The organism is Marinilabilia salmonicolor, from assembly GCF_003003035.1.
In the GTDB taxonomy this organism is placed as follows: Bacteria; Bacteroidota; Bacteroidia; order Bacteroidales; family Marinilabiliaceae; genus Marinilabilia; species Marinilabilia salmonicolor_A.
The window spans coordinates 1-57,671 of the sequence record NZ_PVTS01000022.1 but is presented as its reverse complement, the minus strand read 5'-3'; the positions used below and the strand labels follow the sequence as shown (position 1 = coordinate 57,671).

The 57,671-nt window shown below is 43.9% G+C and carries 50 protein-coding genes (1 of these 50 running past the window's edge); 30 read left to right on the top strand and 20 right to left on the bottom strand.

Annotated features, from left to right (window positions below; translation table 11 throughout):
• From BY457_RS17175 to BY457_RS17165, 3 genes are all read left to right on the top strand, one after another.
• Positions 1–454: the 3' portion of an inorganic phosphate transporter gene (locus tag BY457_RS17175; protein ID WP_106154559.1), read on the top strand. Its footprint begins 572 nt before the window's first position; only the last 454 of its 1,026 coding nucleotides appear in the window; its start codon lies off the left edge, out of view; its stop codon occupies positions 452–454.
• A gap of 89 nt (positions 455–543) precedes the next feature.
• Positions 544–1,053, top strand: coding sequence for an RNA polymerase sigma factor (locus BY457_RS17170; protein ID WP_106154558.1), 510 nt, complete (start codon positions 544–546; stop codon positions 1,051–1,053).
• Between the two features lies 1 nt (position 1,054).
• Positions 1,055–1,654 (top strand): hypothetical protein, encoded by a 600-nt coding sequence (locus BY457_RS17165; protein ID WP_106154557.1) that lies wholly within the window; start codon positions 1,055–1,057, stop codon positions 1,652–1,654.
• A 328-nt stretch (positions 1,655–1,982) separates the two neighbouring features.
• On the opposite strand, the gene BY457_RS17155 is transcribed toward BY457_RS17165, so the two are convergent.
• Positions 1,983–2,432 (bottom strand): hypothetical protein, encoded by a 450-nt coding sequence (locus tag BY457_RS17155; RefSeq protein ID WP_106154555.1) that lies wholly within the window; start codon positions 2,430–2,432, stop codon positions 1,983–1,985.
• Between the two features lie 81 nt (positions 2,433–2,513).
• The gene (locus BY457_RS17150; RefSeq protein ID WP_106154554.1) at positions 2,514–3,704 is read right to left on the bottom strand and encodes an App1 family protein; all 1,191 of its coding nucleotides are present in this window, start codon (positions 3,702–3,704) and stop codon (positions 2,514–2,516) included.
• An 83-nt stretch (positions 3,705–3,787) separates the two neighbouring features.
• Between BY457_RS17150 and BY457_RS17145 the strand changes: the two genes are divergently transcribed.
• From BY457_RS17145 to BY457_RS18920, 4 genes are all read left to right on the top strand, one after another.
• Positions 3,788–4,711, top strand: coding sequence for a diacylglycerol/lipid kinase family protein (locus BY457_RS17145; protein ID WP_106154553.1), 924 nt, complete (start codon positions 3,788–3,790; stop codon positions 4,709–4,711).
• 30 nt (positions 4,712–4,741) lie between these two features.
• Positions 4,742–5,758, top strand: coding sequence for a sodium:calcium antiporter (locus BY457_RS17140; RefSeq protein ID WP_106154552.1), 1,017 nt, complete (start codon positions 4,742–4,744; stop codon positions 5,756–5,758).
• A 187-nt stretch (positions 5,759–5,945) separates the two neighbouring features.
• Positions 5,946–6,737 carry a trehalose-phosphatase gene (otsB, locus tag BY457_RS17135; RefSeq protein WP_106154551.1) on the top strand — a complete coding sequence of 264 codons (792 nt, stop codon included), beginning with the start codon at positions 5,946–5,948 and terminating at the stop codon, positions 6,735–6,737.
• Positions 6,738–6,824: 87 nt separating this feature from the next.
• Positions 6,825–7,025 (top strand): hypothetical protein, encoded by a 201-nt coding sequence (locus BY457_RS18920; RefSeq protein WP_146131002.1) that lies wholly within the window; start codon positions 6,825–6,827, stop codon positions 7,023–7,025.
• 91 nt (positions 7,026–7,116) lie between these two features.
• On the opposite strand, the gene BY457_RS17130 is transcribed toward BY457_RS18920, so the two are convergent.
• From BY457_RS17130 to BY457_RS17080, 11 genes are all read right to left on the bottom strand, one after another.
• On the bottom strand, positions 7,117–8,634 hold the full coding sequence (locus BY457_RS17130) for an AbgT family transporter (protein WP_106154550.1): 1,518 nt from the start codon (positions 8,632–8,634) through the stop codon (positions 7,117–7,119).
• A gap of 195 nt (positions 8,635–8,829) precedes the next feature.
• A complete protein-coding gene (gene menB / locus BY457_RS17125; protein WP_106154549.1) occupies positions 8,830–9,648 on the bottom strand; it encodes a 1,4-dihydroxy-2-naphthoyl-CoA synthase in 819 nt (272 codons plus the stop codon).
• Between the two features lie 113 nt (positions 9,649–9,761).
• On the bottom strand, positions 9,762–11,450 hold the full coding sequence (menD, locus tag BY457_RS17120) for a 2-succinyl-5-enolpyruvyl-6-hydroxy-3-cyclohexene-1-carboxylic-acid synthase (protein WP_106154548.1): 1,689 nt from the start codon (positions 11,448–11,450) through the stop codon (positions 9,762–9,764).
• Positions 11,428–12,594 carry a chorismate-binding protein gene (locus BY457_RS17115; RefSeq protein ID WP_106154582.1) on the bottom strand — a complete coding sequence of 389 codons (1,167 nt, stop codon included), beginning with the start codon at positions 12,592–12,594 and terminating at the stop codon, positions 11,428–11,430. The genes menD and BY457_RS17115 overlap by 23 nt, the downstream gene beginning before the upstream one ends.
• 112 nt (positions 12,595–12,706) lie before the next feature.
• Complete coding sequence (locus BY457_RS17110; protein WP_106154547.1) at positions 12,707–13,693, bottom strand: HipA domain-containing protein; 987 nt, start codon at positions 13,691–13,693, stop codon at positions 12,707–12,709.
• The gene (locus tag BY457_RS17105; RefSeq protein ID WP_106154546.1) at positions 13,690–14,019 is read right to left on the bottom strand and encodes a HipA N-terminal domain-containing protein; all 330 of its coding nucleotides are present in this window, start codon (positions 14,017–14,019) and stop codon (positions 13,690–13,692) included. The genes BY457_RS17110 and BY457_RS17105 overlap by 4 nt, the downstream gene beginning before the upstream one ends.
• Positions 14,016–14,237: a helix-turn-helix domain-containing protein gene (locus BY457_RS17100; RefSeq protein ID WP_258176781.1), complete on the bottom strand. Its 222-nt coding sequence runs from the start codon at positions 14,235–14,237 to the stop codon at positions 14,016–14,018. The genes BY457_RS17105 and BY457_RS17100 overlap by 4 nt, the downstream gene beginning before the upstream one ends.
• Positions 14,238–14,427: 190 nt before the next feature.
• Positions 14,428–15,189, bottom strand: coding sequence for a TIGR03915 family putative DNA repair protein (locus BY457_RS17095; protein ID WP_106154545.1), 762 nt, complete (start codon positions 15,187–15,189; stop codon positions 14,428–14,430).
• A 220-nt stretch (positions 15,190–15,409) separates the two neighbouring features.
• The gene (locus BY457_RS17090) at positions 15,410–16,657 is read right to left on the bottom strand and encodes a putative DNA modification/repair radical SAM protein (RefSeq protein ID WP_106154580.1); all 1,248 of its coding nucleotides are present in this window, start codon (positions 16,655–16,657) and stop codon (positions 15,410–15,412) included.
• 218 nt (positions 16,658–16,875) lie between these two features.
• Positions 16,876–17,694 carry an XRE family transcriptional regulator gene (locus BY457_RS17085; RefSeq protein WP_106154544.1) on the bottom strand — a complete coding sequence of 273 codons (819 nt, stop codon included), beginning with the start codon at positions 17,692–17,694 and terminating at the stop codon, positions 16,876–16,878.
• 77 nt (positions 17,695–17,771) lie between these two features.
• Positions 17,772–18,629 carry a helix-turn-helix domain-containing protein gene (locus tag BY457_RS17080; protein ID WP_106154543.1) on the bottom strand — a complete coding sequence of 286 codons (858 nt, stop codon included), beginning with the start codon at positions 18,627–18,629 and terminating at the stop codon, positions 17,772–17,774.
• A 78-nt stretch (positions 18,630–18,707) separates the two neighbouring features.
• Between BY457_RS17080 and BY457_RS17075 the strand changes: the two genes are divergently transcribed.
• Both BY457_RS17075 and BY457_RS17070 read left to right on the top strand, forming a co-directional pair.
• The gene (locus tag BY457_RS17075) at positions 18,708–20,126 is read left to right on the top strand and encodes a DUF1593 domain-containing protein (protein ID WP_106154542.1); all 1,419 of its coding nucleotides are present in this window, start codon (positions 18,708–18,710) and stop codon (positions 20,124–20,126) included.
• Positions 20,127–20,286: 160 nt separating this feature from the next.
• Positions 20,287–21,009, top strand: coding sequence for a YkgJ family cysteine cluster protein (locus BY457_RS17070; RefSeq protein ID WP_106154541.1), 723 nt, complete (start codon positions 20,287–20,289; stop codon positions 21,007–21,009).
• 215 nt (positions 21,010–21,224) lie between these two features.
• Here BY457_RS17070 and BY457_RS17065 read toward each other — a convergent pair whose 3' ends face one another.
• Positions 21,225–22,757, bottom strand: a complete 1,533-nt coding sequence (locus BY457_RS17065; RefSeq protein WP_106154540.1) for an AbgT family transporter — start codon at positions 22,755–22,757, stop codon at positions 21,225–21,227.
• Between the two features lie 368 nt (positions 22,758–23,125).
• On the opposite strand from BY457_RS17065, the gene BY457_RS17060 reads away from it, so the two are divergent.
• The 12 genes from BY457_RS17060 (at position 23,126) to BY457_RS17000 (ending at position 39,329) form a co-directional block, all read left to right on the top strand.
• A complete protein-coding gene (locus BY457_RS17060) occupies positions 23,126–26,029 on the top strand; it encodes a SprB repeat-containing protein (RefSeq protein WP_106154539.1) in 2,904 nt (967 codons plus the stop codon).
• Between the two features lie 270 nt (positions 26,030–26,299).
• Positions 26,300–27,838, top strand: coding sequence for a carbon-nitrogen hydrolase family protein (locus BY457_RS17055; protein ID WP_106154538.1), 1,539 nt, complete (start codon positions 26,300–26,302; stop codon positions 27,836–27,838).
• A gap of 76 nt (positions 27,839–27,914) precedes the next feature.
• Positions 27,915–28,358 carry a GNAT family N-acetyltransferase gene (locus tag BY457_RS17050; protein WP_106154537.1) on the top strand — a complete coding sequence of 148 codons (444 nt, stop codon included), beginning with the start codon at positions 27,915–27,917 and terminating at the stop codon, positions 28,356–28,358.
• A gap of 7 nt (positions 28,359–28,365) precedes the next feature.
• Complete coding sequence (locus tag BY457_RS17045; RefSeq protein ID WP_106154536.1) at positions 28,366–29,436, top strand: alanine racemase; 1,071 nt, start codon at positions 28,366–28,368, stop codon at positions 29,434–29,436.
• A 779-nt stretch (positions 29,437–30,215) separates the two neighbouring features.
• Entirely contained in the window at positions 30,216–31,268 is a 1,053-nt protein-coding gene (locus BY457_RS17035) for a CNNM domain-containing protein (RefSeq protein WP_106154535.1), read from the top strand.
• Positions 31,269–31,575: 307 nt separating this feature from the next.
• Entirely contained in the window at positions 31,576–32,979 is a 1,404-nt protein-coding gene (locus BY457_RS17030) for an NfeD family protein (RefSeq protein ID WP_106154534.1), read from the top strand.
• A gap of 298 nt (positions 32,980–33,277) precedes the next feature.
• A complete protein-coding gene (locus BY457_RS17025) occupies positions 33,278–33,499 on the top strand; it encodes a hypothetical protein (RefSeq protein WP_106154533.1) in 222 nt (73 codons plus the stop codon).
• 120 nt (positions 33,500–33,619) lie between these two features.
• Positions 33,620–34,399: a Rossmann-like and DUF2520 domain-containing protein gene (locus BY457_RS17020; protein WP_106154532.1), complete on the top strand. Its 780-nt coding sequence runs from the start codon at positions 33,620–33,622 to the stop codon at positions 34,397–34,399.
• A gap of 86 nt (positions 34,400–34,485) precedes the next feature.
• On the top strand, positions 34,486–35,001 hold the full coding sequence (locus tag BY457_RS17015; protein ID WP_106154531.1) for a KdsC family phosphatase: 516 nt from the start codon (positions 34,486–34,488) through the stop codon (positions 34,999–35,001).
• A gap of 221 nt (positions 35,002–35,222) precedes the next feature.
• Positions 35,223–36,167: a geranylgeranylglycerol-phosphate geranylgeranyltransferase gene (locus BY457_RS17010; protein ID WP_106154530.1), complete on the top strand. Its 945-nt coding sequence runs from the start codon at positions 35,223–35,225 to the stop codon at positions 36,165–36,167.
• Positions 36,168–36,386: 219 nt separating this feature from the next.
• The gene (locus BY457_RS17005) at positions 36,387–36,974 is read left to right on the top strand and encodes a Maf family protein (RefSeq protein ID WP_106154529.1); all 588 of its coding nucleotides are present in this window, start codon (positions 36,387–36,389) and stop codon (positions 36,972–36,974) included.
• A 189-nt stretch (positions 36,975–37,163) separates the two neighbouring features.
• Positions 37,164–39,329 (top strand): S46 family peptidase, encoded by a 2,166-nt coding sequence (locus BY457_RS17000; RefSeq protein WP_106154528.1) that lies wholly within the window; start codon positions 37,164–37,166, stop codon positions 39,327–39,329.
• Between the two features lie 102 nt (positions 39,330–39,431).
• Here BY457_RS17000 and BY457_RS16995 read toward each other — a convergent pair whose 3' ends face one another.
• Complete coding sequence (locus tag BY457_RS16995; protein ID WP_106154527.1) at positions 39,432–40,274, bottom strand: phytoene/squalene synthase family protein; 843 nt, start codon at positions 40,272–40,274, stop codon at positions 39,432–39,434.
• Positions 40,275–40,385: 111 nt separating this feature from the next.
• A complete protein-coding gene (locus BY457_RS16990; RefSeq protein ID WP_106154526.1) occupies positions 40,386–41,858 on the bottom strand; it encodes a phytoene desaturase family protein in 1,473 nt (490 codons plus the stop codon).
• 336 nt (positions 41,859–42,194) lie between these two features.
• On the opposite strand from BY457_RS16990, the gene crtD reads away from it, so the two are divergent.
• The 7 genes from crtD (at position 42,195) to BY457_RS16955 (ending at position 48,381) form a co-directional block, all read left to right on the top strand.
• On the top strand, positions 42,195–43,688 hold the full coding sequence (crtD, locus tag BY457_RS16985; protein WP_106154525.1) for a 1-hydroxycarotenoid 3,4-desaturase CrtD: 1,494 nt from the start codon (positions 42,195–42,197) through the stop codon (positions 43,686–43,688).
• Complete coding sequence (locus tag BY457_RS16980) at positions 43,664–44,323, top strand: carotenoid biosynthesis protein (protein WP_106154524.1); 660 nt, start codon at positions 43,664–43,666, stop codon at positions 44,321–44,323. The genes crtD and BY457_RS16980 overlap by 25 nt, the downstream gene beginning before the upstream one ends.
• A gap of 21 nt (positions 44,324–44,344) precedes the next feature.
• Complete coding sequence (locus BY457_RS16975; protein WP_106154523.1) at positions 44,345–44,959, top strand: lysophospholipid acyltransferase family protein; 615 nt, start codon at positions 44,345–44,347, stop codon at positions 44,957–44,959.
• Positions 44,960–44,964: 5 nt separating this feature from the next.
• Positions 44,965–46,062: a glycosyltransferase gene (locus BY457_RS16970; RefSeq protein WP_106154522.1), complete on the top strand. Its 1,098-nt coding sequence runs from the start codon at positions 44,965–44,967 to the stop codon at positions 46,060–46,062.
• Positions 46,041–46,796: a tetratricopeptide repeat protein gene (locus BY457_RS16965; protein ID WP_106154521.1), complete on the top strand. Its 756-nt coding sequence runs from the start codon at positions 46,041–46,043 to the stop codon at positions 46,794–46,796. The genes BY457_RS16970 and BY457_RS16965 overlap by 22 nt, the downstream gene beginning before the upstream one ends.
• 103 nt (positions 46,797–46,899) lie before the next feature.
• Entirely contained in the window at positions 46,900–47,673 is a 774-nt protein-coding gene (locus BY457_RS16960; RefSeq protein WP_106154520.1) for a 3'-5' exonuclease, read from the top strand.
• A 96-nt stretch (positions 47,674–47,769) separates the two neighbouring features.
• Entirely contained in the window at positions 47,770–48,381 is a 612-nt protein-coding gene (locus BY457_RS16955) for a fumarylacetoacetate hydrolase family protein (protein WP_106154519.1), read from the top strand.
• Positions 48,382–49,335: 954 nt separating this feature from the next.
• On the opposite strand, the gene BY457_RS16950 is transcribed toward BY457_RS16955, so the two are convergent.
• The 4 genes from BY457_RS16950 to BY457_RS19080 all read right to left on the bottom strand — a co-directional run bounded on the left by BY457_RS16950 (position 49,336) and on the right by BY457_RS19080 (position 56,048).
• Positions 49,336–50,724 (bottom strand): efflux RND transporter periplasmic adaptor subunit, encoded by a 1,389-nt coding sequence (locus BY457_RS16950; protein ID WP_258176780.1) that lies wholly within the window; start codon positions 50,722–50,724, stop codon positions 49,336–49,338.
• 41 nt (positions 50,725–50,765) lie between these two features.
• A complete protein-coding gene (locus BY457_RS16945; RefSeq protein ID WP_106154518.1) occupies positions 50,766–55,130 on the bottom strand; it encodes a CusA/CzcA family heavy metal efflux RND transporter in 4,365 nt (1,454 codons plus the stop codon).
• Positions 55,131–55,506: 376 nt separating this feature from the next.
• Positions 55,507–55,914 carry a hypothetical protein gene (locus tag BY457_RS19085; protein WP_181256522.1) on the bottom strand — a complete coding sequence of 136 codons (408 nt, stop codon included), beginning with the start codon at positions 55,912–55,914 and terminating at the stop codon, positions 55,507–55,509.
• A complete protein-coding gene (locus tag BY457_RS19080; RefSeq protein ID WP_181256521.1) occupies positions 55,911–56,048 on the bottom strand; it encodes a hypothetical protein in 138 nt (45 codons plus the stop codon). Before BY457_RS19080 ends, BY457_RS19085 begins: the two co-directional genes overlap by 4 nt.
• A 656-nt stretch (positions 56,049–56,704) precedes the next feature.
• Here BY457_RS19080 and BY457_RS16935 point away from each other — a divergent pair.
• Together BY457_RS16935 and BY457_RS19165 are read left to right on the top strand one after the other, a co-directional pair.
• Positions 56,705–57,247 carry a toxin-antitoxin system YwqK family antitoxin gene (locus BY457_RS16935; RefSeq protein ID WP_106154517.1) on the top strand — a complete coding sequence of 181 codons (543 nt, stop codon included), beginning with the start codon at positions 56,705–56,707 and terminating at the stop codon, positions 57,245–57,247.
• Positions 57,248–57,462: 215 nt separating this feature from the next.
• A partial coding sequence (locus BY457_RS19165; protein ID WP_219885177.1) for a hypothetical protein occupies positions 57,463–57,671 on the top strand: 209 nt, incomplete at its 3' end.

Genomic DNA, 57,671 nt, shown 5'->3' with positions numbered 1-57,671 from the left:
CAACGTAGCAAACGCGGCAGGCCCCATTGCCATCATGTCGGTCAACGAACTAAACATCAGTGATGCTCACTTTTTACAGGTACTGATTCTGGCCACGCTCATAATTGCACCCAGTTTTGGAATAGGAAGCTCTGTTTTCGGCCATAAAATACTGCGCAATACAGGCAAAGAGATTGTGCTGTTCGGTCGCATTGAGGCAGTTGTCATTGCATTCATTTCTGCCACATTGCTTCTTTTGGCATCAGTGGTCAAAGGCATCCCCACCTCTTTGGTGCAACTGAACGTGGGAGCTATTCTGGGCATCGGGGTAGCCAAACTTGGTTTTAAAAACATCTTCCGCAAAACTGAAGTGAACCGTTTCTTCATCATGTGGCTGATTGCTCCGTTAATCGCTTTTTTCATCTCTTTACTTTTGGTTTACCTGGCAGATATTCAGGGAATTATTTATTTGTAACCCCTGTGACCTTTGAAAAAAAAATATTCCCTGATGTGACATTTTTGTTTTACTTGCGAATATATAGGTAAACAAAAAACATTGTCACCTTGAAAACAACACAAAGACAGGAGAACGAATTTGCTACCTTTCTGGAAAACTACAAAGGGCTGATATCAAAAGTATCAGGGATATATTGCCACAATCCGGAGGAATGTAAAGACCTGATTCAGGAGATTATTATTCAACTGTGGAGGGCATATCCCAAATATGATAAAAAATTCTCTCCGGCTACCTGGACCTATCGCATTGCCTTCAATGTGAGTATCTCTTATTTAAGAAAAAGAACCTCGCAAAGCAGAGTTCGGGAAGCTTACAAAAACGAGATGGAATGGCTCGATTTTGATCCGCCTCCCCATGATGAAAGACTGGAAAAACTCTACCATTTCATCGATCTGCTGAAACCCCTGGATAAAGCAATCATCATGCTTTACCTGGAAGAACACTCCAACAAGGAAATCGCCCAAATAACCGGGCTTTCTGTCAGCAACATTTCCACACGCAAACTGAGAATTAAAGAGACACTCAGAACCTATTTTGAAAACGAAAAAACGCACTAAAATGGAATTCAAAGAACTCAGTCAGATATGGCAAAATGCCGACACCCAACAAGACAATGCCATACAAATCAATCATCAGCTCATCCGGGAAGTCGGCTTCAGAAAAATCAGATCCAATCTGGGAGAAATCAAGTGGACATCGGTAACCGAGATACTGATTGAATTGATCTTTTCCTTCTTTCTTGTCGGTTTTTATGTAAACCACCTCGCAGAGCCTGCCTTTTTTTTTCCGGCAGCCATGATTTTCGGTCTCATGATTTTCAACCTGGTATTTGAATCTTACCGTTTACATCTATATTACAGCATTCGCAATGACCTGCCTTTGCTTGAGACACAAAAGAAACTGACACGCCTGAAAAAGCTGGAGATATTTGACATTTACAGTCTGCTGGCCATCATTCCGGTATTTTCATTACCAATGATTATCGTCCTGGCAAAAGGTCTTGCCAACTGGAATCTTTATCAATACGGTACTGACTGGATGATGGGCTTTTTTATGGGAAGCATAGTTATTGCGGTGGTATTGGTGATTTTGCTCCGTCTTTTTCCAAACAAAAAACTGAGAGAAGCCATGTCTTTTGTGGAATCGTTGCAGGAATAATTCACTCACAAATTTTTCTGGGGCTTTGCCACAGGCTATTGTTTAAAGACCTTCGGCCTTTCAGAACACCATAACATGATGCATTCCTTAAAAAGGAAAAAGTCTCGCTTTTTAGGAGGACTGATTTGCCATTCTTTAAACAAAGCAGAGTTTGTTGTTAGTCCTATTTGTAGTCAGAAAGTGCCAATTGCAAGGCTTGCGAAGCCGCCAAAAACGGAGTTTACTAATCGTAAACTCCGTTTTTGGCGACAAGCTTAACAGCCTGCCCCGATCCTTCGGGAACGCAAGTGGTACTTTATGGACAGAAACTGATTAATTCACAAATAAACTATTCAAAGAAAGTCTCGATTTCCTTCTGAACCGCTTTAAAATTCTCTTCAATTTTTGCTCTGGCTTTTTTCCATTCTTCTTCGGTTTTATCATCCAGTTCCTGCAGTTCTTTTTCCAGATTATCGGCTTCCTGCTCGAGCTTATGCAGTTTGTTTTTCAGCGTATTCTCATCCTCATTTCCTGCAATTTTTTGTTTGAGATCCTCGGCTTTCCGGTTTATGTCATCCAACACCTCGTTGGCCGAAGATTTAAAGTCGCCCTTTTCAGCTTTAAACAAATCTGAAATGGCAACACCCACTTCGTTTAACTCCTCTTTGAGGTCTTCATAATTCTCTTCAACGGCATCGGATACCTTCTTCTCATCCTGTTTCTTTTGGGTTGAATTACATGCCAGGAATCCCAGCCCCATTGTTGCAACAATGGCAAAAAGGAACATTTTCTTACTCATAACGTTAGTTTTTAAGGTTAAAATGTAATATATACTATCCTCATACTAACCAGCCCGCAAGCAAAAGGTTCATATAATTGATTAATTATCAGCAATCAGCTGTTCATTCTCACTGTAAAAAGAATCGGTAAAAGAAAAATTGTGGTCTTCCTCTAACTGTCGGGCGATATCGGGCATGGATGACGGTGCTATAAACCCGTTCATCAAAGCATGGCGGGCAGCCTCCTCCGTGCTATCAATCAACAACATGGGAACATTCAGTTGCTCCATCTGACGGGCGATTTCTAATGTTTGCCTGTTTTTATGGGCTTTCCCGATGCAACGGATATAGACCGCTTTTACCCTTCCCGGGCATTCTCTGGCAGCTTGCAGATAAAGCGAAGGATCCCTCTGACCGCTGTCACCAATCAGGACAAAGTCCAACTTAGGAAAAAAGGAAAATAAGAAACGTATTTTCTCCAGTTTGTGTTCATGATTTCCACCACCTGATTTCCAAAACTGAAAGATACTGTGTTCCAGTTCCTGCAGCATTAAAGGCCCCGCGGGAATATTCCGGAATTCAAAAAAATCTACGAGCAAATCATATAAATTCCATTCACTACTGGACACATAAAAAACCGGATTAAAATGCTGCTGATCCTCCCCCCCTTTACGAAGGGCTCGGTAAAAAGCTCCCACACCTTCAAATGGAACACGTGTCCGGGCATTCTTAAAAAGCATCAGCTTCAGCTTTTTCAATGTTTTTGTAGAGTGAGACACCATAACCGTATCATCAATGTCAGACACAACGCCAAAGGAGAGTTTCTCCGACACTACCAACACCTCACCGGTCGCCCTGATTTCCCCCTGATTTTCAACCACCTCATCCAACAATTCATAATAAACCGGCTCAAAATGGTTATCCGGAGAAACCGGCTCATCAAACCTGAAAGAACAATGAAAGATTCCCAGTTCGTTGGTCTCCACTATCTGAGATCTTTCATGAAAAATCACTTTAACCCGCACCCCGCCAATTTCATCACTCACATAACGCTTAAACATGGCCAGCATATTGCTCCCCAACGATTGTCCCGGCCTGGGCTTTTCAAGTCCTTTATCCTCCATCACATTGCCGGAAATATAAACATCCTGACCGTTACAGAACCCCAGATAGGGTTCAATGGTGGGAATACCTAACCAGCCAAGACGCTTTTTGAGCCACAGACGGGCACGTCGGAACGGACTACCGGCTTTTCGAAGAATGTAACGGAAAGTTTTGGTTATTATGGGCATCTGAAGATTTGTTTTTTTATATTTAAAGAATCGTAAGTGATAATTGTTTACTCAAAGTTAGCTATTACCTTGAATCAAACGACATGAGCAGTTCTGAAAATAGAAATATTCTATTCATCATCAATCCGATTTCGGGAAGCAATCAAAAAATTGATGTACAAGGGGAAATTACCCGGTTTTGTAAAACCCATTCGCTCCCGGCCTCCTTTTTGGAAACAACAGGAGAGAATGATGAGGAACGAATAACCGAAACCATCAACAATAATTCCCCGGATACAGTTGTTGCAGTAGGAGGAGACGGAACCGTGAATCTGGTGGCCTCAGTTCTGATAAATACCAAAACAAAATTGGGAATCATCCCCACCGGTTCTGCCAATGGAATGGCTTTTGAATTGAATATCCCAACCAATTTCGAACAGGCTTTATCTGTCATTGAACGGAATGCATCGCGGGTCATTGATCTCTTAAAAATCAACAAAAAGCATTTGGCAATTCATTTAAGTGATCTGGGCATGAACGCGCGGATCATCAAGCGTTTTGATCAGGAGAAAATAAGAGGATTTTACGGATATGCACGACAGTTTTTTAAGGAGCTAAAATCTCCGTCTCATTTTAAGTGCATCGTTGATTGCGAAGGAAAAAAGAGAAGAAAATACAAAGCTGTAATGCTGGTCATGACCAACACTCACTTCTTTGGAACCGGAGCGGTGGTAAACCCCACAGGAAAGATTGACGACGGAAAATTTGAAATGGTTGTTATTAAGCCATATCCGTGGTATTATCTTTTTCATATGGTTTTTGCATTTTTTACAGGCAATATTCACCGACTCAGACACATCCGAACGCTTTCGTGCCGACATGCAAAGATAAAAATGCAACCAGCCCAGGATCTTCAGGTAGATGGGGAACCGGTAGGGGAACTCAAACAGCTGGAAGTAGAAGTACTCCCCTCGGCAATCAATATTATCTACAACCACCAGGAGAATCACTTCTTTGTAAAAACTTAAAATTTTTAAGCGCCTAAAACTACTTGTTCCATGGAATTACAAACTTCCATTGTCCTCTTTATTATTTCCACCATCATCATTGCAATAGCAGGAACGATGCTTGCAAAAGAGGCAGACCGTCTGGCAGATATCACAGGATTGGGAGAAGCCTTATTTGGAGCTGTTTTTCTGGGCGGTACAACCTCTTTACCAGGAATCATAACTTCGGTTGTTGCAGCATACAACGGGCATCCACAGCTCGCCATCAGCAATGCCATAGGAGGAATTGCTGCTCAAACCCTGTTTCTGTCAATTGCAGACATCTCTTATCGAAAAATAAACCTGGAACATGCTGCCGCCTCATTTGCCAATCTCATGCAGGGCGTTTTACTGCTGGGACTACTTGCACTTATCCTGTTAGGAATATCCGGTCCTGAGACCACATTTTTTCACATCCATCCCATCTCTTTTATATTAATTCTCTTTTATATTCTGGGAACAAAAATGATTAGCAGAGCCAAAGACTATCCGATGTGGCTTCCAAGGATGACCAGACAGACAGTTGAGGACGTTCCCGACAAAGAAAATTTACAACCCAGATACCCTTATCTCATCTACATTAAGTTTATTGTCTTGGCAGCAATCGTGGCCGTTGCGGGATATTTTGTAGCCCGCACAGGAATGGTAATTGCCGATAAAACCAATCTGTCCGAAGGGTTTGTGGGTATGTTACTTACTGCCGTTGCCACATCATTGCCCGAGCTGGTGGTATCCATTGCTGCCGTCCGGCAGAAAGCCCTTACCCTGGCAGTGGGTAATATCATTGGTGGCAACAGCTTTGATATTCTCTTTGTGGCATTTGCCGATATAGCCTACAACGATGGCAGCATTCTACATGCCATCTCCCAAAATCAGATATTTATTATTGCATTGACAATGCTACTGACGGCGACATTAATACTGGGATTACTTCATCGGGAAAAGCAGGGAATCGGGAAAATAGGCTGGGAAAGCCTTCTAATAATTGTATTTTATCTGACCGGCAACCTTTGGTTGTTTTTTGCATAATTTTTTTATATTTGAGTAAACCATAAAATTAGATTGTTAGAAATTAGAGGTTAGAGATTAGAAAAATCGTATAATGCTGAATTTCTGGATTTTATCAAAAATATTATTTTTTAATATTAAGCTTTATCTCCAAAACTTTGAAAAAGGTCAAGGGGCAATTGAACGATAAACCGATATATAAGATACCATGACAAAATCAAATCCGAAGCCGGTTTTTGACGGCCAAAATGATTTTTTTGAGGAAGTGAAAGGTAGAAAACCTGCCCTGTTTTTAGACTATGACGGAACACTGACCCCAATTGTCAGTCGCCCGGAAGATGCCCAAATCAGCCAGGAAATGAAAGATCTGCTGGCACAACTGGCAGAGAAATATACTGTGGCCGTTATTACCGGCCGCGATATGGATGATGTAAAAAAACTCGTTGGTTTAGACAACCTGTTATATGCAGGAAGTCACGGATTCAGGATTTCCGGTCCCGACGGACTTTACAAAGAACATGAAAAGACTTCTGTGCTGCTTCCCGAGCTGAACATCATAGAGAAGGAACTGATGGAGCTCCAGAAAAAATACAAGGGGGTTCAGATTGACCGTAAACGTTATGCCATTGGGGTGCATTACCGCAATGCCAAAGACGAAGAGATTGATGACATTCTGGCTGATTTTGAAGAGGTATTGGCCAAAAACCCCGGTTACAAGAAAGGAACCGGCAAAAAAATAGTGGAAATAAAGCCCGATCTTGACTGGCACAAAGGAAAAGCAGTGCTGTGGATTCTTCAGGAACTCGGATTGGCCACCGATGATTCGGTAATTCCGGTTTACATAGGAGATGATGACACCGATGAGGATGCTTTCGAAGCACTGGAAACTGATGGGATTGGAATTGGCATAATGGTGGAGCACAATGGCAATCCGACACACGCATCTTATACACTGAAAGACGTGGATGAAGTTGCAGAATTATTTAAGAAACTATTGTGATTTCTCTGACAGAAGTTGGAAAGGCAGAAGATTGAGAGGCAGAAGTAAAACTATTAACCGGCAATCATCCATTAATTTGAGAAAGAGATGCAAAAAGTCCGTTATTCATTATTGATTTTCGGAATGGTTATTCTGATTGCAGATGTGGCCTCAATCAACTTCAACAACCTTCGTTCATCCGAAAACTGGCTCAATTATCTTATTTTTATTGCGATGACCGCAACGTTAGTTTCTATAGTTCGTTCAATTCGGTCGGCTGCTAACAAATCAGAAGATAAGAAGAACTAAAGGTTAATCACAAAAAACAGAAACCCCGGAGCGATAGTTGCCCGGGGTTCTTTTTTGCCAGCTTCTTTATTTTATGGTTCAATTACAAAACTTATCCACCATAATAAATGGGGCCTTCAATACCCAAAGGAATATCGAGCCAAATCCATATTATAAAAGTTACAATCCTAACAACGGCAAAAACAATTGCAAAAGGAAGCATCGTGGAAATAATGGTTCCCAGTCCGATGTTCTTCACATATTTCTGTGCAAACGTAATAACCAGAGGGAAGTAAGGAAGTAAGGGGGTTAGAATATTGGAATAAGAGTCTCCAATACGGTAGGCTGCCTGAGTGGTCTCAGGACTGTACCCCATCAGCATCAGCATAGGCACAAAAATAGGTGCCAGAATAGCCCACTTGGCTGAGGCACTGCCAATCATCAGATTGACCAAAGAGGAAACCAGAATAAACGCCACCAGAAGTGGTGTTCCCGTAAAACCGATATCCTGCAAGCCATCAGCTCCGGTAATGGCTACTATCAGTCCCAGATTTGACCAGTTGAAGAATGCCACAAACTGGGCAGCCACAAAGGCAAGAACTATATAGCCTCCCATGGTGGACATAGATTCGGCGGTCATATTGGCCACATCCTTATCGCCCTTAATTGATTTGGTAATCAAACCATAAACCAATCCGGCAATAAAGAAAAGGATAAACATCAGTGGCACAATGGAGTTGTAAAACGGTTCCAAACCACCATCCTCGGCACGAAACAGTGCATTCTCAGGAACAATACCCCAAACCAAAAGTCCCAGAAATACCACGATTGTAAGTAAAGTCCACTTCAGACCTTTCCTTTCTATGGGTGATATTTCATTGTTCACCACCTCATCGGTATCTTCGGTGTATTTCCCCAAACGAGGTATGATAATGCGCTCGGTCACCCATGTTCCGGCCAGTCCCACAAAAGGAACAGATGCAGCCATCAGGAAGTAATTGGACAGCGGGTTGACGGTATAACCCGATTCAATAATCTGAGCGGCAGGCTGGGTAAAAGATGCAATCAAAGGATCAAGTCCTGTGGGTAGAAAATTGGCACCAAACCCTCCGGAGACACCTGCAAACGCAGCAGCCAACCCTGCAATCGGATGACGCCCCATACTGTGAAATATGGCTGCTCCCAAAGGAATCAATACCACGTAACCGGCATCTGCAGCAATGGAACTGATCATACCGGCCACCACAATGGAGAAAGTGATGAGCGATTTGGGTACCTTACTCACAAACATCCGGAGTCCGACAGATATTAATCCGCTGCGCTCGGCAACGCCAATTCCCAACATTACCACCAGAACCAGTCCCAATGGCGGAAACTCAGCAAACACATCCACCATAGATGTCATAATCCGCCTTACCCCGTCAGCACTCAGGAGGTTCACTGCTTTTACTTCCTCTCCGCTGGCCGGATGGGTAGCACTTACCCCCAAAGAACCAAAAATCCACGAGAGCAAGAGCACTATTCCCATGAGCATCGCAAACAAAGTAACGGGTTGAGGTAGTTTGTTTCCGGCAACTTCAACCTTATCGAGTAGTCTTTTGAAGAAACCTTCTTTTTTCTTTTCTGACATAGTTTTTAGTTGATTGGATAATGAAAAAATATTTAAACCATATCAGACATATCAGGAGTATTAAGGCTTACAGTGGTTTATAATCCACCTGTAACAAAACGCTTCGAAAGCGTCCAGGTTGATAAAACCCATTCAATGATGATTTGTAATATATTAAATATGCCTTATATGGTCATCAAAATTTCGTTTATTGTCTTAGGGGAACTTAGGAAACTGCTTAAAATCAGGATCCCGCTTTTCCAAGAACGCTTTACGTCCCTCCTGAGCTTCCTCCATGAGGTAGAACATCAGTGTAGCATCTCCGGCCATCTCCATAATGCCAGTCTGTCCGTCAAGCTCGGCATTCAGTCCTCTTTTGATCATCCGCAATGCCATGGGACTGCGTTGGAGCATTATTTTGCACCATTCCATGGTCTCATCTTCCAGCCATTCGTGTGAAACCACTTTATTTACAAGGCCCATTTTCTCAGCCTCTTCGGCAGAATACTGTTTACACAGGAACCAAATCTCACGTGCTTTCTTTTGTCCCACATGACGGGCAAGGTAAGAGGAACCAAAACCGGCATCAAAACTTCCCACCTTGGGCCCGCTCTGTCCAAAAATGGCCTTATCACTCGCAACTGTCAGGTCGCAAACTACGTGCAAAACATGGCCACCACCAATGGCATAACCGTTGACCATGGCAACTACCGGCTTGGGCAGAGAGCGAATACGTTTATGAAGATCCAACACGTTCAGACGTGGAACCCCGTCCTCATCCATGTATCCGCCATGTCCTTTTACGTTTTGGTCACCCCCGGAACAAAAAGCCTTGTCTCCTTCACCGGTAAGCACCACCACGCCAATATCCTGCCGCTCACGGCAAATATCAAAGGCATCAATCATCTCCTTTACGGTCTGCGGACGAAACGCGTTGTAAACACGGGGACGGTTGATGGTCACCTTTCCCACTTCTTCGCAAAACTCAAACTTAATGTCTTCGTATTCTTTAATGGTTGTCCAGTTATACTTCATGGTACTATTGTTAGATTGTTATATTTTAATTGGTGTCCAGTTAAAAAACTGAGATTGCTTCACTACGTTACCAATGACAGATTAAGTGCGGCAGATTCTTCTGCCTTACCAAATCACCTCCCCCTCAGATAACTGAAATACTCCCTCAATATCTCCCCATTTTCCTGCCCCGGCGTAAAGATCTCCAACAAGGCCGGCCGGCCTTTATCGCTCCAAAAGTGCTCCAGAATTTGATCCAATTCATCACTGTTGCCGGCAGCATAATACTGCAACCCGAAAGTTTCTGCTATGCCACGACATTGATGGTTGCCGCGGGCTTCAAAATATGGTTCCAGTTCTTCTGTTTTTGAAGGACCGGGAATAAAGCGAAAAATGCCACCACCTCCGTTGTTGATTACAATCACTCTGAAGGTTGATGGCAGATACCGGTGCCACAAGCCATTGGTATCGTACATGAAACCCAGATCGCCCGAAATAAGCGTCACCGACTGATCTGCTTTATATGCAGCTCCCGCAGCGGTACTTACACATCCGTCAATACCACTGGTTCCCCGATTGCTGAAGAAAGCGCAGGTCTCATCCCAATCAAATAACTGACCGTAACGAACAGGCGTACTATTGGCCAAATGTATCTGTTGAAGGCCCGGTATTTTTCGGGAGATCTGCTCGAACACCTTCAAATCGCACCATCCGAGACCTTCCAGATATTCATAATGCCTTCGCCTCACCTTTTGTTCAGCATTTTCAATGATTTCAGCATAATCTGATGACAGCTGTTTCATCCGGGGAACCAATTTACCAAGGATCTCAACAGCATCACCGCCAATCTGACGGGTCAGACATTGATAGGTATCTATTAAAATCTCCTGATTGGAGAAGTGCCAATGAGCGCTTGGAGGATATTTCCTCAGCCTTTGCTTCAATTTCTTGGAAAGCACCGGAATATCAAGGGTAATCAACAAATCGGGGGTAAAAGCCGGATCTTCCGCATCAAAACCTTCAAGAAGGCGATCGGTATTTCCAAAAGTTCCTTCCTCCGCCAAATTGGAGAGGTTTTCTGTGATCACCACAACACCTTTTGCTACCAGGCCGGCAACCAATCTCTTTAAATCAGCATCGGGAACGGTGGCCCCCACCAGTAACATGACTTTTCGGTATTGTGACAACTCAAAATGCAGATCATCCAACAATACTTCATTCACAGAAGCTCCCTGTGTCACAGGGACAATAGATGGCTGAGGCAAAGTGCCGGCATCGATGGTTTCATAAAGCGGTTCACGAAATGGAACATTGATGTGTACCGGTCCTCTCACCGCTCCCAGCGCATTTTTGAAAACCTCATTAAGTCTGCGATCTACCAGCCATCGATCATCCGATGCCAAATCCCCCACCGGCATTTGACATTCATAACGCACAAAATTGCTAAAAATCCCCTGCTGACGAATGGTCTGACCATCGGCCTGATCGACATACTCCGGAGGCCGGTCGGCCGTGATGGCAATGAGCGGAATTTGCTGATAATACGCTTCAGAAATGGCCGGAGTATAATTCAGTGCTGCCGTTCCACTGGTACAGATCAATGCCACCGGCTGGTTGGTTTCGCGGGCCAGGCCCAATGCAAAATAGGCTGCTGAGCGCTCATCAACAATGGTAAGACAGGTAAATTTTTTACTGGCAGGAAAAGATATAATCAACGGAGCATTGCGCGAACCCGGAGAAATAATAACATGCCGGACACCATGACTGTAGCAATGCTCGATAATATGATGAACCACCGTTTTATCGGAGATGGATTGACTCATTACTATAATTTTGTTTTACTGAATGAAGCACCGACAGAAGTGTGCGGGCCTTTAACCTGGTCTCTTCCCATTCATTGGCTTCTTTCGAATCCCTTGTAATTCCACCTCCAAGGTACAAAACAGCTTTCTCTTCGCCCAATTTCATGGACCGAATGTTTACAAAAAACCTGAATTCCCCTTTGTTGACCGGCCCCAGAAAACCGCTGTAAAAACCCCGGTCAAACTTTTCGGCCTCTCCGATCAACCTCATGGCCACATCTTTGGGGTACCCGCCTACCGCAGGAGTAGGATGCAACGATTGCAAAAATAGACCGACAGAATCTTTCAGTTTACAAGATTCAAATTCATAAGAAGTCTTCAGATGAATCATGGAACCGGCTCTTACCGGCTCGGGTCCATTTTTCTGATAGGTAGAAATGCCGTATTCTTTGAGCACCTCATCAACAAAAACCGAAACCAGGCCTTGCTCTTCCAGCTCTTTCATGTTCCAGTCTTCCCTTTGTAGCTCACTCCTGCGCGTAGCCGCCAATGCCACAGTTTTCAATGTATCGTTCTCTTTCTCAAGAAAAGTTTCCGGACTGGCCCCCATCCATCGCCCCACCTGAGGGTGGTCGAAGAAATAAACAAAGGCGTTGGGATAAGACCGGCAGAGCTGACTATATACCTGAGGCAATATATGTTCCGGAACATCTGTAACTTCAAGTCGTCGTGCCAAAACCACTTTGTCGGCAGCATGAGCATTCAACGCTTCCCTGATGACTGAAAAAGACCGGGCATAGTCCTGGCAAACCTCATCACGCTCCTGTGGCAATCGAAAAGATTTATTTTCCCGAATCTCCCTGTCATACGTCTCTGTCTCTAACAGGGATATCCCGGATACCGGCCAAAGCGCAAAAGCACTTTTGAACACCTGAAAAGGGGCTACGATAAATGCATCTTCAAACGCCTCTGGTGTAAATTCTGAAATATTGAAAGGCTGCACCTTACCCACCTGAAAGCTATAAGCCTGTTTCTCTCCGGGCAATCTGTAAGCGACAAAAGAATTTCCTGATGTCAGGTAATCCTCCAACATCTTCCGGGCACTTTTTATATGATCTGTTTCTCTCAATTCCTGCTTTTTGAAAAGAAACACAAAGATAGCCAAAAAGGTTGATTTTTTGGATCGGGGTTTTTGGGTTTTTAGATTCGTTTGTAACCCCCAACCAATTACCGGAAAAAAGCGAAATAGCATTTTGAACAAAAGGACGCTAACGCAATTATTCCCTGTTAAATTTTTTTAATCTGGAGAAATAAGCCTGTTCATAGTTATGTTTCAGCTTCTCGGACAAATATGAATGACTAATTAATCTTAGGACCTCTTCCTTTCGTGAAGTTAGCTTAGAAAAAATACCATCAATCACTTTGATATTAATCCCTGCAAGCTCACCAAGTTTATAAAACTGTTCTTTCACTTTTCCTTTTGCCTGGGCCGGAGGCAATAAACCATCATCAAGTGCGAAGTCTTTATCTTCAATATGAATGCGGCTATTAAATAAGTCATAAGCCGGACTCAATATATAATCTCCAAACTCAGTTTGTATGAGTGAAAAGTTTTTTAAATGTGCATCCCCATTGGAAAACAAATAATTAAACAGCAAAAGTCTTAAAAGCTTCGGAGCCTCAACACTGTAGGCCGGGACAAACTTTTTCATTATCTCAAATAATTCATAATAGTTACCCAGGTATTTATAGTTTGTTCCATGTGTTTGAGGAGTTCTGAGTGCTAAAGCAGCAAAATCTTCTTGTGCCCGCTTGGTGTTGTCATCTTTAACATCAAACCGCTTAGTAATATATGCCGGATCTCCGTTATGAAAAAAAATGAGGGCATTCTCAGCAGTTTCTATATTGAAAACCTGCCTTGCTATTTGCATCGTTAAATGCTCATTGGCCGGCATCATTTCAGGATGCTTACCTGCACCAGGTTTAGGTTTAAGAATGTATTGCCCTTGCTCTCCTTCTTTAATGAGACGTAATTTGTTTTTGTCCAACAAAACGGAGAATTTTTCTTGTACTCCGGAAATGGACATCATCTTTTGATTTTCCTCAAACAGTGCATCTGTTATTTCGTTTGTTGCCGGAGATTCATATGGAAGAATATGACTTACCTTTTTCCCATTAAAAAGACGCTTTAAAGCTGAGCTTGAGTAGGTACTATTTCCCTCTCTCAAAGTACCAGGGCAAAACAGGATTTCAGGTAAACTCATACATTGTTTGTTTTAATAATTCTGACTGCACCAATAGTGTCACAAGTTGCCGTATATAGCAATAAGCCAAAATGATCATCTTTATCGATACGCATTGAATGACAAACAACCTGTTTGTTAGCCCCTTCCGGCAACATATTAAAGAAAAACGGGAACAAATACTCAGAATGGTATTCCTGCTGATTTTTAGGTAAAGTAAGACTTACAGGAGGTTTATCCGTGGCATTTAACCAGGAATCATGGTATCGAAACACGAATTCTCCACTATCTGATTGAGTAAGCAAACCTGCCTCCTCATTTTTATAAAAAACCTTTGCTTGTCTCATTCATCAGGATATAGAGATTTTACTTTTAATGTTAATTCTAAGCCAAGTGCATCAGCCACTTTACTCATCGTCTTCAATGTCAGGTTGCCCTTCCCCCTTTCAAACTGTTTTATGGTTCTTAAGCTTACACCCGATAGTTCAGCCAACATTACCTGATTGACCTGTAGCATCTCTCTACGGGTCTTTATGGTTTTTATTAATTCTGAAAAGTGCAACATACTATACTATTTGCATCAAAAATAGAAAATATTTCAAGTAAACACAAAAAAGAGCAATAAAATGCACTTCGTGAAGTATTTGAATTACCCAACCATGTTTTTCAGCACATATAGTGCATTTAGTTGCACCCATAAAATCAAAAAGATTATCTTCATGCTCTGTTAAAAGCTTCATCAATCAATCACCCCCTCAACGCTTCTCCGTCAGATGCTTCCAGAACCGTTTCGGCATGAACTGGCGTTGAAGTCGGGGATTAGCCCGCTCCCTGATGGCAATGTGCTTAAAGTAACTGCGCCACATTTCCTGCCATTGCTGTTCATCCTCACTTTGGGCTTCCGTGGGAAGACTGCCGGTTTCTTTTTCGAAAGCAGGATTATCAATGGTAATTTCCTCCACAACTTTAATATCATAGTAATAACCGTACTTCCTTACCGTATCATAAATGAGCCAGGCCTGATCTGAAAACCGGGATTTGAAATGATTCAAGGTCATGGGCAACACATCGTATTTGGGCGATACCGGGGCAAACCAGATTCCATCGGCGGTTTGTTCAAATCGGAGAAACATATACAAGCGATGTACTTCTCTCAAGACTTTACGCTCCAGCTGAGTAAACTTCAATACCGCTTCTACCGACAAGTCTCCTGCGATGTTCTTTTTACTATCGAACAGTTGCTTCAGAATAAACAACATCAAATCTTCTGCTTCGGGCGCTCTGGACAAAAACACATGCATAAAACGCTGACACAACTGCTTACCACCTGCTTTGGCTATCCCTTTCCAGACCCGGTCGGCATGATCATCTGCAGTTTTCACCTCCAGGGTTTCCTCGAACAGCCCCGGTGCAACTTCGGGAGGCACAATTCTGGCAGGGAAACGGTCTCTGTCCCATACCTCAAAAACAGCGGAAAGAAAACCGGGAAATGTTCCGTCGTATTGGTAGTTGATCATGGTTGCAGATTAAGTTAAAGATTCCTTTAGGTATAAGTTAGCAAGGCAGAAGGCAGAAGAATCAGTTAAATACTTTTCTCCAGGACTTTTTCATTAGTGTCCGGAGAAACATATTTTTTGAAAGGAGATTGCTTCTCATTGCGAACGTAGTGAAGCAATCTCAATTTTTTAACCGGACACCAATGTAACTTTTTATGAACAAAATTCATCTATAAAACGGCTAAAACAATTTGAGTTGCACAGCATCCGGAGTCAATTTGCGGGCTGATTTATCCAGAAACATCATTCTCAAATGATCCGGCTGATAATCCGGAGCCTTGCGACCTGCGAGTGCACGGCAGGTAATAAAAAACCGGGCACGTTTCATTACAACTCCCATTTTCTTCAACAGATACGAAGAAACATGTCCATAACGACGGGCAGAAAGAATCAGCCTTGCACTCTTAGGACCAATCCCCGGCACCCTGAGAAGGGTATGCAAATCGGCCTGCTGAATATCCACCGGAAATAGCTCCGGATGGCGCAGTGCGTAAGCCAGCTTGGGATCCAGTTCCAAATCCAGATCAGGATGAGCATCATCCACAATTTCATCAACCTTAAACTCATAAAACCGCATAAGCCAGTCGGCCTGATAAAGCCGGTTCTCGCGCTTTAGCGGAGGGGCAACAAGAGCAGGCAGCCGGCTGTCCGATGTATTGGTATGGATATAACCGGAATAATAAACCCGCTTCAGCCTGTTTTCATTGTAGAGATTACTGGCCAGTCGCAGCACCTGATTGTCTGAATCGGGCGTAGCTCCAATAATAAGCTGAGTACTTTGTCCGGCAGGAACAAATTTCGGTGCAGGTTTTGAATAGCGTCTGACCGGCAGATATTCCTGCTGAGTTTCATTTATCAGATGCATCGGATGCAACACACTGCCATAATCTTTCTCCGGAGCCAGGTATTTCAAATTTTCCTCGGAGGGTATTTCAATGTTCACACTCATACGATCCGCATAAAGACCGGCCTCCCGAATTAAAGCATCATCAGCCCCGGGGATAGCCTTGAGGTGAATATATCCGTTGAAACGGTGTACCAGGCGCAAATCTTTTATCACTTTGGTCAACCGGGCCATGGTATAATCGGGATTACGCATCACTCCGCTACTCAGAAACAATCCTTCGATGTAATTACGCCGGTAAAAATTGATGGTGATATCCACCAACTCTTCGGGCGTGAAGGCTGCCCTTGGAATATCATTGTTTCTGCGGTTGGCACAGTAGGCACAATCATAGATGCAGTGATTGGTAAATAAGACCTTGAGCAGAGAAATGCAACGACCATCATCTGCAAAACTGTGACAGATCCCGGCAGATACTGCTGATCCCAGTCCGCCGGTATTTTCCCGCTGACTGCCACTGGTGGCACAGGAAACATCATATTTCGCTGCGGATGCCAGTATTTTTAGTTTTTCTAATTTATCCATAGCTGTGAAAAGAAGGCGTGGGGCAAGAGGCTGGGTGAATGGAGCTGAGTGCATGGGGCTGAGTGCAAGACGCGATTTACGGGGGATGTGGAAACCTACGACCGTGCGTCTTTACCAAAATCTAAGGGATGCAAATGACCGTATTAACCGGGGAAATCCCAGAACTTGCCCGGACCTCCCGGGATGTGTGACCGGTTCTCCGATCCATGCTCTCTGCACTACCCCCCAGTTCCCCCGCCTTTCAGCAAATGTTCTTTCAACTCTCCCACATCACTCTGAATGTGACTGATTGACCGCATCAAGTGTTCCACCTCAACTTTTCCCTGCGGCAGTTCGGGACTAATGTAATGAACAAACCGCCAGATTTCCCGGATTTCTTCCACTGCCAGATCATAAGGTTCGTAAAGGGGATTAAGGCTGACACATTTCACACTCCCCTTTTCCTTTATTTCATTTTGAATAATCTTAAATGAAATACCGTCATCGCGGGTAAGCACCACACAAGCATCCCCGTCTTTTATGGTATGCCAGTCTAGAATAAACTCTCCGGTGATCCATGCTCCACTGGGAACCGGCAACATGGAATCTCCACTAATCTGAAAGGTCCGGTATTTCTTTTCCCGGTCAAGGAAAGGCAAACGAAAAACCGGCAGCGAACTGATGTATTCAGGATCTGAGAAACCAGTAAGATAGCCGGCCTTAGCTTTTTCAGGTACCAATTCGATGTTTTCCTCATTATCGGGCCCCACCGTGGAGGTCAACACGCGCAACCTGGAACCGCGCACATAAACATCGTTTCCGCCCTCCAGGTCTTTTAACTGAAAGTTGGTCAGTTTGGATAAATCCACCCTAACGAGTGTGTCCATTGACAAGCCAAAATAATCGGCCAGAGAAGTAAGCACATCTAACGGAGGCCCGGAGACTTTATTCTCATAATTATTAAGTGTGGGACGTTTAATACCAAGGGCTGCAGCCAGGTCGCCCTGGGTTAGGCCCTTGCGTTTGCGTAACAGTCGAAGATTGGATGCGAAATACATGCTTAATTTTTAATCGTAAAACAGGATTAATTATTAAGCAAATATATACAACAGATTCTAATTGGTCAATAAAAGAATCAAATAAACCCGGAAAAACTTTTCCTGTACTCGCTGGGAGTACAATTGTTTATTCTCTTAAAAGCAGCATTAAACCTGTTTATTGAATTAAAACCACATTCAAAACAGATATCCGAAATACTCAAATCTGTCGATATCAGTTTCCGCTGAGCCTGACTGACTCGTTCCTGCGTAATGTATTCAGTCAACGTCAGTCCAAATGTTTTTTTAAAAACAGAATTTGCATAATCAGGATGCAAACCTGCTTCATGACCAATATCAGCCATTTTTATAGGATGATTAAAATTTCGGGCAATAAATAATGCAATTCTTTCTATCTGGCTGATTTCTCCATCAGATATCTTTATCGTACCGGAAGCTTTTGTATTTGATACCCGATCGGCCATTCGTAGTAAGCGAGCACGCACTTCCAGCAATGAAGCATCTACCCCTCTGTTTTCAGCATAATCATCAATCCATTGCTGAAATAAAAACTTATCATAATGGAAATATTTTCCCGATTCATCAATCAAAACCTCTCCCTTTAGCACTCTGTCAACAAATGCAACCGGGAACCTCCACTCCAGAAACCGTGAAAGAGGAATGGTTCCTACAAAATAAGGAGCTGACTCAGAGAAATCAACAATTTGGTGCGGCACAAGTCCCCAAAACAATGCAAAACTCTTTGGTGGAATGGTTACTCTGGCACCTTGAAAGAGATATGTAATGTTCCCTTCAGGAAAAAAATTAATTTCAATTTCATTATGTCTGTCAGGTTTTCTCATTACATCGGGAATCCAAACTTCAAAGGTCAGCCCATACGGCTTAAATCTGTCCCGATTTTCATTAAATCTGTGCAAAATCTCGGAATTCGGCATATATATTTCAAAATCAGATTAGTTTTAATCGAATTACGAGACTAAATTTACACTTTTAAATGCTAAACCGCACTAAGTATGAAAAAGAACTGGCTATTTTTTATTATTCTGCTTATTTCTGTAATGCAGGGAGCCGTATCCCAGAATAATAAGTCTTTGCAAATTAATTCCACCGAACTGAAACCACGAATCGTGGTACTCACAGATATCTCTACCTGGGAACCAGATGACAGTGAGTCCCTGGTCAGACTCCTGGTCAACGCTGATCTTTTCGAGATTGAAGGACTCATTTACACCACAGGATGGAGCCTTGAGGAAACCCGTGACGACTTTCTCCAACTTATCCACGACAGGATTGATGCCTACGAAAAGGATCTTCCGAATCTTATGAAAAGATCAGCACAAACAAGTTTCAAAAAGGATGAATCTAAACAGGAAATCGGCTACTGGCCCAGCCCTGATTATTTAAGAGCCCGCACGATGACAGGCAGCCAGAAAAGGGGCATGGAACATATTGGCTCAGAGAATATTTCTAACGGAAGCAACCTGATTATTAATCAGGCGGACGAGAATGACGACCGTCCTTTATGGATTTTACTTTGGGGTGGTGGCAATACCCTTGCACAAGCCATCTGGCAGGTTCAGGAGCAAAAAGATGAGAATGCCCTCAGAGCCTTCCTGCATAAAATCCCAACCTATGCAATTACCGACCAAGACAGATCTTACAAAGACGGTACACCTTACGACATTAGCTCACAGCAGTGGATACGCCTGGAGTTTGAAAAAGATCTGATGTATCTCTGGGATGAATGCGCCTGGAAATTCCAGAATGGAACCGGTCGAAAAAACTGGGAAGCGTATGCACATCACATTCAAAGTAAAGGAAACCTGGGAAAGCAATATCCCAAATATAAATACGGAGTCGAAGGGGATACCCCCTCTTTTCTTCACGTCATTCCCAATGGACTGAATAACCCGCTTGACCCGAATCAGGCCGGATGGGGTGGCTATTTTGAATGGGGCATCGGACCTGACAGCATCTCCAGTGCATATACCAATCATAAAGGGAAAGCTTTTGAGATTTGCACCAAATATGAAGATCGCTTTTATCCGGCCACTTTCAATGATTTTGTCGCAAGAATGGACTGGGCCGACCAGGGTGAAGGAAACCGGAACCCCAAAATAATTCTGAACGGAGACAAAAACATCTCCCCGTTACATATTAGCCAAAAACCCGGAAAAAAAATAAAACTTGATGCCTCAAAATCTTTTGATCCCGATGGAGATCAACTCAGTTTCAAGTGGTGGATCATGCCTGAAGCAGGAAACTGCAGTGAGAGGATAACAATCTCTGACAACCATTCAAGTTCAATAAAATTAAGCATACCCGGGGAATCTGATGGTCAGACTTTTCACGTGATATTCGAAGTCACTGACAACGGGAAGCCGAATCTAACCAGTTACCGCCGGATCGTTGTTCATTCAACTTCAGACTAACAACCATCTTATTCATATCTTTCGTATCTTGTTCGATCAAATTTTTGAAAGTTAGTCTTTGCAAGAAAACATCAACTACTTCGTCATTCTCGTGTTTGGCGCTTTCTTATCAAAGACTGAACAAACTTAAATTTTTTTGCAAGCATTATTTACAAAAGATATGACTCTACAAATACGTCCCGAAGGTTTTGAGCAAATTTTCTTTGCCGATGGCAACAACCTGGGCAAGGCTTATCCAGTAAAGCAGGATCTCTCGAAATTAAAGATTGCCCAGCGACAGCTTTATCACAATGTTGATTTGCTGACTGATGCCTTCTCACAACGCTGCGAGAGTGAAAATGTACCGGTGGCCTGCCACATGGGATGTCAATGGTGTTGCCATCAGGCCGTTTTTGCCACTACCAACGAGATGATTGTGCTGGTGGATTACCTGGAAAAGAGATTTTCGGCTAAAGTAATTGAGGAAATAAAACAAAAAGCTGAGGCAAAAGAAGAAAAATTTTCCAAACTGTCACCCAAAGAGGCATTAAACACCAGCCACCCCTGCCCTTTTCTGAGGAAAGGCAGTTGCATGGTTTACCCTGTGCGGCCATTGGGATGCCGCATTTATCTCTCCTCGGATGAGAAAAGCTGTCATGCAAAATTCCTGAATCCCAAAGATCCCAAGGCTGTGCCTGCTCTTTTTGATTTCACGCTGAAAACCGGACGACAACTCAACGAAGGGTTTGCTGCGGCTCTGAAGGAAGAAGGCCTCTCCGTTGAGGAACACCGCATTGAACACATTCTTATTAAATTGTTGGAGTCTCCGGATAAAAAAAATGAATGGCTGCACGGAGCAACCATTCATGATAGTTTTCCCTTTGATGAAATTGCTGAAGATTAGCTTAGCTAACTATGATAGAAAAAGAAGCCCTCGTTCTATCATCAAAATTCTTACATAAGCCATAGTATAAAAAGGAACCTAAGGGTTTTCAATCTTTGATAAGAAAGCACCAAATACAAGGCTTTCGAAGTTTTTGAATCCAATGAGTTTACTTTTTCGTAAATGAATGATTCAAAAACGAGAATAACGCAGTAGTTGGTGTTTTCTTGCAAAGATTAGTTGGGCATTACATAGTCCAGTCCTGCTCCGGGCCCCAACGGGAAACCAAAAGTCAGCCAGATAACCAGCAGAATACTCCATCCGATAAAGAACGCGATGCTATAAGGAATCATAGTGGCCATAACGGTTCCAAGTCCGGCCTTTTCATCGTATTTGTTAAAATAGGCAATGATCAGTGCAAAGAAACTCATCATGGGTGAAATGATGTTGGTCACCGAATCTCCGATGCGGTAAACCGCCTGAGAGAGCTCGGGTGAATATCCCAGCAACATAAACATGGGCACAAATATAGGTGCCATAATCGCCCACTTGGCGGAGGCACTTCCCATCAGCATATTGATTGATGCCGAAAGCAATACAAACAACAGCATCAGCGGAATCACGCCCAGATCGGCGGCCATCAGGGCTTCAGCGCCGTTGACGGCCATAATTACCCCCAGGTTACTCCATTTAAAGTAGGCCACAAACTGAGCTGCAAAGAACACCAGCACAAAATAGGTGGTCAGCGTACGCATACTGTCAGCCATGCTCTTAGCCACATCTGAGTCGTTTTTGTATTTCCCCATCACAGCACCATAAACGATTCCCATAGTACCGGCAATCAGGAATAAGAGTGCAATCACTCCGCGAATGATTGGGGAAGAAAGAATACCTCCGTCGTCACCTCTCAAAAGACCATCTTCAGGAATGATGCCAATGAGTATTATGGCCACCCAACCCACAAAAACCAACAAACTCCACATCAGGCCTTTTTTCTCTTTCGATGACAGTCGTTCCAGTTTTTCTTCTCCTTCTGGGCCGTCATACTTCCCAAAACGAGGGGCAATGACTTTCTCGGTAACCCAGGTACCCACTGTAGCAATAAGAAAAGTGGATACAATCATAAAATAATAATTGGCCGTAGGATTGACCTCATAGGTAGGGTCAATAATGCGGGCAGCTTCCTGCGAGAGTCCCGCAAGGAGGGGATCTACGGTTCCCAATATGAGGTTGGCACTAAAGCCTCCGGAAACACCGGCAAAGGCAGCTGCCATACCCACAATAGGATGTCGCCCAACCGACTGAAAGATAATTCCGCCCAAAGGTATCAGAAGGACATAACCGATGTCACTGGCAAAGTTGGAGAGAATCCCGGAAAACACCAGCACAAAAGTGAGCAGGCGCTTGGGCGATGAAAGCACCAACAGGCGAATAAAAGCCGCAATCAGACCACTTGACTCAGCAATGCCAATTCCCAGCATCGCCACCATCACAATCCCCAACGGTGCAAACCCGGTGTAATTCTCCACCATCCGATCCATAATCATGGCAATGCCCTCTTTACTGAAAAGATTCACCACCTGGATGGTTTCGCCTGTCCCTGGATGCTGAACCGTCCACCCCAACCAGGCGCCAACAGCTGATAAAATAAGAGCTGCCAACGCAAATATCCCAAACAACGTCGCCGGGTGTGGCAAGGCATTTCCGCCCTTTTCCAGGAGATTCAGAAACCTGTCAAAAAAACTTTTCTTCCTTACTTTTTCACTCATGTGTAATGCTTTAAATATGTATAGATAGTGTCAGTCCATAAAGTACCAATTGCTGCGTTACGCTCGTCCGAAAATTACTCATTTACGAAGAGTAAACTCCGTATTTTCGGACTTCGCAAGCCTTGCAATTGGCACTTTCTGACCAGACATATGACTAAAAACAAACTTTTCCGGCCCGAAAATATAAAAATATCGTTACATCCAAACTGACAGATGTTTTCCAACCCCTGAACTTTTTTTTCGTCTCAATAATGACATCTCAAAAGGATAAATGTTTAATTTACTTACACCAACACATTATTTCCTTTGATTAATGTAACTTTTTGGCGATTTTTTAGTATGTAATTAATTACAAAATCATTTTGAACATGGGGCCATTTTACCGTTTATTTCCAGCCAATCCCGCCTTTCTACGCAGGATTCCGGCGCTGATTATTATCGGACTGTTTTTGTCCGGTTTTTTTACTACAACAGCTGTTGCCAACGATAAGGAGTGCATTGAAGGCTTTACCACAACCATTGAGTCTGTGGAAATTCAGGATGAATGCATCGTTTACGACCTCCTGGTAGAAGCTACAGGAGAATCCAAATTTGCACTTTCCCATTTTGTTGCTGCCATTCCCTGTGGCAATATCTCCGATGCCTCCAATTCAAGCGGGTGGAAAATGGAATATCCGGTCAACGACCCCACCACTGGTTTCTCAGGAATAAAGGTGGATGACATTGAAGGCTTTGGCGAAAATGGCAACGAATCATTCCGACTGACCTTCACCGTCTGTGCCACAGACAATTCCTGTCTGGAGATGCTTACAGAAAATAGTCTTGAGGTAGCCTACAAAGCAGGCACCTGCATTACCTCCGAAACCATTCCTTCGGCTCTTCAGCCACTGAGTGCAGATTACGAAGTGACGCACCTCGACTGCTCCGGAGACACCAACGGCAGCATTGACGTTACCGTAAATGGAGGTGTTCCTCCCTATCAGTTTCAATGGTCCAATGGTGACACTACCCAAAACCTGGAAAATATTCCTTCAGGAGTTTACAACCTGACCATCACGGATGCAGCAGACAGCACTCTTACACTTTCAGCACAGGTGAACAGCCCGGCTCCCATAAGCATTACCGCTTCGCAAACCAATACCGGATGTGGACAAAGCTCCGGAGCAATCGACCTGACAGTTACAGGTGGGACAGCTCCCTACACTTTCCAGTGGAACAACGGCTCTGTTAATGAAGACCTTAGCGACCTGTCCGGAGGCGATTACAACGTTATCGTTACCGACACCAATGGTTGTCAACAGCAGAAATCCTTTACCATCAGAGAAACTTCTTCCATTGAAATTGATGTCGTTCGAACCAACATTCAATGTCACGAAAGCGCTACGGGCAGCATAGAAACAACTATTTCCGGAGGTACTGAGCCCTACGCTTTGCTCTGGTCAACCGGCGACACCATTCCAAATCTTACCGGACTTTCAGAAGGCACCTACTTCCTGTGGGTCACTGATGCCATGGGATGCACACAGTCAAGACAAATATCCGTAAACCGGGAGCAGTTAAGTGCGGAAATTGCATCCACCAACACCGGATGTCTGGAAAATAATGGCAGTGCCACTATAACAAACATCAATGGGACGGCCCCTTACGCTATCAACTGGAGCACAGGCGACACCACCCTTACGGCTGAAAATCTGCCGGCAGGCAACCACACCGTTCATATTACTGATGCCAACGGCTGCCAAATCACCGAAGATGTGACCATCGGCCGGGAAGAAGGGCCTCAAATCAATGTGTCTGCAGAATGGACCGGCTGCACCCCCGATGATTCGATAAAAGTGAATCTGAATGCCACGGACGGTCAGGAACCATACGAATGGGTGGTCAACGACCAGCCTTCTGCTTCTGAATTTTACCTCAGCGAAGCCGGAGATCTGATGGTTACTGTGACCGGGAATAATGGTTGTGCCACCACCGAGGCGGTGACCGTTTCACCAGCTGCCCCGGGTCCGGAATTCCGTCTGAGCGTCATAGATGCCAGCTGTACCAACCCTGAAGGTGCGGCCTCCGTAGTATTGGAAAACGCCACAACATTGCCCGTTTACTGGGACGGCATCCAGGGATCGACCTACAAAAGCGGGCTTCAGGCTGGCACTCATGAAGTCACTGTGACAGATGAAGAAGGATGTGAAACCACCAAAACATTTTCCATAAGTGATGTAGTAATTCCCACAGCAGAAATTCTGACTACCACCACTACTGTGGATTGCGAAAGCAACAACAATAATCTGACAGCCGTCACCTCCAATGCCGAAACCATTGAATGGGAATTTGAAAGTGCTGACAGCTCATGGTTCTTTACCTCTACAAGTGAAGAAACAGCCACCTATACCGCCGGTACCGGGAGTGCAACGGCATTTATCCATGCAACCAGCAGCAGCGGATGTGTAGCTTCGGATTACATACTGCTTGAATGCAGCGGCACCTCCCAACCAACAGACTCTATTGATAACGGGAATGACAATGAACTGCCTGATGACGGTTCTTCTGATGATTCCAACGGAGATAACGACCCTGATGATGACAACATAGAAGATCCGGTTGATACCCCCTGCAGCGGAGGATGCTACGAAATATCGGCAGAACCGGTGACATCAAGCGGTCAGGGTTGCTTGGCCTACAGCTATACCATTACAACTGATGGATCGTGCCGTTACGATTTATCACACCTCATCATTGAATTACCGGAAGGTCAGATCGCCTCCAATGTTTTCAATTCGCTCTATTTTCCACTGGAGATCAATGCCACAGATCCAAAATCAGGCATTTATGGCATCAAAGTGGATGAAATAAAGGGATTTGGTCAGACAAACACCGAAATGGAGGTAAGTTTTGAAGTCTGCAATGCCTCTCAACCAATGGAGGAAACCAGACTGGCCTTCAAGGCAGGACAATGTCTCGATATTGTCAGTTTTAAACATGACAATCTCCAATCACCATCATCTGATAACAAAGGAGAAATCGACCTCAAGGTATATCCCAATCCCTCGCCTTCAAACGTAACATTTTCATTTACGGTACCAGGGCCGACAGCAGTTACCATCGATCTGTACGATGTTGCAGGCAATAAAGTGGAAACCGTTTTTGATGGAGAAGCCCTGGAGGACATCAGGTACGAAATACCTGTGCAACTGAACAGAAGCCCGGAAAGACTGTTTTACTATAGGATGAATGCAGGAGATGAGCAGAAAAGCGGGAAGATTTTGAGGTATTAGAACATTGGTTTTCAGAAAAAGGTGGAGATTGCTTCACTTTCATACCAACAACAGACCAGTAGAGAGATATAAGAAATGGAGGGGTTGATTTTCGGCAAGGCCAAAAATCAACCCCTCCATTCGCTAAAATAAAGAACTGATGACTTCAAAATTCAGGCTAACAGGTCAGGGAGAAATCATCTTCTACAGATAAAAATATTTCCCAGCAACAAAAAAATATACATTCGAAGAAAATTTGTATATTTTCGAGACATCCTAAAAATAAAAAGTATGAGTGAAGAGATTGAAAAAGTAGAGCTGCGACAACTAAATATCGACGATTACCAGGAATTGCGTACCACAGAGGAAGAGGCTTACCGCAACTGGGAAGGTCCCGCCTGGGATGAGCAAAACATCCGCACACTCCTGGATATCTTCCCGGAAGGACAGTTGGCCGTATTGGTAAATGACAAGGTTGTGGGATGCGCACTTTCTCTCATCGTCAACTACGAGCGGTTTGGCGACGAACACTCCTACAATGAAATTACCGGCAATATGACATTCAGCACGCACAACCCGCGTGGCGATATATTATACGGGATTGATATTTTCATTCGCCCCGAATACCGTGGCTTGCGTTTGGGGCGAAGGCTCTACGACGCCCGCAAAGAGCTTTGCGAACACCTGAACCTGAAAGGAATTGTTTTTGGCGGTCGCATCCCCCACTACCACAAGGTATCGGAAGAGATGACCCCCAAAGAATACATCCAGAAAGTTAAATTCAAAGAGCTGTACGATCCCACGCTGACCTTCCAGCTGGCCAACGACTTTCACGTCAAAAAAGTACTGAAAGGGTATCTTCCTGATGATCATGAATCTAAGGAGTATGCGGTATTGCTGGGTTGGGACAATATTTACTACACAAAACGGGGAAAAGAGCTGTCTCAGACCAAGTCCATTGTCCGTCTTGGACTGGTGCAGTGGCAAATGCGTCACTACCCCACTGTGGACGATGTGTTTGAACAGGTGGAATATTTTGTGGATGCTGTATCTGCCTACAAAAGCGATTTCATCCTGTTTCCGGAATTCTTCAACGCCCCGATGATGGCACGTTACAACCAAATGTCGGAACCGGAGGCCATCCGCCAACTGGCGCAATACACCGAAGAATGCCGCGACCGGTTTGTCCAGCTGGCCATCAGTTACAATGTCAATATCATAACAGGAAGCATGCCCCTGATCAGGGATGATAAGCTTTACAATGTGGGATATGTATGTCGTCGCAACGGGACTTACGACATGTACGAAAAAATTCATGTTACCCCCGATGAGGTTAAATCCTGGGGCCTTTCAGGCAGTGACAAACTCAAGGTATTTGAGACCGACTGTGGAAAAATCGGGGTTTTGATTTGCTACGACGTGGAATTTCCGGAGCTTTCGCGCCTACTGGCCGAGCAGGATATGAAAATACTGTTTGTCCCTTTCCTCACCGACACCCAGAATGGCTACAGTCGCGTAAGGTATTGTGCCAGAGCCCGTGCCATCGAAAATGAGTGTTTCGTAGCCATGGCCGGATCGGTGGGTAACCTGCCAAAGGTATCGAATATGAACATCCAGTACGCGCAAAGTGCTGTATTTACCCCGTGCGACTTTGCCTTCCCCACCAACGGTATCAAAACCGAAGCTACTCCCAACACAGAGATGATTCTGGTAGCTGACGTGGATCTGGATCTGCTCTCGGAACTGCATGCCTACGGAAGTGTAAGGAACCTGCGCGACCGCCGCACCGACGTATTTGATCTGAGATTGAAAAGCGGACTTATTGAATAATGTCAGAACAAATGTGTTCTGTTGAACATTTTTCCCGGAAGTCAGTTTATTTTACGACAACAACAAAACAATCACTATGTACAAAACCAATATTTTCAATCCGGAAAACCGGCCCACTGAAACCCAGAAACAGGAAATTGTTGATTTTCTCTATACCCACCTCGATCGCTTTGGTGACCCCAAAGAAGACATCTCCAAAGCCATTGACTACTCGTTAAAGATTTCAGAATCCTTTGGTGGCTTCGTCATGGAACTCCGAGACGACAACCGGATCATTGGTGCAGTAGTCATCAACAAAACCGGTATGGACGGATACATCCCCGGCAACATCCTGGTTTACATCGCTATTCACGCCGATTACCGCGGCAAAGGCTTGGGCAAGGACTTGATGGAGAAAGCCCTGAACGAAGCAGCAGGAGACGTGGCACTACATGTGGAGCCCGACAATCCGGCGAAGAAGCTTTACGAAAGACTGGGCTTTACCAATAAGTATCTCGAAATGCGTTACAAACCAGAATAACCAGACCATGGCATTTATCACTCTCGACAGAAAAAAACTCAAAGAAAACTATAATTACCTCGATAATCTTTTTGGAGAACACAGCATCGACTGGGCCATCGTGACCAAGATGCTTTGTGGCAACAAAGCTTACCTGAAAGAGGTATTCGACCTGGGCATCAAGCAGGTTTGCGACTCCCGGGTTTCCAACCTGAAAGCCATCAAAGCAGTGAATCCGGAGATGGAAACCATTTACATCAAGCCGCCACCGAAGCGTTCCATTCCAAGCATTGTGCGATATGCTGATGTAAGTATGAACACCACTTTTGAAACAGTGCAATTGCTTTCGGAAGAGGCCAGACGACAAGGAAAGACACACAAAATCATCATCATGGTGGAGATGGGCGAATTGCGTGAAGGCGTTATGCGTGATGATGTAGTGGATTTTTACTCCAGAGTCTTTGAGATGCCCAACATTGAAGTCATCGGAATCGGCACCAATCTCAGTTGTCTTTACGGCGTATTGCCCAATCAGGATAAACTCATTCAACTGAGTCTTTACAAACAGCTGATAGAAAATAAATTCAACAAGAAGATTCCGTATGTCTCCGGTGGCAGTTCGGTAACCATTCCACTGATTCATCAGGGGTTACTGCCCGAAACCATCAATCACTTCCGGGTGGGAGAAACTCTTTTTCTGGGTACTAACGTTTACGACGGCTCACAATTTGAGTTCATGCATAATGATGTCATCAAGATTTATGCGGAAATCATTGAATTGTTTGAGAAACCAACCGTTCCGCAAGGCGATATGGGATCCAATCTGGAAGGCGAAACCTTTGAATTCGATCAGGACAAGTCCAATGAACGCTCCTGCCGGGCACTCATAGACCTGGGCCTACTCGACATTGAGGAAAAACGACTCATTCCTGCTGATGACTCATTCGACCTTGCCGGTGCCAGTTCGGATATGATTGTAGTTAACCTTGGAGACAACGAACGAAACCTGAAAGTTGGCGACCTGCTGGAATTTAAAACCGACTATATGGGCGCCCTCAGATTACTTAATTCAAGGTATATCGATAAGCGGGTGATTTAGCTACTTAGTGTTTGTCTATAAAGTCCAACTTCTGCGTTGTTGCTCAAAATCTAAATCCTCAAATACACTAGTATTCTGCGGTTTAGATTTTTCACACGCCTTGAATTTGAACTTTCTAGTTCAAACACGTGAAAAACGCTTAGTTTATGGACAGGCACTACTTAGTGTGTGTCCATAAAGTACCATTTACTGCGTTACGCTTGCCCGAGAATTACCCATTTACTCAAGTAAACTGCGTATTTTCGGGCTTAGCAAGCCCCCGAAGAAAAATCGGGGCAGGCTTTGTAACTGGCACTTTCTTGACAAAAACATGACCAGAACCAAATTTTGCTTAGTTTATAGACGGACGATACTTAGTGTTTGTCGAGAATGCAAAAAAAATGGAAGTGATTCCTGATTGGTGTAATTTTACACCAAAAGATAAAACTATGACACGACAAAGTATATCCTTTTCCAAACGAAATGATGCATGGTTAAAAGCTCAAATCGCTAGCGAGGAATATTCCAGCAAGAGTGAATTGGTCAACGATTTGATCAGACAAGCCTGAAAGCAGCAAGCCCTGATTGACTGGGTCAGAGCAAAGCTGGAAAAATCTGAAAATAGCGGCTTCACAAACGACAGCAAAGAAGAAATTCTAAAACAATCAAAATCTATGCTTAATGGCTGATTACAGACTTAGTAATACAGCCTAAGTCAACCACACCCGCTCCCTCTTGCCCCAATCCACGATTTGCTTATATTTGTTTATCAGCAAAAATACTGACAAATAAAAGCAGAAATGACTTTACTGATTTTATATTTAATCCTGGCACTTGGCGTATCTTTTCTCTGTTCCATTCTGGAAGCGGTGTTATTCTCTACAACAGCCTCCTACATCGAAATAAAGAAGATGCAGAATGTGACAGGCGCACAATTATTTGCCAATTTAAAAACCAACATCGACCGGCCCATATCCGCCATCCTGTCGATTAACACCATAGCACACACAGTGGGAGCTGCCGGGGTAGGCGCCCAGGCAGTTTACGTATTTGGAGAAACCTGGTTTGGAGTAATCTCGGCTGTTCTTACGCTATTGATCCTCATTGTTTCGGAGATAATTCCCAAAACCATTGGAGCCACTTTTTGGCGCAATCTGGCTATTCCGGCCGGATACACCATACGAGTCCTAATGATTATCGCCTATCCGCTGGTAATTTTTTCGGAACTGATCACCAAACTCATGCCCAAAAGCAAGCATCCTTCTACAGTTAGCCGCGAAGAGATTGAAGCCATGTCGTCAATCGGTGCCAAAGAGGGGATCCTGAACAAGGATGAAGGAAATATAATACTCAATGCCATGCGTCTGGATATGATGCGCGTTAAAGAAATTATGACACCGAGAACAGTGGTAGTTGCCTGCCCGAGAAATATGACCTCTGCAGAATTCATCGACCATAAGGAATATCTGGAATACAGCAGAATTCCGGTATTTAAGAAAAACATCGATGATACAGAAAACTATGTGCTCAAGGCAGATGTTTTGGAATCTGTAGCCAGAGGAAATGGCAACAACCCGCTCCGGCATATCGAAAGAAATATAAAAATGGTTCCGGAAGCAATGAATCTCAGACAACTCTTTGAGGAGATGATTTCCGAAAACGAACATACCGCGCTCGTGGTCAACGAATATGGAGCCATGGAAGGAATAGTAACCCTCGAAGACATCATTGAAACCCTCATAGGGCGCGAAATAGTGGACGAAACCGACACATACGCCGACATGCAGGAACTGGCGCGAGAGAGGTGGCATGGAAAGATGAAAAAAATCTATCCCCGGTTCTGGCGCAGGTGAGTAAAATAGTTTTTAGTTTGTAGTTTGTAATCTGTAGTTTTTAGAAGGCCAAAGGTTCTTAAGCAACGCCCCGGAGAAATTGAAACAACTCTCCCCCACTTTCTATTAACCTGGGACACAGAAAAGGGCGACGGTCTGATAAAAAACCGTTTCCCTCCTCTAATTCACCCGAAATCCCTTGAATTTCCCGGAACTTAAGCATCCCATCACGAAAATCCATGAATTATTCAAGCCAAGTGAGAACCTTTTTTTTAACTTAGTAAACTCTAATTTCGATATATATTTACAGACAATTACTCATAAAACTATGCGAAAGCTATTCTCTTTGTTCATAACCCTGGTTCTGTTTGGCTCCGCTTTACCCGCCCAAACCAGCAACGAAACTGAAAACCTGATTTACCGTCTCCGGATCTTCAGCGAGATCAACAGCACCAGCTGGGTGCATACCCAAAATGCCTTTGAAGAGGCAGAAGAGATGAAGGCCGATGCCATCCTGCTTCACCTCAATACTTATGGAGGCCAGGTGCTTTTTGCCGACTCCATCAGAACCCGTATTCTCAACAGTAAAATACCGGTGCACGTGTTCATCGATAACAATGCGGCAAGCGCAGGAGCCTTGATATCCATCGCCTGTGACAGTATTTACATGCGGCCGGGAGCCAACATCGGAGCAGCTACCGTTGTAAACCAGACCGGCGAACAAATGCCTGACAAATACCAGTCTTATATGCGCTCCACCATTCGCGCCACCGCCGAATCACACGGAAAAGACACCATCATTACCCCTACCGACACCATTATAAAATGGGTTCGCGACCCTCAAATAGCAGAAGCCATGGTAGATGACAGGGTTTACATTCCCGGGGTTATTGATACGGGAAAAGTACTCACCCTGACTGCTCTGGAGGCCATCGATCTGGATTTTTGTGAAGGCACCGCCAACTCCGTTGATGAAGTGATTGAGAAATTGGAATTAAAACCCTATGAACTGAAGACCTACGAGCCCTCTTTCTACGATGGACTGAAAGGATTCCTTACCAGTCCGGTACTGCAGGGCATTCTGGTATTACTCATCATAGGAGGTCTCTACTTTGAGTTACAATCGCCAGGCATCGGATTTCCACTTATCGTATCCATAGCAGCAGCCATTTTATATTTTGCACCACTTTACATCGATGGCCTGGCAGCCAATTGGGAGATTCTGATCTTCATCATCGGTATTGCCCTCATTGCGGTTGAGATTTTTGCCATTCCCGGTTTTGGAATTGCCGGAATATCGGGAATTATCCTTGCACTGACAGGGCTGACGCTCAGCCTTCTGGAAAATACCGCATTTGACTTTTCCCCGGTTGACACCACAGCATTTTTCACGGCCCTGCTCACCGTTTTCCTGGGTATTTTCGGTGGATTCATCGTAAGTATCTGGCTCAGCCAAAAGATTTTGACAACCACTTCCGGTCCTTTCTCAAAACTGGCACTTAATACCAGCCAACCACTGGAAGAAGGATATGTAAGCATTGATGCCGAGATGAAAAAACTGGTCGGCAAAACAGGCAAGGCATTTACAGTTCTGCGACCATCCGGACGGGTAGAAGTTGAAGGGAAAATTTATGATGCCCGCGCTTCAGAAGGATTCATTGAAAAAGATGAAACGGTAGAAATTTCTGCATTCTGGTCCGGTCAACTGGTGGTCAGGCAGGTAGAGGAATAAAATTTGCCATTTAAACATTACAATTTGTAATTATTTTTGCCAACTCAGATAGAATACCCCGACAAAACACAAGGCTAAAACACTAAACTTCAGCCAGGTAAAAAAACGACCAAAACTTCATTTTTTGGTCGTTTTTTTTGACAGGGATGTATTACCATATCAAAAATCACTATTTTAGTTAATGAAACAGAGGAGCAAAAAATGTTCTCCACACGTTTCAACGTTCTCACAAATGCCACTAATTAAGGCACTTAAAAAAATCTTTAATTTTATTAATTTATTAATTGAGAATTGAATCATGAAATCCAGGAAGCTGCCCAAAAAGCACAATGACGATTTCGATGCTTTCGAAAAACCAAAAAAATCGGGAGCTAAAGTATCAAAAAGTAAAAGGTCGAAAAAGCCATCCATTTATGATGAATTAGACGAATTGGAAGAAATGGATGATTTTGTGCTAAGCGACAGAGAGTACAGGGGTTTCGACGACCTCTATAGTGATGATGATGATGCCCTGTATTAAAGAGGCAATGTTGAACCATTAAAATAATAAAGGTCACCTTCGGGTGGCCTTTTTTCTTTTTTCTAAAACATCACAAAAATTTCCCCTAAATTAGTATTTCAAAAAAATGCTGATTTATTTATGACCAATATTACATCTGTGGTACTGCTGGGCACGGGAAATGTAGGAACCCATCTCGCAAAAGCACTTACCGAATCCGGAATAGAAATCCGGCAAATTTACAGCCGGTCACAAGAAAATGCAGAAGAAGTGGCGCTGCCCAAAAACATTCAGGCCATTTCCGATTTTAAGGAAGCTGACACCTCCGCCGATTTGTGGCTGATATCGGTCTCTGATGATGCCATTCCCGAAATTACAGGTTCTCTTCCGGATTTCGATGGTATTGTGGCGCACACTGCCGGGAGCATACCTCTGGAAGTACTCTCCAGGTTCAAAAAAAGCGGGGTTTTCTATCCTTTTCAAACATTAAGTAAAGAAAGAAAGATAGATTACAATGATGTTCCTTTCCTTATCGAAGGAAGTGACGAGGAAACCACACAAAAGCTGCTGCGACTGGCCGGTATTCTGTCTGCAAAAGTCAGCAGGGCCGATTCCGCACTCCGTGCCACCCTGCATATCGCAGCTGTTCTTTCCTGCAACTTTGTAAACCATCTTTACAGTTTGTCGGCCGACCTGCTGGAAAGCGGTGGCCTTTCATTCAAATACCTTACCCCACTCATCAAAGAGACCACACAGAAAATATTGTATATGTCACCCCGGGAAGCGCAAACAGGACCCGCCATCAGAAACGACAGGGAAGTTATGGAAAAGCATCTGAAACGACTGGAAAACAATCCGTCACTCAGAGAGATCTATCGTTTAATAAGTGATGACATATTAAAATACCACAAACAGGAATAAATTGTTATTTTCGCATGACGTTGCAGAGCCGGGGCATAACACAACCGGAAAATAAAGATTGATAATCGTTTAAAACAAACCGATATATGACCAATTTTAAAGAAGACCTGATGAAAGTAAAGGCATTTGCCTTTGATGTGGACGGAGTTTTGTCGTGGCAGGTAATCCCCCTTCATCCTTCCGGGGAGCCCATGCGCACAGCCAATATCAAAGATGGCTATGCCATGCAGCTTGCAGTAAAACTGGGATACCCGGTAGCTATTATTACCGGCGGAAATACGGATTCTGTAAAACAACGGTACCTCAACCTGGGCGTTCCGGATGTCTATATGGGTGCCTCAGAAAAAATCAATCAGTTTAATGAGTGGATAGCAAAATACGATCTAAAACCTGAAAATGTACTTTACATGGGTGATGATCTTCCCGACTATCCTGTTATGAAAGAGGTGGGCGTGCCCGTATGCCCTTCCGACGCGGTGGAAGAAATCAAATCACTTTGCAAGTACATCAGTCACGCTAAAGGAGGTGAAGGTTGTGTGCGCGATGTAATGGAACAGGTTCTGCGGGCCCAGGGAAAATGGGGCACAGACTTATCCTGGTAAGAGAGGAATGAGGATTGAAGATTGAGGGATGAGGGTTAGGCAAAATTATTCCACCCCAACGGCTCATCACTCACCAGCTCATCAACTCATCAACTCATCAGCTCATCAGCTCACCAGTTCATCAGCTCATCAGCTCATCAGCTCATCAGCTCATCAGCTCATCAGCTCATCAGCTCACCAGCTCACCAGCTCACCAGTTCATCAGCTCAAAACTAAAAACAATGGCATACCTGAATCTCATACGTTACAAAAACCTCATCATCATTGTATTGCTTCAGATTTTGTTGCGATATGGGTTATTAATACCGATACTGAACCACTTCGGGGTAAGCCCGGAGCTCAGTCATCTCCGGTTTGGACTACTGGTGCTTGCGACCGTACTTCTGGCAGCATCGGGGTATGTCATCAACAACTATTTCGATGTGAGCATTGATCGCATCAACAAACCGGACAATGTGGTTGTGGGACGACAGGTTCCGAGACGCACCGCGTTGTTGCTGCATGTGATTTTCACCTTTACGGGGGTTTTTATCGGTCTGTTTCTGGCTTACATCACGCGCAAAGAAAACTACGCCCTGATGTTTATCCTCATTCCCGGACTTTTATGGTATTATTCCACCACACTGAAGAAACAGATGCTTGTAGGCAACCTCACCATTGCCCTGCTTACGGCCCTGGTTCCGTTTGTGGTAGTTTCCATTGAGTTTGCCACCCTTGCAAGAGTTCATGGAAGTATCATTCTGCAGTCTGAAGCCTGCTCCACAGCATGGTTCTGGACTACCGGATTTGCTTTCTTTGCCTTTATCAGTACCCTGATGCGCGAACTTATAAAAGACATGGAAGACGTGGAAGGAGATCGGGAAGCCGGATGTCGCACTCTCCCGGTTGAAATGGGCATCGATTATTCCAGATCTATTGTTGTCATTCTGTCCATTGCTTCGGTTGCTGCCCTCTGGCTCATTCTCATAATTGTTCCTCAACTTAGAAGCAGCCTGATTACCATAGGCTATTTCGCACTTTTCCTAACCATTCCGTATGTCGTTCTGGCCTTAAAGACCCTGACCTCCAAAACAAAAAAAGACTTTGCCTTTATCAGCGGTCTCAGCAAAATTATTATGCTGATGGGAATTTTATTCATCATAGTAGCCCGGACTTTTTTTGTATAACTTTTGCCGGATATTACAAAAAGCATAAACACAGACACGGTGACGCAAAGCATTTATCAGCAAATATTAAAACAAATTCTCCACAATATACCAACAACCCTATAACAGCTTCAGCAACCTTCAAAGCCCGGTCATTGCAAGGGGTACGCCCGAAGCAAACACATAAATTTAAACTTCAACCCAAATGAATGGAGTTTTGACATCAAAAACAGCAATTGAATGATTCTTCAAAATCTGGAAAAATATCACATTACACTTGCATCGGGATCGCCCCGCAGGCATGACCTGCTGCACAAAGCCGGAATAAATTTCGAAGTAGGCCGGGGACGAGATGTGCCCGAAGAGGTTCCTCCCGGAATGCACATCGATGAAGTAGCACTCTATCTTGCCCGCTTAAAAGCCGATGCATGGAGAGACATCTGGCAGCAACCCGGCCAATTGGTCATTACTGCCGATACAATTGTTGCCATTGACAATAGGGTTATTGGCAAGCCGGAAGATCGTAACCATGCCGTAAAAATGCTGGAGTCGCTCTCGGGCCGGTCTCACCGGGTCATCACAGGAGTAGTGGTTCGATCTGCAGAGAAAGAAACAGCATTTTCTGATATCACCACGGTTCATTTTAAACCCCTCGGTGAAGAACAAATCCAATACTACATCGATCGTTTTGAACCTTTTGACAAAGCCGGCTCTTATGGTATTCAGGAGTGGATTGGGATTGTAGGTATCGAACGCATTGACGGAAGTTACTTCAATGTAATGGGGCTTCCGGTTTCCCGATTGATGGATGAACTGGAAAAATTTTGAAAGACAGGCTGATACTTATTAAACTGTCAACACCAAAAAGGAGGCAGGAGATGGAGAATAGAGGTGAGAGATGAGAGATGAGAGGTGAGAGATGAGAGGTGAGAGAAAAGAAGTTAGAAAATAGAAGACTGGCTCTGAAAGAAAAAAAATAAAAACTGATAGGACAAAAACCGTAAAAACAATCACAATATGAAGAAGTTACTACTCATCATCATTTCCATCCAACTGGCTTTCAGCGCATCAGCCAAAGAAGGAATGTGGATTCCTCTGCTGTTGGAAAAATACAACATCGAAGAGATGCAGGAGATGGGCTTTAAACTAACTGCCGAAGACATCTACAGCATCAATCAGGCAAGTATGAAAGATGCCGTAATGATTTTCAACGGTGGTTGCACTGCCGAACTGATTTCTGATCAGGGACTCATCATTACCAATCATCATTGCGGATATTCTGCCATTCAATCGCACAGCACCATAGAGAATGATTACCTGACGGATGGCTTCTGGGCGATGGGGAAAGACGAGGAGTTGCCTAACCCCGACATGACAGTTACCTTCCTGAAGTATATGGAAGATGTCACCGACAGCGTTCTCACCGGCGTGGATGAAACCATGACCATGCAGAAACGAGAAGAGATCATCTCTGAAAACATCAAGAAAATCACGGAACAGGCCACCAAAGACACACATTACACGGCCACAGTGAAGCCTTTCTTTCATGGCAACCAATACTTCCTGTTTGTAAACGAAGTCTTTAAAGACGTTCGCCTGGTTGGAGCCCCTCCGTCGGCCATCGGTAAGTTTGGCGGCGACACCGATAACTGGATGTGGCCAAGACACACCGGTGATTTCTCTGTTTTCCGCATTTACGCCAATGAAGACAATGAGCCTGCAGAATACAGTGCTGAAAACAAACCCTACAAACCCGCCAAACATTTCCCGGTTTCGCTCAAAGGAGTGGATGAGGGCGATTTCACCATGGTATTCGGATACCCCGGAAGCACTTACCAATATGTTCCATCGTTCCACCTGGAAATGCTAACCGAAAAAGTTTACCCCGGACTGATTGACATCCGCACACATAAGCTCAACATCATGGACAGATATATGGAGCAGGATCGTGGTGTGCGAATCAAATATGCAGCCAAAAATGCGGGAGTCTCCAACTCATGGAAAAGATGGCGCGGAGAAATCAGAGGGCTGGATATCCTCAACGCACAGCAAAAGAAAGAAAACTATCAGGAAGGTTTCCAGGAATGGGTTGAAGAGGATTCCAATCGTGCAGCAAAATACGGAACACTTCTGAGTGAATATGAAGAGTTGTATTCCTCACTGGGAGAGGTACGTTTGGGACGTGATATGCTACTGGAAGTTATTTATCGCAACGGAATAGAGGTGGCCAATGTGGCATCCATGTTCAGGGGCCTGGCGTCTCTCTACGAAAAGGAAAAAGGCCCGAATGCCGAAGAGGTGGAAAGAATGAAGTCCGGCATAAAGAAAGATCTGACAAGCATCTTCAAAGACTACCATCAACCAATTGACAAAGAGATCACTGCCGACATACTGTCACTTTACAAAAACAGTGTTGACGACAATTATTTACCGGCCTTTTATGAAGAAATTGCAGGTAAACACAAAGGAGATTACAATGCCTATGCCGACCGGCTTTTTAAGAAAACCATTTTCGCCGACGAGGCATCATCCATCGAATTTCTTGAGAACTTCTCAGCCCGCAGTGTAAAAAAGCTCAAAAAAGATCCGGCCTGGGTATTGTACGAAAATTTCATGGATGTATATGGAGATCAGATTTATCCGGCTTACAAATCTCTCAACCATAAAACAGACAGTCTGAACCGCCTTTATATGAAAGCGCAAATGGAATATGAGTCGGACAAGAATTTGTATCCCGATGCCAACTTTACCCTGAGGGTCGGTTATGGTAAGGTAAAAGGCTACCAGGCCCGTGATGCCGTTCAATATCTGCATCAGACCACTTTGGAAGGGATTATGGAAAAAGACAACCCTGAAATATATGATTACAGGGTACCTGAACGGCTGAAAGAGCTCTATCGTAATAAAGATTACGGAAGATATGAAGAGAACGGAACCGTGCCCGTATGTTTCATTGCCACCAACCACACCACAGGAGGAAACTCCGGCAGTCCGGTTGTCAATGCAGAAGGTCACCTGATTGGGGTAAATTTCGACCGTGCCTGGGAAGGTGTCATGAGCGATTTGATGTTCAACCCGGAACAATGCCGAAACATCTCCATCGATATCAGATATGCACTTTTCATCATCGACAAATTTGCAGGAGCAGGCTACTTACTGGATGAGATGACTATCATCGAATAAAAGAGAGTTCACGCCAAGTGTCGGAAACTCCAACAATATAAAACCCGTGCTGATTCAATAATCTGATCAGTTCACGGGTTTTTCTTTTTTAAAATATTTTAATTACACCTGTCCAAATTCATTCCTTACCACTCCCTGCAAAAGCAACCCCATCTTCACCCAATTGCTAACTCTGATGCGCTCACGCAGAATGGTTTTAGACGGCGTTCGTTTGATCTTTCTAAACAACTTAAGATGATAGATATAAGCGATATAAACCCCGAGGCGGGCTTCCTTTTTCAACATCATTATACCCTTATAGGCTTCCCTGAAATCTTCCTCTATCTCTTGCTCAATCTGTTGCTTTTGAACTTCGGTGAAATTTAAAAGGTCCACATTCGGGAAATAGCTCCTCCCGCGTTCATCCAGGTCTGACTGAACATCACGTAAAAAATTAACCTTCTGAAAGGCCTCGCCCAGTTTCCGGGCAGGATACTTTAACGCTTCATATTGTTCGGTCTCCCCTTTGTAAAACACCCGCAAGCACATCAAACCAACAACTTCTGCTGAACCATAAATATAAGTTTTATATTTATCTGAGTCATATTTCTTATGATTCAGATCCATCTCCATACTATCAAAAAATGCTTCAATGAGATGACGATCGATGTCATAGTTATTTACGACAATCTGAAAACTCTGCAATATCGGATTGGTTGAAATCCCCTCTTCTATCGATGAAAAAGTCTCCTTACGAAAACGATCCAACAGTTCTGCCTTATTATGGTTATGAAATGTATCCACAATCTCATCGGCAAACCTTACAAAACCATAGATTCCGTAAATAGCGTGCCGGATTTCGGGTGCCAGTAAGCGAATGCCCAAAGAAAAGCTGGTGCTGTATTTCTTGGTGGTATGTCGGCTGCATGCCATTGCGTTACTGTTGTATAATTCGATGCTGTTCATTAGTATAAAATTTGATTATAAAGGTCTAATGGAACTCGCATGTAAGAATATTATGCATATTCTATTGTGGTTCCATTGCCATGCTCGTTTCATCTCAAAATCATTTAATTGTTAAAACTCCGCCACCTCCATCTGCTCAACAGTCAGTTTCGAGCCAATCACAACCATTGGCAATCCGGTCCCCGGCGTGGTAGATGCACCTGTATAAAAGAGGTTCTTCAATTTCTCATCTTTATTCGAAGGTCTCAGGTAAGCCATCTGCCCCATGTTATGCCCAAGTCCCAACCCGCTTCCGCGATGCAGGTTAAACATCTTCTCCCATTCCACAGGAGTATAAATGGTCTGAGAAACCCGGTTTGCAATCAGATCATATCCAACTCGTTCGGACAGGTCCTTCAGGATGCTTTCGGTTATCTCATCCTTATCCGACCAGTCGGGTCGGAAACGTAAATCAGGTACCGGAACCAAAATAAACAATGACTCACAACCTTCCGGCGCACTTTCCGGGTTGTGCCGTGAAAGTACATTCACGTAGTAATAGGGCTTTTGTAACGAGACCTGATTTTTAAAAATTCCATTGGCATAATCCCTGAAATTGGTCCCCAGAAAATAATTGTGATGATGAATGTGGGGGATCTTTCCTTTAACTCCGAGGTAAATGGTCAATGGCGCCATCGTCCATCGCATTTCATCAAGTTTCTCTATCCGAAACGACCTGCGTTTCAGAATAGCTCCTCTAAACCACGCCGCATCGGCATTGATCACATACTGATCGGCCGTCCATCTCCTGCCCTTCTGATCGATCAGTGCCTTTACCCGGCTTTTTTCCTGCTCCAACTTAACAATTTCCGTATCGAAGTGCATCTCCACCCCCCGTCTTTTCAGCTCATCAACCAGGCCTTCCACAATCTTATACATCCCACCACGGACATTGTAGTAGCCATCATGCTTCAGCTCGGTGTATGATAAAAGAGTAAAAACAGCAGGTGTGTCAAAAGGCGTACCTCCCAGAAAAAAGGCTACCAGCGAGAGTATTTCTTTCACCTCTCTGGATTCAAAGTGGCGTTCCACCTCACTCCAGAAGGTGCGTATTAATTTGGGGGCATGCTTTAAGGGGACCTGCACCAAAGCCTGCAAATATTCCCACCAGTGATTAAAATTCCGACGTATAATCAAATTCTCGGTATCGTGAAACAACGCACCGGTAGTCTGCAAATACCGGTTTAGCTTTTGCTCCAGATCAGGCTCTATACCCTTAAATTCTTCTGCAAGTTTCTTTGTATCCTTATAAATTTTGAAAGTCTTCCCTGTATCGCTAAAATTAACAGCATAAAGAGGATCTAATTCATGAAATTCGAAAGGCAATTTCCAGTTACAGGAACGTGCAAGCTCATGAAACTCATAACTCATGCTAAAAAAAGAAGGCCCCATATCAAAGGTAAAACCATCTTTGACAAGCCTGTTGAGGCGACCTCCTGCCTGATGGAATTTCTCTACCATCACCACTTCATGGCCTTTACTGGTGAGCCGAAGTGCTGTGGCGAGTCCGCCAAGACCTGTTCCTGCAATTAAAACTTTACTCATGGATTGTGGATTTCAATTTCATTTTCAATTTCACTTAATTTTCTATTAATTTCAACTTTTGCAGATTAATTCTTATCTTCATGAAACGACCCTGGAAATAATTACCTCAAAGACACTGCATCCGTTAATGCATGGGAATTCCACCAGGTCAATTAGTTACTAATGAAAGGGTGACAAACATTCTTTCAGGTTTTTCACTAAATACGTTCAACATTTATCAATATCACAGAAACACTATTAAAACTCAAAAAATTTCAAAAAATCTAATTTCAAGGAAAATGATCACAAGGCTTAAACATACAACCTAATTATTTTGTTTATTTTTAAACAAAAAAAATGAAACAAAAAAAATGCATCATTATAGGAGCCGGAATTGGGGGGCTTGCAGCAGCTGTTCGGATGGCCGCCGCCAATTACGAAGTGCTGGTGCTGGAAAAAAATGACACTCCGGGTGGAAAAATACAGCAGATACAAAAATATGGTTTTCGTTTCGACACAGGCCCGTCCCTGTTCACCTTACCACATCTGGTGACAGATGTTTTGAATATTAGCAATACCCCAGACCACGACCTTTTCAACTTCAGAAAGCTCCATAATGTATGTCGCTATTTTTATGAGGATGGGACCATCATAAATGTACCTGATGATCCTTTAGAATTTGCCAGTGAGATAGAAGAAAAGACAGGGGAACCCGCAAAACATATATTAAAATATTTGAAAACGGCACAAAACCGCTACCTGGCTGCAGCCGATCTGTTCATTTTCAACCCGATCAACAGTCTTTTTAAGTCAGCCCTCAGAAAACAGCCAAAGGAATTACAGCCACTCCTGGCAGTGAATCCTGTTCGCACCATGCATGAAGAAAACCGAAAGTATTTTCGTAGTCCCCATGTTATCCAACTATTCGATCGTTATGCCACCTACAACGGATCATCGCCCTACCAGGCTTCCAGCATGCTGAATATGATTTCACACCTGGAACATAACGACGGGGCTTTCTTCCCGGAAAAAGGAATTTACAGTATTGTAGAGGCCATCTACCAAAAGGCTTTACAGCTGGGTGTCGAATTTCGTTTCCGATCCAAAGTCATCGGTCTAGAAACAGAGAAGCGAAGCATCCGTCAGGTAATCACCACCTCGGAGCATTTAAGTGCTGACATAGTGATCTCTGACGTGGATGTCAATACTTTTTACAGGAATCAGGCCCAACAACTCAGAAAACCGCGAGCGGTCAGAAAACCTGCCCTCTCCTCCTCTGCATTGATCTTTTATTGGGGGATGAAAAGTTCCCATCCGCAGTTGGACGTGCATAACATTCTTTTTTCCAACGATTACAAAAATGAATTCAGTGCCATCTTCGAAAAGCAGCAACTTTTTAACGACCCCACAGTTTATATATTTATCAGCTCAAAAGCTGTAAAATCAGATGCACCCGAAGGTATGGAGAACTGGTTTGTAATGATTAATGTTCCACCCACCAACGAAAACGGACAGCAGGTATCGGTAAGTGAGGCCCGTTCTCACATCATCAATAAAATTAAACGAACCCTGAAGGTGGATCCTGAAAAAGAACTGCTCTTCGAAGAAAAAGCCACCCCCATCACCATAGAAGAGCGAACAGGCTCATACCGGGGAGCATTGTACGGAAACAATTCCAACTCCTTGTGGTCGGCATTTCTTCGTCACCGAAATCGTTCCAGGGAGATAAAGAACTTGTTTTTCACAGGAGGAAGTGTGCACCCCGGAGGAGGCATTCCACTTTGCCTTGCCTCTTCAGAAATAGTTAAAAAAGAAATAGACAAATTATGGAGTCAGCCATCAAAAAGCTAACACAAACCCACCTGGTACCCTCCAGGATCAATAAGTTCTGGATCATCTACTACTCTGTGGGAATTGCGGGATTTGCTTTACCCCAGACAAGGGACTTGTTCACAAATCTCACAGGGTTTTCCATTCTCTTATCCACCGTCCTGTTGTTTTGGTTTCACCAGCCCTGGAACTTTAGATTTCTGGGTGCCAGCGTATTTGTGTTTTTGGGAGGTATCCTGATTGAGGCCATCGGAGTAAACAGCGGCGTCGTTTTTGGAGAATATCAATATGGAGCCACACTGGGCCCCAAAATCATGAACACCCCGGTATTAATTGGCATTAACTGGGTGATGCTGATCTACATTGTATGGCAATTGGTGCGACAGATCAACACCCACGTCATAGGTCAACTCTGTATAGGGTCTTCCCTGATGGTAGGATATGATCTTTTCCTGGAACCAGTGGCCATTGATACGGATATGTGGAGCTGGGGAAACAATGCAGTTCCCCATCAAAACTACCTGGCCTGGTTCGTCATCTCCTTCGTTTTCCTGGGGGTATTCCGGCTGGCCGGCACCCATTACAAAAACCCGGTGGCACCGGGTTTGCTTGCAGCACAAATTGCATTTTTCTTTCTTCTCAACCTCATCCTTTAACCGCGAAATCTTAACAACTTTATGATAAAAGCTTCACACCATCCTGTATATATCTGGTTTTTTAGACACTTCACCAATTTTCTGGTTCGTCTAAAATTCAAAAAAATATTCATTGAAGGTGATACCGCTGCAGATAACTCTCCCCTATTGGTTATCAACAACCATTTTTCCTGGTGGGACGGATTTTTCATCAACTACCTGAATAACAAGCTTTGGAAAAAGAAATTTCATGTAATGATGCTTGAAGAGGAACTGGAAAAACGAAGATTTCTGGCACGGGGAGGTGCATTTTCTATTCGCCGAAACCATTCCAGCACACCCGCCTCTTTCATCTACGCCAAAAAAATACTTGAGAACAGTTCCAATAATCTATTGCTGATGTATCCGCAAGGAAAGCTCCAGGCACAGGCTACACGCTATTTGGAATTTGAACCGGGCGTGGAGCGCCTGCTACAAAAGACCAATCCCACGGTAAAAATGGTAGTCACGCTCATCGACTATTTCGGAAATCCAAAACCTTCTTTGTGGCTCTACATCAAAAATCTGAATTCAGATGGCACTATTCCAACAGAAAAAGCTTTTAATGATTTCATGAACGAATGCATTGATCATCACAACAAAAACACTGATCTTTAGCAACAATGGAAGTCCTACGAATTATTGCATACATCTCCTTTGCCATTCTTACCATCCGATGGCTGACATCGTTGCTAAACCTTGTCACAGGCGCTCCACGCTCTCAGCCATCACCCAAACAAAAAGGGGAGATTTCTATTCTTGTCCCGGCACGCAACGAAGCGCATAATCTGCCACGGCTCCTGCAAAGCCTGCTCCATTGCGACAACACCGTTGGAGAAATCCTCATCTACAATGATTTGTCGGAAGACGAAACTTCCAGTATAGTCAACCTCTGGAGCCATTATGACTCCCGGATACGATTAATTGAAGGCAGTTCCCTACCTGAAGGCTGGAAAGGGAAAAACCATGCCTGTCATCAATTGGCACTACAAGCTAAAGGGAGCTATTTTCTCTTTCTTGATGCCGATGTTGTAGCAACCCAGGAAGCCATAGATCAAGCCCTTTCATATTTAAAACGTCATCAACTGGCCTTATTCTCTTTCTTTCCGCGTCAGGAAATGAGAAGCCTGGGAGAGTGGCTGCTTGTATCTCAAGTCAACATTATCCTCGTCTCGGTACTCCCATTGGCTGTTGCACAATTCATCCCACTGAAAATATTCAGTGCTGCCAATGGCCAGTTTATGCTTTTTGAAGCAGAGCGTTACCGCCAACAGAACTTTCATAAGAACCAACGTCATCAGGCGGTTGAGGATATTGCCATCGCACAGTATATCAAACAGGAAGGCCTGACAGTCAGAACAGCCCTGGCCCCTGAAGGTCTCAAATGTCGAATGTACCGGAACTATGAAGAAGCCTTATCAGGATTGTCACGCAGTGCCCGTTTCTTTTTTGGCGGAAGCATCGGAGCAGGCTGGTTGTACGTGGTGTTTTCATCTCTGGGGTGGCTCCCGGTTTTGCTGACCTTGTCAGGCAACTGGCTTTTGGCATATTTTCTGTTATTGGTGACCATGCGTATCTTTGTCTCCGCAGCGAGCGGCCAATCGATCTTAAAAAACCTGATTCTGATGCCCCTGCAACAAATAACGCTCATCCACCTGTTTTTCAACGCCACCCGGCAGGTCATTCAAAAAAGAACCACATGGAAAGGAAGAACCATATAATACTCTCAATTTTAGCAATACTCTTAGCATTCAGCTTTCAGGAATCAAGGGCTGAAAGCAGGGATTCCCTGTTTTTTGAGTGGTACACCACCACCAATATGGAGCCATGGAAAAGCACCATGGAGCAGATGGCAGCAGAACGAACCCCAGACAATTACAATCAACTTTTTGAAGTTGTATTGGCCTGGTATGGATATATTGGATATTGCCTGGGCAATGACAAGGAAGAGGAAGCCGAACAATACCTGGAAACAGGATGGAAATTTCTGGATGAGCTGATCGAAATGAATCCAACCAATGCTGCGCCTCATGCGCTCAAAAGCGGTTTTTACGGATTTGAAATGGCACTGGCGCGTTACAAAGCCCTCATTCTGGGCCCCAGAAGTGTTTCCACTTTAAAGACGGCTGCTTCAATCGACAGCACCAACATACATTACCTGGTAGAGAAAGGCAACCAGATGTACTACATGCCTTCCATGCTGGGAGGAGACAAAGAGATCGCCCTCCATCATTACAAACATGCAGTAGAACTCATGATATCGGATAGCAGGTATCATCAGAGGCACTGGTTTTACCTTAATACACTGGTCACCCTTGGATACTCCTACCAGTCAACAGAACATATAAAGGAAGCACGCAAAACTTATCAAAAAATCCAGCGCATAGCTCCTAATTTCAAATGGTTCAACGAAGAAGTGTGGCCAAAATTCGTGGAGAAGTACGGAACTTTTTGATTATTCCCCAATTCTGCCTCCAAAAACTTGGCGCCTATTTTTAGGTATAAAGGCCTCGATTGACTATTTTTGTTTCTCATTTTTATGAAATAAGAAAAAACACATGCAATTAAATTTAAAAAATCCAATCGTTTTCTTCGATCTGGAAACCACCGGCATTAACATTGCCAACGACCGCATAGTAGAAATTTCGATCCTTAAAATAGACACTGACGGCAACGAAGAGGTAAAAACCATGCGTATCAACCCCGAAGTGCCCATTCCCGCCAAAACATCAGCCATTCATGGCATTTATGACGAGGATGTGAAGGATGCTCCCACCTTCAAAGAAGTGGGCCGGCAGCTGGCAACTTTCATGGAAGGCTGCGATATTGCCGGATACAACTCCAACAAATTCGACATTCCACTCCTGGCCGAGGAATTTATCCGGGCTGAAGTAGATTTCGATATGACCAGGCGCAAGTTTATTGACGTACAGACCATTTTTCACAAAATGGAAAAACGCACCCTTGAGGCTGCCTACAAATTTTACTGCGATAAAAACCTGGACGATGCCCACAGCGCAGAAGCAGATACCCGGGCCACCTACGAGGTCCTGAAAGCCCAGCTGGATCGCTATTCCGACCTGAAAAACGACATGGAATGGCTCTCCAAGTTCTCAGCGCACAACAAAAATGCCGATTTTGCCGGACGTATCATCTTCAACGACAAAGGAGTGGAAGTTTTCAACTTCGGAAAATACAAAGGCAAGCCCGTCACCGAAGTACTGGATACCGATCCCGGCTACTACGGATGGATGATGAATGGTGATTTTCCATTATTTACCAAGAAGGTGCTGACCAATATTAAGTTGAGAAATGCTTTTGGAAAGGGATGATAAATGAAACGAGCATGGCAAGGATTGCCTCAAGAGCATATGTTTAAGTTCTTACATGCGAGTTCCATTCGACCTTAATTATCAAATTTTATACGGATGAAAATACTCTGCATAGGCCGTAATTACGTAGATCACGCCACCGAACTAAACAACCCTGTTCCCGCCGAACCGGTTATTTTTTCAAAACCTGACACGGCGTTGTTGCGCAACAACGACCCGTTTTTTCTGCCCGATTTTGCCAACGAGTTTCATCATGAGGTGGAAATCGTGGTTCGCATCAACAAACTGGGAAAGAATATTGAAGAGAAATTTGCCCATCGGTATTATGAGGAAATCGGTCTGGGTATTGATTTCACTGCACGAGATCTGCAGGATCAGCTAAAGAAAAAAGGCCTGCCCTGGGAAAAAAGCAAAGCCTTTGATCATTCTGCAGTGATTTCAAAGTTTGTGAATAAAGAGCTGTTTCCGGATTTGAGCAACCTTAATTTCAGGTTGGACATCAATCAGGAAACCCGCCAAAAAGGCAACACAGCCGATATGATTTTCAGCATCGACCAGCTGATTGCCCATCTATCGAAATACTTTACCCTCAAAATCGGTGACTATATCTTCACAGGAACCCCCGCCGGCGTTGGTCCGGTTAAAATTGGCGACCGCCTTCAGGGTTTTATTGAGGATAAAGCTTTCTTTGATTTTGAAGTTAAATAGGCAGAGCGCATAGGGCACAGAGCATAGAGAAAAAAGCTCTGTGCCCTGTGCTCCATGTACCATGCGGCTGAGCAGGTTTCTTTCAGCTTTTTCATTGATTAATCGTATCCTTTTATAATAAGCCTTCCATTAGATTTTTCATCAAGGTGTCACCCCTACCGGGGCTTTTCCATGCATTGCAACACCATTGCTACCAAACTGTCGCCCCGCCGGGGCTGGAACAAACAGATTGAGGAGTACCTAAATTTCAGCACTTTTTTCCCATCGGGAAATGTAAAAATCATCCATTTTTGTTGGTAAAATGGGACAACCCCGGATGGAATGGCTGTTTAATAGATATAATGTCCTTATACAATAGGTCTTCCATTTTCTTTTTCATTAAGGTGTCACCCCTGCCGGGGCTTTTCCACTCATTGCAACGCTATTGCTACCAAACTATCGCCCCGCCGGGGCTGGAACAGACAGATTGAGGAGTACCTAAATTTTAGCACTTTCTTTCCATCGGGAAATGTAAAAATCATCCATTTTTGTTGGTAAAATGGGACAACCCCGGATGGAGTGGCTGTTTAATAGATATAATGTCCTTATACAATAGGTCCTCCATTTTCTTTTTCATCAAGGTGTCACCCCTGCCGGGGCTTTTCCATGCATTGCAACACCATTGCTACCAAACTGTCGCCCCGCCGGGGCTGGAACAGACAAATTGGGAAGTACGAAAATCTCCAAGCTCTTTCTTTACAACTTGAAAATACAAAACACATCCATTCTTGCTGATTTAATGGGATAGCCCCGGATGGGGCGGCAGTTTGGTAGATAGATTGTTCAAAATAGACGATATAAGCCCCGGATGGGGTGACACCTGCAAATACATTTTTCTGTTACCCCTAAATGAGCTTCATCATTAATCTTGTCTGCTTTTAGCTCGCCATGCCCCATGCTCCATGCGCTGTGCCCCTAGTGATTATGCCCCTGATGGCCTCCGGCCGCACCCTTCTTCATCTCCGACATTAAGGCTTCTGCATTATTCACAGCAAATGAAGCTTTTTGCAAATGTTCATCATCCAGCACTACCTCGGTCATACCTGCCTGCGAGACACCAGTCATCACTTCTATGCGCTCAAAGATCACATATTCGGCATGCTGTCCTTCTTCTTCATGATCGTGTGTTTCACCATGGTCATGACCAGTCTCTTCGGCATGCTCATACCCCACATGTGATTCATGAGCATGTTCATCCTCCTGTGGTTCTTCCACCACCCGAAAGACAAAACGTTTTCCTTCAGCAGCCACAATAGCCTCTTCGGGCAAGGCCCATACAGCTTCATCGCCATTCTGAATATAAGCCACCACAGCCATTCCAGGTAGCAAATTATCATTCCGGTCGGTTATTTCAGCATGAACCAGGGCAGTCCGGGATTCCTGATCGAATCGTTTAGATTTTTTCAGCACGGTTCCACGCATGACGCCGGCTCCTGAATTGTTGGCCGGTCTGAAAGTCAACTGCTGACCTTCCTGTATAAGAGGAAGATCTTTTTCATAGACCTTCAGGTCGAGATGCACCTGGCGGTAATCAGCCACATGAAAAACCTCTTTTTCAGCAGACACAAACACTCCGGTATTTGCCATTACGGCATTCACATATCCTGAAACAGGCGCGAACAAAGGATAACGACTGGTCAGATTCTCAGGGCTAACTCCCTTAGCGGAAATATTGAGCATTTCGAGCCGCTGTTTCAGACTTTGCAACTGCGCACGGTTATTATTATAATCCGCCTCTATGCGCTGAAAAGTTCTGGCAGCATTAACACTGTCACGCAGCAAGCGACTCTGCCTGTTGTATTCCTGCTCCAGATATTTGTCCTGATTCACAGCTTTCAGGTAATCCTGCTGAAGGGCAAGCACATCCGGATGCTCAATATAAGCCAGCACCTCTCCCTTTTGCACCTGAGCACCCTCAATTACACGGATATCCGTCACTACACCTCCGATAAACGGACTTACCGAAGCCTCGGAAGCCGGTGGTAAAGCAATATTTCCAAAAACCTTAACCACTTCCGAAACCTTTTCCAGTGACGGTTGTCCGGTAGTAATATTCACACTCTTCATTTGCTGAGACGTAACCAAAACCTGATTTTCATTCAATTCTTCCTTAACAGCCTCAACACTTCCGGGTTCATGATTGTGACCTTCGTGTACATCCGCTTCTTCTTCAGCATGCGCTTCTGCACTATGGGCGGAATTATTGTTATGATCAGAATGTGCTGATTCTCCGCAGGAAGGTAAAAGCACCATCACTCCAGCCATCAGCAGTAAACCTATTTTATTTAATGTTCTTATCTTCATGATTCTGTATTTCTTGTTCATTACATTTCGCTTAATAACCTCTATTCTCCGGTCATGTACTCCAGTCGGGCAACTACATTATTGTAATCGCGGAGAACTGCCAGATACTCCAGTCTTATATTTGTTGCCTGATCGAAGTACTGCACATATTGCAGATAATCAATATTTCCGGCCTCGTACTGAAGACGGGCATTGTTATCGATCAGACCGGCCTCTTTTAGGCGACTCTCCCGGAAGAATTGAAGTTGCTTACGCAGATTCTCCAGATCATTTCGCAAATTCAGGAACCCTGTCTCCACCGATTGCTCATAGGCGCGATGTTCTTCAGAAACAATTTCAGCCTCAAGGCGTGCACTCTTGTTTTTGCCGCTCTCGCCCCAGATGTCAATGGGGAATTTCACTCCTACCTCAAAAGCATTGAACCCATCCCCACCGTTCACATCTGTCTTACTGAAACGCACAAAAGGATCGGGCCATGAACCTGATTGCAGCATTTTACTTTGAGCCTTGGCAACAAACGTATTTCGCTGCGAAACATCAAGTCCCGGATGTTGACGAAAGGATATTGTATCCAGTGATTCCAAGTCGAAATCAAACTCCGTCAAAACAGAGTCCCGAACCATTACCGGTTCCTCCGAAAAGACCACCTCCTGCAAGCGATTCAGACTGTTTTGGTAAGCCATCCGTGCTTTTTCCAATTGCTGAACGATCTCTTTGAATTTAGAGCGTGCCGAAACACTTTCCAGATAAGAAATATCTCCGGTTTGATACTTCAATTCCCCGGCTTTGCTCAGATCTGAAAATTGCTCCCGGAGTTGCTCCATCAAAGAGAGTTTATCCCGGGCAAAAAGCACTTCATTATAGGCTGTTTTTACCTCACGGATCAATGCGGCCTGCAACTGTAATAATGCTGACCTTGCACGGTCGGTTCTTTTATTTGCCAGCTTCGCGCGGGTCACATATTCCAGTGGATTGTTAAATTCCTGCTCCACCGACCAGGTTTTACGTCCACTCCCCTCATTTTCGTTTTCGAAGGCCAGTTTAGTATCCAGTAAATCAAAGGCAGCAGATTTCTCTGCCCTGCTTTTTTCTACCGTCAATTGTCCGGAATGAATACCAGGATGGTTTTCCATTGCCATTTGTATCGCCTGATCCAAAGATAATGTGGAGTTTTGTTGCCCCATCACAGGAAGTGACAACAAAGCAATCAGCAAAATTGAAAAAGTACGTCTCATTCGGCTACGATTTTTTGAAATATTATTGCCAAGTAGCGAAGGCACGCGTATTTTTTGTCCTTTAAAAGTGTAAATCACCGGCAAAAGAAACAAAGTCAGCAAGGTGGCTGTAATCAAGCCTCCCACCACCACTGTGGCCAGTGGCCTTTGCACTTCGGCACCCGAAGAGGTGGATATGGCCATCGGTAAAAATCCTAACGCATCAGTCAACGCAGTCAGAATTACCGGTCGCAGACGCATATCGGTACCGTGATAAACTCTCCGAAAAGGATTGCTCATTCCTTCGGCTTTCAGTTCATTGAAGAAACTCATCAGCACCACTCCATTGAGTACCGCAATTCCAAACAAGGCAATAAACCCGACTCCGGCAGAGATGCTGAAGGGCATTCCGCGAAGCCATAAAGAGAAAACCCCACCAATAGCCGCCAGCGGGACTGCTGAAAAGACCAACAGCGCCTGACGGGAGGAACCAAAAGTAAAATAAAGCAGCACGAAAATGAATGCCAAAACGAGCGGAACCACCCAGGAAAGCCTTTGTTTGGCACTCTGCAAACTCTTAAAGTCACCCTCGTATGAAACATTGTAACCTTTAGGCAGGTTCAGACGCTTATCCAGTTCTTGCTGAATCTCCTCCACAAAAGACTCCGTATCCCGGCCATCAATATTGATATCCACCTCCAGTTTTCGCTTTACTCCTTCACGGGATATGGCGGCGGGCCCGGCCTGCATCCTGATATCAGCCACTTCACTCAAACGCACCTGCTCGCCGTTGGGTCTTTTCAGGTATAAATCCCCAATGGCATCCGGATTGTTGCGATAATCGTCTGCCAATCGCACCACTTGCGAAAACTGGCGCTCTCCCTCGTAAACGATCCCTGCTTTAGCTCCGGAGTAAGCAGACTGGATAGTCCGGTTGACCGTTTCAATATCCAATCCGTAACGCGCCAGCTGATCGCGGTCGTAGCGTACCACCATCTGCGGTAGGCCTATTACTTTCTGCACATTGAGGTCTCCAGCACCCGGAATATCCTCAATTATTGCGCGGGCCACATTACCATAATGAAACAAAGTATCCAGATTTTCACCATAGATATTTAACAGCACATCGGCAGAAGAACCGGTCAGCAAGTGATTGAACAACATCTCCACGGGCTGGGCAAAAAAGAAACTAACGCCCGGCACTTCGGCAGACATCTCTTTCTTCATCAGGGCTTCCAGTTCATCCTTGGTTTCAGCCCTTACCCACTGATTTTTTGGCGACAAATTGATGATCATTTTGGCCATTTCCAGCGACATGGGATCGGTTGGAATCTCGCCCGTTCCAATCTTGGTGGCCACCTGCTCCACCTCATCGGGGAAATTCTCCATCAGCACTTTCTCCAGCTTGGTATTAATCTCCACGGTTTCCGAAAGGGAAGTGCCGGGTTGCAGCAAAGGATGGATGGCAAAATCCCCCTCATCAAGCTGGGGAATAAAGACAGCTCCCAAACTGCTAAAGAGCAATACAGCAACCACAAAAAGTGCCACAATACCGCCAGTGACCGCATATCTGAATCGCAAAGCCATTCCCAGCATCCTCTGATAACCACGTCGAGTACTTCCGATGATTTTATCAGCCAGTCCGGGTTTATTGCTCTTTTCGGGCCTCAAAATCCAGGCAGCCATCATGGGCACATAAGTCAGACACAATATCATGGCACCAATCAGGGCCGTTCCGAAAGTAATGGCCATGGGCCGGAACATCTTGCCTTCCTGCCCTGTGAGCGTCAGAATAGGAACAAACACAATCAGAATAATCAACTGCCCGAAAATGGCTGTTCGCATCATTCGCCCCGAGGCCCATCCTGCAATCTCATTCATCTTCTGCTTCAATCCGCTTCCACTCAATTGCTGCAAATGCCGCATCCGTTTGCTAATCTGAAAGACCACAAACTCTACGATAATCACCGCTCCATCTATAATGATTCCAAAATCAACCGCTCCCAGACTGATCAGGTTGGCCGACAAATTGAATGAGTACATCACGCCAAGGGCAAAAAGCAGGGAGAGCGGAATAACAGAAGCAGTAATCAACCCGGAGCGAAGGTTTCCCATCAGAAAAACCAACACAAAAATAACAATCAATGCTCCAAGCACCAGGTTTTCAATTACAGTGGCAGTGGTATCTTTTATCAGTGTGGAGCGATCAAGAAAAGGCTCAATCTGAACGCCTTCAGGCAATGCTTCCTCTACGCGGGGCAGTCGCTCTTTCACATTGGCGATTACCTCAGCGGGATTTTCTCCACGCAACATCATTATTTTACCACCGACAGCTTCTCCTTTGCCATTGTAGGTAAAAGCCCCAAAACGGGGAGCATGACCAAACTGCACATCGGCCACATCGCCAATGCGCAGCGGGGTATCTCCATGAAGTTGAATAACCGTTGAACGAATGTCGTCCAGCGAAGTAGTTAAGCCTTCCCCGCGAATAAAGTAAGCCCGTCGGTTTTTCTCGATATAACTGCCGCCCGTATTGGCATTGTTCTTTTTCAGGGCCTCGAAAACATCGACAATGGTAATTCCATAACTACGCAGACGATCGGGATTTACGGCAACCTCATACTGTTTCAGGTAACCTCCCATAGTATTGACGCCCACCACACCGGGAATATTAATCAGCTCCTTCTTCACAACCCAGTCCTGAATCTCCCGCAGGTCAGTCGCTGAATATTGATCTTCATAACCATCTTCGGCACTGATCACATACTGATAAATTTCTCCCAGGCCACTTGTAAGTGGTCCCATGGAGGGCTCTCCAACCCCTGCCGGCAATTTGCCCGAGATTCCTTTTAACTTTTCGGATACCAGTTGCCTCGGCTTGTACATCCCCATGTCGTCCTCAAAAACCAGGGTGATATCGGACAATCCAAACTTCGAACGGGAACGTATCTCAATTAAACCGGGAAGATTCCCCATCTCCAGTTCCACAGGATAGGTGATTAATCGTTCAATCTCCTCGGTTGCCAGATCGGGAGCATAAGTGGTGACTTTCACCTGGTTGTTGGTAAGATCGGGTACCGTATTGAGTGGTAAATGAAGCATCGCATACAGTCCCCACCCAATCCAGGCCAGAATGAAAAGCCCCACAATAAATTTATTCTTTATTGAAAAGGCAATTATTTTATTGATCATAGAAATTAAATTGTAATACTTGTATTGTCGGTCAGGCACGTCTTTATGACACTTCAGCAACATTCAGAACAGGTAGCTGTCTGCATTCCTCATCTGTATAGAATTCAATTATTTTGGTCGAACAAAACCTATATGCAAAAACTTACGCCCATCCTCTCAAGGCAATCATTGCCATGCCTGTTCCAATGACCCGTTGGAAACTACAGCTACTGAAGGTTAATAACGAATAATCATCATGATTTCCGCTATAAAGCCAGCAATCAAATACAAGATATTTCTGAAAAATTTGATTTTTTTAGAAAATTGAGTGGTCGTTTTACATTAAGAATTTCATGCAAAATCAACCGCATCACAATTCCATAAAATAAAAGAAGTATTAAATCAATGGAGGTCCGCGGCGAAAAACCGGAAAAAGAATAAAATCATCTGTATCAGAGGATTCTGTTTTGCAGTAATAATTGACACCTTCATCTGATACTGGTCCATCGGTTAAATAAAATGGGGCCACAAATAACCCGGGAAAAGAATAGATTTGTGGTTGCGAAATTTTCACAACAGTTTGTCGCTCTACCGTAATATCATTAAAAGCATGACAATGATTCTCTGTTGAATCAGAAGACGAGTCATTTTCATGATCGTGACCACATCCTCCCTGATGATCGAGATGTGATGAAGTATAAGCCGAATGAAAATGGTGATGATGAGGAATAATTTCATGCGAAAAGATGACCAGACCGGCCAGCCACAGCAGAAATAATCCTGTATTTTTCCCGTTTATCTTCATTCGACGATGTTGTTGGTTATCTCATTATCGGCAAAGATATTAAAAAACTCATCAGACAAAAACTCTTCCTCCTGATCTTTTTGCTTCTCATCCTCCAATAGCAATAACCCAACACCTAAATAGTGTCTGTCCATAAAGTACCATTTGCGTCGTTATGCTTGCCGCCAAGATTCTCATTTACCCAAGTAAACTCCGCTTTTGGCGGCTTGCGCCACCGCTAAAGCTTTAGGCGGCACGCGGTCGCAAGCCTTGCAACTGGCACTTTCTGACCAGACCCACAATAAAAAACAACCTTTACTTAGTTTATAGAATAACCATTTTTTCCGACTTTATAGACGGGCACTAAATACATAAAGAATCCTCTTTGGAAGAGAATGATTTGCAATTCATGTGTCATACAGATCTCATCAACAATTCCTTAATCATTCATTTTTTTTGAACAACCAGCAAAAAGACGCCAAATATTTAATATATTTGAACAAAACCAGCTCTTACCTCTCCAATATGTCCCTGGGACAACGCCTCCCCAAACACTTATTGGAATGTTGCTAAGAGTAATGTTTAATAAGATGAAACAACAATGAATTTTGCAGAAATCAACAATTAACATAAAAAGGTGCACAATACATCCTCTATTAGCATGTATTGTGCACCTTTTATTGCGACAAATGCGATATAACAGCACCAAAGTGATGATACAAGGACGTTGCAGGCAACCAAGAAAAACTAAAGAAAACAATTCAAATTTAAAATACAGTTCAAAAACTTTAAGCCAGACTGATAAATATTTATGAAAAACTTAACTATTGTTCTCGTCTCTTTATTTGTCCTATTATCTAATCATCTGGGATTGGCACAATCAAATAGTGAATTAAATGAATTAATTCAAATACAAGCTAAAAACAAAGTTGACTCCTTAGGACAAAGACAAGGAAAATGGGTAGAATACAAACTCCTGCCCTCACAAATATCAATAAATCATACGTTTAAAACAGAAAAAGATGGAGAAATCGTTTACATTGTCTTTGACAAAAAAATATATGACGAAAAAAGCGAAATCATTACTTGCACAGGTCAATATAAAAATGGCCTAAAAACTGGTTTATGGATAAAATATTATTCAAATGACACCATAAAAAGCAAGGTTGAATTTCGAAACGGTATTCCTTACGGAAAATGTCAGCATTATTGGAAAAATGGACAATTGAAGATTGAATGTATAATTGGAGATGATTTTAATATTCCAGTTATTGCATATGATATAAACGGGAATAAAGTAATAGAAAAACTAGCTCCAAAAGACCAACTGATAAAGGGTATTTATGAAAAATAAGAATTGAGTAACAAAGCAGATTTTTAGTGCACTGCATTTTTCCGAACTGTTAAATATTCCGAACTGTTAAATATTCCGCAGGGGTTTTTTCGAAAATCCTTAGCATTCTGAAAATCTAGATTTCATTGAAACCATAGGATTTTTCCTATACACGGATGGATAAAATAAAGTTCAAACGGCTAAAAAATTGATTATCACAATAAATATCTAATCGAATGACAAATATGGCAGCCTGCAACAAAGCTATATACGCCAGCCGTGGCATCCACAGCATATTGAAGGTCTTGTATTTCCCAAAACCATTCTTTCAAGCTGATAAATCCATAGCTGGTCTGAAACCACGCCCAGGCGCATATAGCCGGGACGTTAGCGCCCATAGTAAAGAAAAACCATATACACAGAAAAAAGACAATAACGATTGTAT

Coding starts and splice junctions, on each gene's coding strand:
- BY457_RS17165 (WP_106154557.1), top strand. CDS start 1,055: ATGGAATTCAAAGAACTCAGTCAGATATGGCAAAATGCCGACACCCAA.
- BY457_RS17155 (WP_106154555.1), bottom strand. CDS start 2,432: ATGAGTAAGAAAATGTTCCTTTTTGCCATTGTTGCAACAATGGGGCTG.
- BY457_RS17150 (WP_106154554.1), bottom strand. CDS start 3,704: ATGCCCATAATAACCAAAACTTTCCGTTACATTCTTCGAAAAGCCGGT.
- BY457_RS17145 (WP_106154553.1), top strand. CDS start 3,788: ATGAGCAGTTCTGAAAATAGAAATATTCTATTCATCATCAATCCGATT.
- BY457_RS17140 (WP_106154552.1), top strand. CDS start 4,742: ATGGAATTACAAACTTCCATTGTCCTCTTTATTATTTCCACCATCATC.
- otsB (WP_106154551.1), top strand. CDS start 5,946: ATGACAAAATCAAATCCGAAGCCGGTTTTTGACGGCCAAAATGATTTT.
- BY457_RS18920 (WP_146131002.1), top strand. CDS start 6,825: ATGCAAAAAGTCCGTTATTCATTATTGATTTTCGGAATGGTTATTCTG.
- BY457_RS17130 (WP_106154550.1), bottom strand. CDS start 8,634: ATGTCAGAAAAGAAAAAAGAAGGTTTCTTCAAAAGACTACTCGATAAG.
- menB (WP_106154549.1), bottom strand. CDS start 9,648: ATGAAGTATAACTGGACAACCATTAAAGAATACGAAGACATTAAGTTT.
- menD (WP_106154548.1), bottom strand. CDS start 11,450: ATGAGTCAATCCATCTCCGATAAAACGGTGGTTCATCATATTATCGAG.
- BY457_RS17110 (WP_106154547.1), bottom strand. CDS start 13,693: ATGAGTTTACCTGAAATCCTGTTTTGCCCTGGTACTTTGAGAGAGGGA.
- BY457_RS17105 (WP_106154546.1), bottom strand. CDS start 14,019: ATGAGACAAGCAAAGGTTTTTTATAAAAATGAGGAGGCAGGTTTGCTT.
- BY457_RS17100 (WP_258176781.1), bottom strand. CDS start 14,237: ATGTTGCACTTTTCAGAATTAATAAAAACCATAAAGACCCGTAGAGAG.
- BY457_RS17095 (WP_106154545.1), bottom strand. CDS start 15,189: ATGATCAACTACCAATACGACGGAACATTTCCCGGTTTTCTTTCCGCT.
- BY457_RS17090 (WP_106154580.1), bottom strand. CDS start 16,657: ATGGATAAATTAGAAAAACTAAAAATACTGGCATCCGCAGCGAAATAT.
- BY457_RS17085 (WP_106154544.1), bottom strand. CDS start 17,694: ATGTATTTCGCATCCAATCTTCGACTGTTACGCAAACGCAAGGGCCTA.
- BY457_RS17080 (WP_106154543.1), bottom strand. CDS start 18,629: ATGCCGAATTCCGAGATTTTGCACAGATTTAATGAAAATCGGGACAGA.
- BY457_RS17075 (WP_106154542.1), top strand. CDS start 18,708: ATGAAAAAGAACTGGCTATTTTTTATTATTCTGCTTATTTCTGTAATG.
- BY457_RS17070 (WP_106154541.1), top strand. CDS start 20,287: ATGACTCTACAAATACGTCCCGAAGGTTTTGAGCAAATTTTCTTTGCC.
- BY457_RS17065 (WP_106154540.1), bottom strand. CDS start 22,757: ATGAGTGAAAAAGTAAGGAAGAAAAGTTTTTTTGACAGGTTTCTGAAT.
- BY457_RS17060 (WP_106154539.1), top strand. CDS start 23,126: ATGGGGCCATTTTACCGTTTATTTCCAGCCAATCCCGCCTTTCTACGC.
- BY457_RS17055 (WP_106154538.1), top strand. CDS start 26,300: ATGAGTGAAGAGATTGAAAAAGTAGAGCTGCGACAACTAAATATCGAC.
- BY457_RS17050 (WP_106154537.1), top strand. CDS start 27,915: ATGTACAAAACCAATATTTTCAATCCGGAAAACCGGCCCACTGAAACC.
- BY457_RS17045 (WP_106154536.1), top strand. CDS start 28,366: ATGGCATTTATCACTCTCGACAGAAAAAAACTCAAAGAAAACTATAAT.
- BY457_RS17035 (WP_106154535.1), top strand. CDS start 30,216: ATGACTTTACTGATTTTATATTTAATCCTGGCACTTGGCGTATCTTTT.
- BY457_RS17030 (WP_106154534.1), top strand. CDS start 31,576: ATGCGAAAGCTATTCTCTTTGTTCATAACCCTGGTTCTGTTTGGCTCC.
- BY457_RS17025 (WP_106154533.1), top strand. CDS start 33,278: ATGAAATCCAGGAAGCTGCCCAAAAAGCACAATGACGATTTCGATGCT.
- BY457_RS17020 (WP_106154532.1), top strand. CDS start 33,620: ATGACCAATATTACATCTGTGGTACTGCTGGGCACGGGAAATGTAGGA.
- BY457_RS17015 (WP_106154531.1), top strand. CDS start 34,486: ATGACCAATTTTAAAGAAGACCTGATGAAAGTAAAGGCATTTGCCTTT.
- BY457_RS17010 (WP_106154530.1), top strand. CDS start 35,223: ATGGCATACCTGAATCTCATACGTTACAAAAACCTCATCATCATTGTA.
- BY457_RS17005 (WP_106154529.1), top strand. CDS start 36,387: ATGATTCTTCAAAATCTGGAAAAATATCACATTACACTTGCATCGGGA.
- BY457_RS17000 (WP_106154528.1), top strand. CDS start 37,164: ATGAAGAAGTTACTACTCATCATCATTTCCATCCAACTGGCTTTCAGC.
- BY457_RS16995 (WP_106154527.1), bottom strand. CDS start 40,274: ATGAACAGCATCGAATTATACAACAGTAACGCAATGGCATGCAGCCGA.
- BY457_RS16990 (WP_106154526.1), bottom strand. CDS start 41,858: ATGAGTAAAGTTTTAATTGCAGGAACAGGTCTTGGCGGACTCGCCACA.
- crtD (WP_106154525.1), top strand. CDS start 42,195: ATGAAACAAAAAAAATGCATCATTATAGGAGCCGGAATTGGGGGGCTT.
- BY457_RS16980 (WP_106154524.1), top strand. CDS start 43,664: ATGGAGTCAGCCATCAAAAAGCTAACACAAACCCACCTGGTACCCTCC.
- BY457_RS16975 (WP_106154523.1), top strand. CDS start 44,345: ATGATAAAAGCTTCACACCATCCTGTATATATCTGGTTTTTTAGACAC.
- BY457_RS16970 (WP_106154522.1), top strand. CDS start 44,965: ATGGAAGTCCTACGAATTATTGCATACATCTCCTTTGCCATTCTTACC.
- BY457_RS16965 (WP_106154521.1), top strand. CDS start 46,041: ATGGAAAGGAAGAACCATATAATACTCTCAATTTTAGCAATACTCTTA.
- BY457_RS16960 (WP_106154520.1), top strand. CDS start 46,900: ATGCAATTAAATTTAAAAAATCCAATCGTTTTCTTCGATCTGGAAACC.
- BY457_RS16955 (WP_106154519.1), top strand. CDS start 47,770: ATGAAAATACTCTGCATAGGCCGTAATTACGTAGATCACGCCACCGAA.
- BY457_RS16950 (WP_258176780.1), bottom strand. CDS start 50,724: ATGAAGATAAGAACATTAAATAAAATAGGTTTACTGCTGATGGCTGGA.
- BY457_RS16945 (WP_106154518.1), bottom strand. CDS start 55,130: ATGATCAATAAAATAATTGCCTTTTCAATAAAGAATAAATTTATTGTG.
- BY457_RS19085 (WP_181256522.1), bottom strand. CDS start 55,914: ATGAAGATAAACGGGAAAAATACAGGATTATTTCTGCTGTGGCTGGCC.
- BY457_RS19080 (WP_181256521.1), bottom strand. CDS start 56,048: ATGGACAGACACTATTTAGGTGTTGGGTTATTGCTATTGGAGGATGAG.
- BY457_RS16935 (WP_106154517.1), top strand. CDS start 56,705: ATGAAAAACTTAACTATTGTTCTCGTCTCTTTATTTGTCCTATTATCT.